This window comes from Stenomitos rutilans, assembly GCF_059505485.1.
Genome location: NZ_JCACKR010000098.1, coordinates 1 through 51583, shown reverse-complemented (window position 1 = coordinate 51583; position 51583 = coordinate 1). Strand labels below are relative to the sequence as shown.

Below are 51583 nucleotides of genomic sequence, written 5' to 3'. Positions count from 1 at the left end.
GTCAAACGTTTGAGAGTCTCCCCGGCAAAGCCGGGGGCTTACCCGATTTAGTTAGCGGCTGCTTACCATTAGGATTTCCCGCAGCTCGACGAAGTGCAGATTCGTCAAATAAGAACCAAGCCTCCTGCATACGAACAGGAATAACGCAAACAACTGGTGGCACAAGTTTTGTTTGAGCGGCTTCCGACACAACACTGTGGATCTCTGCAACCCGCTTCTCAAGAAGTTCTCTTTCGGCATCACGATGTACAAATAAATTTGACTTGCCTACTCCGTTAGTGCCCGCAACACAGGTAAAAGGTCCGAAACGGATATCGACATCAACAAGGTTTTTGAAGCCGGAAACTTTCAACCGAGTGAGCATGATGTTTCTTTCGGGCTTAAAGCGAATACATACAACTTTACTGTCCCAAGTAGGCTTCTAGCACCTGGGCGTTGGTTTGAATTTCGGTGGGCGTACCAACAGCGAGGTTGCGTCCTTCGGCAAGTACCCAAACTCGATCGCACAGAGACATAATCACATCCATGTTGTGCTCAATGATGAGAAAGGTGAGTCCCCCGCGGTTCCAGGCGAGGATGCGATCGCAAATCTGGTTAATCAAGGTGGGGTTCACGCCAGCGGCAGGTTCATCCAGCAAAATCAGCTTGGGTTGGCTCATCAGCGCTCGTCCCATTTCCAACAATTTGCGCTGACCACCCGATAAGGCACCCGCGTATTCATGAGCCATATGCACCAGCCCGATCGACTCCAGGATAGTCATGGCACGATCGCGCTGCTCACGTTCTTCCGCCGCAATTTGCTTCTGCTTAAACCAGGTGAGCCAAAAATTTTCGCCCGTTTGATGTTGGGTTGCCAGCAACATGTTTTCCAGCACAGACAGGCGGGAAAGAACGCGTGCCACTTGAAAGGTGCGGATCATGCCTTGTTGAGCAATCTGGTGCGATTGCAGTTGGTGAATGGGTTCGCCATCAAACAGCACCCGTCCTCGATCGGCGTGGATGAAGTTGGCAAGCAGGTTAAATAGTGTTGTTTTACCAGCACCATTGGGGCCAATGAGTCCTGTAATGCTGCCTTTAGCCACATCGATCGACACCTCATCGACCGCTACCAGTCCGCCAAAACTTTTGATCAACCCACTCGCAGCCAGCAGTGGCAGTTGCAGCTTAGCAGGACGATCGATCTCCTCCACATCCGCCAAAATATCGGCCAGATCTTCGCTGTCAGGATGGGTGACGTGGTCTAGAGGGTCTACGGCATGGGATTCATCGACCAAGAGACAGTTCCTCCTTTTTGCCTAAAATGCCTTGCGGACGTGCCATCATCAGCACAATCAGCAGCAGGCCGATAATCATAATCCGAAAGGCACCCGCTCTGCCCTCGTCGAGCTGCGGCGGAATGATTGGGACGATCGCGTGGAGTGCAGGCGCGATCGCAGGCAGCAAAAACCGTGTGACCGAGTTGTACGCCCAAAAAATCGCGGCTCCTAGCAGGGTGCCAGCGTTATTGCCAGCCCCGCCCAGCACGACGATCGTCCAGGCTTGAAAGGTAATTAAGGGAATGAACGCATCGGGATTAATAAAGCTCAACTGCCAGGCGTAGAATCCCCCCGCAATGCCCGCGATCGCGCCACCCAACATCAGCGATTGCAGCTTATACCAGAAGACGTTTTTACCAAGCGCTTTCGCCACATCTTCATCTTCACGAATGGCCTTTAAGACTCTACCCCAGGGCGATCGTACCAGCGCCTCCAACCGCCAGTAGACCAGCGCCAGCACCGTCACCAGCACCAGCATTAGTCCCGCTTTATAAGAATAGTTGTAAAGAGAAACGGCACCAGCCCAGTAGAGCAGCAGCCCCAAAAGGGCAGACGCAATCCCCAGGGTTAGTTTACCGATTTGCCCTGGTTGGGTGCCCTCACGAGTGTCCTGTTGCCCAAGACGATCGATCCGCTTCCACGTCCAGCGCCACAATTGCCAGCCAGCCAACGCAAAAATGACCGTCCAGATGCCAATCATGCCAATTTTGCTGATCAACGTTGGTCGGGTTAGAGTCTCCAGTGGTAGAGGATAGCTGTAAAGGCCGCGTGCACCCTGCGTCAGCCATTCCTCGTTGAGGGCAACCAGGCGAATGACCTCCGATACGCCGATGGTAACGATCGCCAAATAATCTTCCCGCAACCGCAGTGTGGAGAGTCCAATCAGCAAGCCCAAACTAGCCGACAGTAAAGCTCCAACCAATACTGCCACTATGAGCGGCACGCCCTTCAGACTCAACAGCACCGTCGCATAGGCCCCTACCGTCATAAAGGCAATGTGCCCAAAATTAATCAGCCCGGTGAAGCCCCACTGCAAATTTAAGCCCAGACTAAACAGGGCAAAGGTTCCCGTGAAAATGATGAGTGAAACCAGATAACCGGGTGTAAAAAACAGCAGAATGCCGCTGAAATCGAGCATAAGCACTGTGATTAAAGGACAAGTCGATCGTCATCCTACCAGGCAAGTTGAACCGATAGCGACACATTTTATACGAGCAGCAGGGGGTGGGAGTGGGGAGTAGGGAGTAGGGAAAATTTAAAATACACCTCTCTCCTCTCTCTTCCAACTCAAAACTCATAACTCATAACTTTTTCACCCCTCATCCCTCCCTTTGTTATTTCTTTCCAAAACCTAACACTCCTGGTCTCATGCCCGGATACACTGAGCAGTGACGAACGTTAAGAGGCGTGAACCCTGCTATGGATGCTGCTGCACTCTGGCAACGTTACCAAGACTGGCTTTATTATCACGAAGGTTTAGGACTGTATGTGGATGTCAGCCGGATGCGGTTTGACGATGCCTTTGTGGCGACCATGCAGCCCAAGTTTGAGCAAGCTTTCAAAGACATGGCGGCATTGGAAGGAGGCGCGATCGCCAACCCAGATGAAAACCGGATGGTGGGGCACTACTGGCTGCGTGACCCTGATCTGGCACCCACACCAGCCCTCAAGCAGGAAATCAGCGAGGCGCTCGATCAGCTAGAAGCCTTTGCCAGCAAAATTCATGCGGGTGAGCTTCGACCACCCCAGGCGACGAAATTCACGGATATTCTCTCGATCGGCATTGGCGGATCGGCATTGGGGCCAGAATTTGTTGCCGCCGCGCTCGCACCTGTCGCTCCACCGCTGGCGATTCACTTTTTTGACAACACTGATCCAGATGGCTTTGACCATGTCTTTGCTCAGTTGGGCGATCGGCTCAACAGCACCCTGGTGGTGGTGATCACCAAATCTGGCGGCACACCCGAAACCCGCAACGGCATGATCGAGGCCAAAAAAGCCTTTGCCGACAAGGGCCTGGATTTTGCCCGACAAGCCGTTGCCATCACCATGCCCGATAGCAAGATGGATCAATTGGCGCGATCTGAAGGTTGGCTGGCAACCTTTCCCATGTTTGACTGGGTGGGTGGGCGCACCTCAGAACTATCGGCGGTGGGACTACTCGACGCGGTACTGCAAGGCATCGACATCCGCAGCATGCTGGCAGGTGCCAAAGAGATGGACGCGGCTACTCGCGCTCCTCAGTTGAAGACAAATCCGGCGGCGTTGCTGGCCCTAGCCTGGTATTTTGCAGGCAACGGCAAGGGCGAAAAAGATATGGTGGTGCTGCCCTACAAAGACAGCCTGCTGCTCTTTAGCCGCTACCTTCAGCAGTTAGTCATGGAGTCGTTAGGCAAAGAAACCGATCTGGACGGCAAGACAGTCTATCAAGGCATCGCTGTTTACGGCAATAAAGGCTCAACCGACCAACACGCCTACGTTCAGCAATTGCGCGAAGGCGTACCAAACTTCTTTTTGACCTTTATTGAAGTGCTGAAAGATCGGGACAGCTCCTCGGCTGAAGTCGAACCTGGCGTGACGGCTGGAGATTATCTCTCTGGGCTACTCCAGGGCACGCGGCAGGCACTTTATGAAAATCAACGCGATTCCATCACCGTCACCCTGCCTGAAGTGACCCCAAGGCACATCGGAGCCTTAATCGCGCTCTATGAAAGGGCGGTAGGGTTCTATGGTTTTCTGGTCAACATCAACGCCTACCATCAACCAGGTGTCGAAGCAGGTAAGAAGGCTGCTGCCGCTATTTTAGATCTGCAAACGAAAGTCGTTGACGCATTGAAGCAGGAAGGTACAGCGCTGTCTCTCACAGCTTTAGCTGAAACCGTTGGTGCACCTGATCAAGCTGAGACGATTTACAAGATAGTACGACACTTGTCTGCGAATCAGCGTGGTGTTTTGCTGGAAGGCAATTCAGGTGATCTCTCTAGCGTGAAGGCAAGGTTGGAATAACCTAGTAGTCTGTCAGGAATGAAAGAGGGGAGTGGCAGTGGATGGGTGAATGAGTTGGCGGGAACGATTACCCATTCACAACACTGCTTACAGTCAGGGGATCCCCTATGAGTAGATGGGTGGATGCGTTGTCGGCAACTTATCCACTCATTTACCCCTCTACCCCTCCACTTAAAGCTGACACTCCACTCACTGCAAGGGCAGAACCATTAGGCAATTGCCCCCAAAGGCAACCCCACTATGGACGATCGCTCCGCACTGATCCACAGAACCTTTGAAAGCCGCTATATTTTAACTTTGACCCCGCAACTCTTTAATTTTTTAAAATCGCTCATCACAAGGCTTAGACAACGCTAGCAGCTTCTGTATGCCTCTCACAATCCTTGTTGCTGATGATGACTTGGGAACGCGGCTGTCGATCGGGGATTACCTGAAAGCGATCGGCTACCTGGTTGTCTCGGCTGAAAACGGTCAGGAAGCGCTCAAGCGGGTGGAAGAATATCAGCCGCATCTTGTGATCACCGACATCACCATGCCGCAGATGGACGGCTACGAGTTGGTCAGTCGCATTCGCCAACACCCTAACTTACGGCTGTTGCCTGTTGTGTTTCTTACAGCGCGTAATGATACCCAAGAGCGCATTCGAGGTTACCAGGCAGGCTGCGATGTCTACCTATCTAAACCCTTTGAGCTGCAAGAGTTAGGGGCAGTGGTGCGAAATCTGCTGGAACGGCTGCAAATTCTTGAACGGGAGTGGCGCTTTGCCAGAGGTGATGCCAGTCGTTTCAATGATGCGAACCAGACAGAACCCGTGCGATCGCCATTAACCGCTAGTGAAGACAAGCAGGCAGCAGCACAAAACGCGGCTGTAGCCGTCGCAGTGGCGGCACTTAACCTGACCCAGCGCGAACGCGAAGTGCTAAAAGTGCTCTCAGACGGACACTCAAATGTCCAAATTGGCGAACATCTGCACCTCAGCCCCCGTACCGTCGAAAAATATGTGAGTAGCCTGCTCCGCAAAACAGATACCAACAATCGAGCCGAACTCGTCCGCTTTGCGATGGAGCATCACTTGGTGAAATGAATGCTGTCAGCAGGGACGTGACATGTCACGTCCTTACTGACGAAACGACCTCAAACGCCCAGCGTCAACGACCAGTTATTCAGCGTTCCTGTGTCGCCCTCGGCAGCATCAACTACACGCAGTTTCCAGCTTCCTTGCGCGGATTGATTGAGGAAGCGTCTAAGTAAGGTGGTGGTTTGCAGGGTGTACGTGGTCTGTAAGCGAGTGCTGCGTCCCAGGTTGCGGCTCTGGAGCAACACGGTTTGATTTGCAGGAGAGGTCAGGCTGATTTGCAGATCACCAAGAAAACTGTGGTCGATCGTCACACTCACTTGAAGTGATCGCACAGTGCCAGCATCCGTAATTTGAATCGTGCTGGTTGCCCCCTGAGGGTTATTGTCAGGGATGGGGAGACTCGTCGTACTCTGTTGCTGAATCTGGCGAGAGGGCGCGATCGCGGTCATCGCCTGTCGTTGAACAGCCGCCTGCACAGCTTTGGCTGCATTTACCTTGCCATAGCCAAACCAATCACTCCGTCCGCCTGCCTCGTAGGTGCCTTTGCGAAAGCCAAACTGGGGATCAGGACTGGGATCCACAATTTTGTCTGCCGTTTGCTGGAGGAGTTGCTTGACCTCTGCTGCCGTCAAGTCAGGGTTGGCGGAAAGCACCAGCGCGGCCACTCCTGCCACTAAAGGACACGCGCTGGATGTTCCACCAAAGTCGATCGCAATATTATCCGCAGAGTAGCCTGCTGCACCCACGCGATCGGTTGTCACAATGCCCAACCCTGGCAGCGCACCTGTTACTTGAGGTGGCGTAAACACGTACCCCGTATCCTGAAGCCCAATACCCGGTGGCGCGTTGTTGCTGGGCGCACAGACTGAAACTTCTGCTCCCCAATTGCTATAAGCCGCTTTTTTATTAAGACTGGTAGACGCTGCAACGGTAATGACATCTGGATGGACTGTAAAGCCCCCTAGCCAAGAGGTTGGACCACTCAGCACGTTGTTAGGCCAGCCGCGTTCATCAACTGTGCCATTGGTAGGGCGGTTTGCATTGCCAGCAGCGAAGACTATCACACAACCCTTGCCGTTGCGTCCCGCGGTAGCAGCCTGCGTCAGCGCGGCCCGTTGGCGCAAGGAAAGCGGAAAATACACAGAGGCTGGCCCCCAGCTACAGGAAATGACCGCTGCACCTTTCGTAACGGCCCAACCAAACAAATCCTCGATCGTCTGATCATCCAAAAAGCCTGTAGTGCGAATGGGCATGAGGGCACAACCAGGAGCCACGCCGATCGCGCCTACCCCGTTCTCTTCGGCAGTGGCAACCCCTGCACAAGAGGTGCCATGATTATCATCTGGATCGCCCGGTAACGGCAAAAAATCATTCTCTTTAAAGTCGCGGGGGGCAACAATTTTGCCAATGCCCTGAAAATCTGGATGCGTTAAATCGACCGAATCATCCATGATGGCGATCGTCACCGAGCGAATACCCCGCGTCAGATCCCACGCTTGCTCAGCCGAAACGTGAGAATTGAGTGCTAGATTCGGGCCGCCGTTGTGATTCAGATGCCATTGTTTGGGATAGATCGGGTCACGGGGACGATAGTGAGGTTGGGTACGTACAACAATATTTGGTTCAGCCGTCAGCACCTCCGATCGCTGCATCAAGCGATTCGCAATTTTGAGCGGATTTTCTTGTGCGCTGGCCGTCGTCGCGAACACAAACGTATTGGGTACACCTGTAAGCGGCTTGACCTGCTGTAGCCCCATTGAGGCAGTGATTTCAGCGATCGTCTCTGCCGTCACCGCAGGCGCAAACTGAATCGTAATCTGATCAGTCAAATAAATCCGCGAGCCTGGATCATCCTTCAGTTGATACACATGACTGGCATAATTGACCTCGTTGGCCTCCCGCATTTGCTGCATCACCGCGTCACGCTGCGCTGGATCAACTACAATTTCGGTGAGTTTGGCAGGTGAACGTTCCGTACTGAGAGTTGCAGGCAAAGGATTGACCAATTGCGCGATCGCGGCTTTATCTGTTGCATTCACCGTAAAGCGATCGTCTACCTTTTCAAGCAACAGCTCTTCACCACCACGCTGCAACACCTTACTGATGCTTGACTCAGGCATCCCCGCGCCCTGAAATCCCGGTTGCGTCGCACTGGTTGGCGTTTGGTCAGTCATCGAAACACCTCATTGAGAAGAAGGGAATGGGGAGTGAGGAGCGAGAAGTTTTGAGTTTTGAGTGACGAGTTTTGAGTTGGAAGAGAGAGGTGAGAGGTGTAAGAGTTTTGAATTTTCCCTACTCCCCACTCTCTCTGCTTCCCCTGCCCCCTCTGCCTCCCCTGCCCCCTCTGCCTTCTGTCCACCCGTCGCCCAACACTACTCAAGCGTAGAGTCACTCCGCAATGGTAATATACCTTCAGTTTTGGTAGAGTTGTGTTTCTTCTGTTTTCTGCAATTTTAAAGCTAGAGCTGTCTCATGGAATCCTTTGGAACTCTTCGTCTCCTCCGCACCGCAGGGATTGTTTCCCTGTCACTCCTGACGGCTTCTGTGCTGCTGAAGCCTGCAAATGGTTTTGCTCAAACCTTGCCAGCAAGCCCCAACCGGGCACAACCGATCGACCCCAACGATCCAAACGTTCTGAAACCCACTGACCAGGATGCAGGGCTGCTCAGCCAGCAGGGCGGCAAGCGCTTGATGGACGAAGCCGATAAGGCCGTCTCTGCCCAGAATTACCCAACAGCGATTAAGAAGCTTCAAGAAGCGCGTCAAGTGTTCAACCAGTTGTCTAACTTCTATCAAGACCTGGCAGGCAGTTTCTCTGGTATTGATAACCGCATCGCTGATACCCAACGGCGCAAGGCGCTCGAAGCGGCGGAAATGCGTGACCAGGCGACTTATCAATTGGCACTGGTGCATCGTGCCCAGAATCAGTCTGAACTCGCCGTGCCGCTACTGGTGCAAATTATCCGAAGCCAACAGCCCACTCGAAGCTTAGGACAAAAAGCCTATCAGCAGTTGCTTGAGCTAGGCTTTGTGGATGCGCCGTATCCTCGTCCACGCGCAGATGCACCCAGTGCAGCACCTCGCTAAAAGGGATGTTTGCCCTTTCCTGAAAGTAGCGCTACCGAGCATGAGCGTTGGGATGGGTGGCAGGCGATCGCGCCCGTGAGCCTCGGTCAATAGAGTCATGAGGCTCTGGTTGAAGCTGAACGCTAAACTAGAGTGAGGAACGTAAGCAGTGATCAAGGAGCGCCCATGATTAGCCCCGACCAGGTTGAAGCCATGATCAAGGCAGACTTGCCCGATGCTCAGGTGCAGGTGTTGACCAATGATGGTGAGCATTACGAAGTCATCGTAGTATCGTCGCAATTTGATGGCAAACGCTTGGTGCAGCAACATCAATTAGTAAACAAGGCCGTCCAGCAGTATTTGCTCAGTGGGGCTATTCATGCGATGGCGATCAAAACTTACACCCCTCACGATTGGGCGATCGCCAGTCAAGCCGTTTGAAGGGTGACAGTGATCGATTCGTGTTGATTTCGTCCTTTTGTACACATCTCATCTATCAAAACTATGACTCCCGAAACCCAAGAGCGCCTCGAAACGCTGATCAACCAAAACAAAATCATGGTCTTCATGAAAGGCAACAAGCTCATGCCTCAATGCGGCTTTTCAAATAACGTTGTGCAAATTCTGAATACGCTGGGCGTGCCCTTTGAAACCGTCGATGTTCTTGCCGATTCTGATATCCGCCAGGGCATTAAAGAATACTCTAGTTGGCCCACCATTCCCCAGGTCTATATTGATGGGCAATTTGTCGGTGGTTCCGATATTTTGATCGAGCTTTACCAAAAAGGCGAACTACAAGAAATGGTCGAAGTTGCAATGGCTTCATAGCATTTGATTTGCAACGCTTTCATGCAGAGCAAGAAATTTGAATCAACACAAAAGGTTGGGTCAGCTTTGATCCAGCCTTTTGTGTCTGCGAGTTTGTAAATCTCAACTTAATCTACCGGGTATTGACTCCAGGGCTATTTCATTCTGCTGGTAGAACGCTGGTAACGGATGGCAAACGGATGAAACAGATGTCTTCATGCGCTATTCACAGATCATTTCTCCGCTTAAGCCGCTACAAATCCGTTGCCAATTAATACGCGCTCACTAGAATGAAACAGCCCTGCTACTGACTCTCGTATAGTGATGCCTTGAGAGCCATGACTTCTTCGAATATGGAGCTGTTAGGCTTAAAAAACCTTTGGGAATCATGGATATATCTAAGCTGAGTTGAAGGCTCACCACATATGTCTAAGGGTTCCGTCCAATTTGTTTTTGTCATCTTAATTCTTTTGGTTTGGATACCACTAGCTCTAAAAACTGGGCTACCCAGAATCTCTGTCGTATTCGCGGGTCTACTAGTTGGTGGTTGCGCTTCATTATTAGCCAGCATTTTCAACTGGAATTGGTTTTTTGATGAGAAACCTGCTTGATCGTTTGTTAAGATGCTTGGACGTAAAGGAGCTAGAATTTTTTACTTCATCTTTGGAAGCTTTACTACATCCATTGGTGTTTGGATTGTCATTAGCCCCATGTCATTTTTGATTTATTCGCTTTATTTTTGGATGAAGTTAACTCATCAAATCAAATAGTCATCGTAGGATGAGCTGGTAAAAGCGTAACGTCTGCTGTCACTATTGCGACAGCTTCAGCTAGCCATGATGAAACAGAAACCTCCATTCCGGTTCGATCGCTTTATCCACCTGTATATTGGTGGATTCGTGCTGCTGATGTTTGGGTGGACGTATGGCAAATGGAAATTTCTTTCGACGCTCTATGCTTCTGAGTTCTATCCTGCTATCAAACAAGCTTCTGATCATGGATGCTTAATCGGTTATGCAAAAACGATCAAAGTAATTGATTATAGTCAGAATGCTGCCGTGATTTGGTTTAAGGACAAGAGTGGAAATACCTGGTTCGGCAAACCCTGGCGATCGCTCAAGTACCCTAATTGGCAGTTTGTAAAAATCAGTTCTGAGAAGATAGAAGGCTCTTCAGGTAAATACTGTGATGTTGAAATCATCAATAGTCAAACAGGCGGCTCTGCTGACGGACACTTTTGGTATAACTAAGGGCTTCAAGTTAAGCTTCTTGAGCTTGTAAGGGCGATCGCTCAATTCTTAATTCCCGTCGTAGCGATACCGCGAATAAATTGACGCTGACCCAGCAGAAAGAGCAGCATTACTGGCACAGTGGCAATCACAACCGCTGCCATCAACAATGACCAGTTATTCGTAAACTGCTCCTGAAAAGATGCCAGAGCAAGCTGAACGGTGCGGAGTTCTGGTCGTGTGGTAAACACCAGCGGCTTAAACAGATCGTTCCATTCGCCAATAAAGGTAAACAGAAAGAGGGTAATCAATGCTGGACGCGCCAGCGGTAGCATAATGCGCCAGAGAATCTGGAAGCGGGTTGCGCCATCGATCGCGGCAGCTTCTTCCAGTTCCACCGGGATCGTTTGAAAGTACTGTCGCAGCAGAAAAATGCCAAAGCCGTTGGCGATCGTCGGCAAGATCAACGCACCATAGGTATTGATCAGATGTCCCCACTTCAACACCAGAAAAATGGGAATCACCAACATCTGAAACGGAATCACCAGCGTGGCTAGAATGAGCAACAAAAGTGCCTGCTTGCCGCGAAAGGAGAATCGTGCCAGAGCGTATCCGGCTAGCGCGGAGGTCAGAATCTGCCCACCCGTGACTAGCAGCGCCACCAGCGTCGAATTGGCAAAGGCCAGCAGAAAGTCGCCTTGAAGCCATGCCTGTTGGTAGTTCTGCCACGTCCAATTAGAATCATGCCCTGTTTGTGCATTCATTGGGACAAACGAGGTCACAGCCACAATGCCTAGTGGCAACAGCACTACAACCGCACCTGCTACCAGTAAAGCCAGAGTTGCGATCGCCGATACATCATCTACCCTCTTCACAGGCACCACCGACAGTTGCTGATTATTCTTTTGGGGCATGATCTACCACAGTCAACGTAAGCACGTTTTCTTCAGGAGAGAAGACGATTGACAAAAGGAGCAGGAGGGGAACAAGCAAGACTGTTCTAAGAACAGTGGCATTGGGCAATCTTTTATCGTGCCCTTTGCCTCAGCCTAAGACCTAAAGGCATGTAGCAAGGATTCTACCGTATGCTTTCTACAAGCGGGAACCGAATCTTGGGTCAATTGGTCGATCCCCTACAGGAAAGAGCTAAAGTGATATAGGCACGAATCTAACCGTTTCGTCGCATTGCATCAAATTTCTTACCTTAATCGTCCCAACGCCGAGCAGTATCGGCTGCATTTTTGAGGAGACAATCGACCTATGCCGCAGCTTGAGGCTAGTGCAGCAATTGATTTTTACAGTGAACCTTACAAAGACGCTTACAGCCGCATCAACGCGATCGTGATCGAAGGCGAACAGGAAGCCAACGAAAACTACATCCGGCTTGCTGAATTACTTCCAGATTACAGTGAGCAATTGCTGAGTCTGGCAAAAATGGAGCATCGCCACAAGAAAGGCTTTGAAGCCTGTGGACGCAACCTTAAGGTGACGCCTGATTTGGAGTTTGCCCGCGAGTTCTTCTCCAAACTGCATGAAAACTTTCAGATTGCTGCGGCTCAAAGCAACATCGTGACCTGCCTGTTGATTCAGTCACTCATTATTGAATGCTTTGCGATCGCCGCCTACAACATCTACATTCCCGTCGCGGATGACTTTGCTCGTAAAATTACGGAAGGGGTCGTCAAGGACGAGTATAGCCACCTTAACTTTGGCGAAGAGTGGTTAAAAGCCAATTTCGAAACCGCCAAAGCTGAGCTAGAAACGGCAAACCGTCAGAACTTACCTTTGGTCTGGCAAATGTTGAACCAGGTAGAAAATGACGCTCAGGTTCTTGGCATGGAGAAAGAGTCGCTCATCGAAGATTTTATGATTCAATACGGCGAAGCATTAGAAAATATTGGCTTCAGTACACGTGAGATCATGCGCATGTCTGCCCTGGGTCTTTCCGCCGCGTAACAGTGCCTTAAGCGGTAGCCTGATCGGATTGTCTTCATTGCCCGTGTCCAGCCAAACGTACTTGGAAACTCTCTGTTCATGCACGTTTAGCCGTACCAAGCACTGCTGCCAGCCAAGCTCACGATGGTTCCAACCTCAAGCAATATCAGGAGTTGACGGCGATCGCTGCCAGCTCCTCTTAGTGCAGGCAATTGCTAGAAAGCTAAATATTTCAGCACTAACATCCAATTTGCGCTCAAATTGGTATTTTTGGGCACTATCTATCAGTACTCTTTGAAGTTTGCTCATCAATAAAGCCGTTTTCATCAAAATTCTCTAAGTTTTGCAGAGTCGTTCATGTTTGGTTTAATTGGTCATCTCACGAGTCTAGAACACGCTCAAGCCGTTGCCAAAGAATTGGGGTACCCAGAGTACGCCGATCAAGGGCTTGATTTTTGGTGCAGTGCCCCGCCGCAAATTGTTGATACGATCAAAGTCACGAGCATTACAGGCCAGACGATCGAAGGTCGCTACGTCGAATCTTGCTTTCTCCCTGAAATGTTGGCGGCCCGCCGCATCAAAGCTGCCACGCGCAAAATTATTAACGCGATGGCACACGCGCAAAAACACGGCATTAACATTACAGCGTTGGGCGGATTCTCCTCAATTATCTTTGAAAACTTCAACTTGCAGCAGATTCGGCAAGTCCGGAACGTCATGCTGGAGTTTGAGCGCTTTACAACGGGGAATACGCACACAGCCTATATCATCTGCCGTCAGGTTGAGCAGGCATCACAGGCGCTGGGGATTAACCTCTCTACAGCTACCGTTGCGGTCTGTGGTGCAACAGGCGATATTGGGAGCGCCGTCTGCCGCTGGCTCAACGCTCGTACTGATGTGGCTGAGCTCTTGCTTATTGCCCGTAACCAGGAGCGTCTGCAAGAACTACAGGATGAACTCGGTCGCGGCAAAATTCTCGATCTGCAAGAAGCATTGCCACAGGCAGATGTTATTGTCTGGGTTGCCAGTATGCCCAAAGGGGTGGAGATTGATCCAGCCACCTTAAAACAGCCGTGTTTACTCATCGATGGCGGCTACCCCAAAAACCTAGCAACCAAAGTGCAGCGATCGGGCATTCATGTCCTCAATGGTGGCATTGTCGAGCATTCTCTTGATATTGACTGGCGCATCATGAAGATTGTCAACATGGATATTCCAGCCCGCCAGCTTTTTGCCTGTTTTGCCGAATCCATGCTGCTCGAATTTGAAAAGTGGCATACAAATTTCTCTTGGGGAAGAAACCACATTACGGTAGAAAAAATGGAGCAAATTGGCGAAGTTTCCGTCAAGCATGGCTTTAGACCATTGCTGGTTTAAAGCCATGCTCACCCTTTAAAGCTCTTCTTTAGTCAGTTAAGACGTGTTTCACCCTTGCCCAGTTTAGAACCGTTCAAGGATTAACTGCGATAAAGCGTTTTCATGACTCTAGTATTTGAACGATTGCTCAGGTGCCTTGCTTGACTTAGAAGAGCAAATAGAGAAGCCATCATCAACATGACTGGATTAGCGATAGCTAGTGGCTCCTTAGAGTCGCTAATTTTATCTTGCGAGTAAAACCTACCGCTTTGAATGCAGACCTTGGAGCCACTAGCACCACTACGAAAAGCGGCTCAAGCGCTTGTGTAAAAGCAATTTCCGAGGTTGCCCCAAAAACCAGCACTGCCAAAAGGAACTCTCTTGCTGCGTCTGATAACCAGCTTTAGCGTACAGTTGTCTAGCTTGATGGTTATCTTCCAAAACATGCAAATAAAGATCCTCAAAGCCTAAATCTAGTGCCACACGTTCACAGGCATGCAAAAGCTTCTGCGCCACACCTTGCCGACGGACATCTAACCGCACAGCCAAGTTTGAAAGGTAAGGATAGGGAAGGCTATGAAATTGGAACGGGTTTGTTGAACGAAGAGAAATTTCAACCGTTCCTGCTAAATCTGGCTTATCACGCGACGGCACAAACACAAACGCAACCAGACAAACATAGTTCGATGGTAAGGACGATCGCAGGCGGTAGCGCAGATCTTCATACACACCCAAGCGAAGAATTGGTAGAAACCAACGCATCATGCCAGCGCGAGGGTAAAAGCTATCAGCAAGAACCTCAACAAGTTCCGCCAGATCATTCACTTGTGCAGGGCGGACAGAGATGTGTAACGGGTTAAAAGACACTCCGTAAGAGGGCTGATTAAGCACAAACGTAACTCGACAATCGTAAAACCGAAGGCATTACCTTCGCACTGCAGTCAAGTGAGAAGCACAAGGCATCGAAACGCCTATCATTTGAGACCGTATAGCATGCTCTTCTACGATACACGTGACACTTGATACCTTTGTTCAAGGTATCAAGTGTCACGTGTATCAACGCTGAATTCAATGTGGCTCCAAAACCGCAAACAATTCAGCGTGAATCACTTACCAATGCGGGGCGGTTCCCGAAAGGCGATCGCAAAGAAGAGAACGCCGATCGCCAATGTCAAAATCAAAATGTAAGCAACGCTTTCCATCGAAAATCTCCCAACCATTTACTAAGAGTTAGCGGCCATTCAACCAGAAAAGGGGCGTACAACTGTTGCCAACTATCAGCCATGCTAACGTTCAGCAGATGAGTTGCACGGCCCCTTTAGAAAAGTCACACCAAAGGCTCAGACAGCTTCTTTACGGCGAGTGGACTTATCACCCACCTTCTGGAAGAAGCCCCACTCGACCTGCTCCTCAGAGAGATCCGGATCAACACCTGCAAACACATCCCGGAAGATGGTACGAGTGCCGTGCCAAATATGACCGAAGAAGAAGAGGAGAGCAAAGACCGCATGGCCGAAGGTGAACCAACCACGTGGGCTTGTGCGGAACACCCCATCAGAATTAAGGGTTTCGCGATCAAACTCAAACGGTTCACCCAACTGATTCGCGCGCGCATAACGCTTCACTGTTGCTGGATCCTTGAACGTTTGACCATCCAGTTCGCCACCGTAGAAGCTTACCGTCACGCCATTCTGTTCAAAACTGTACTTCGACTCTGCCTTTCGGAATGGAATGTCTGCCCGGACAATGCCATCCTTATCAGTCAAGACAACCGGGAAGTTCTCAAAGAAGTTGGGTAGGCGGCGAACTGACAGTTCTCGACCTTCGCCATCTTTGAACACTGGATGTCCCAACCAGGTTTGAGCAATACCGTCACCCTTGTTCATCTGGCCTGTACGGAACAACCCCCCTTTTGCAGGGCTGTTACCGACATAGTCGTAAAACGCTAGCTTCTCAGGGATGCCTGAATAGGCATCTGACAAACTGGCACCGCTAGCCAAACTGGTCTGAACACGGCGCTCAATTTCTTGTTTGAAGAACTGACTATCCCACTGATACCGGGTTGGGCCAAACAGTTCGATCGGGGTAGTTGCACTACCAAACCACATCGTACCAGCCACAATAAAGGCCGCAAAAAACACGGCTGCAATACTGCTGGACAAAACCGTTTCAATATTTCCCATCCGCAACGCTTTGTACAATCGCTCCGGTGGGCGGACACTGAGATGGAACAGCCCCGCGATAATACCCACAATTCCCGCTGCAATGTGGTGTGCGACCACCCCACCAGGATTAAAGGGATTGAATCCTGCTGGCCCCCATTCAGGCGCTACAGGCTGAACGCTGCCAGTCAAACCATATGGATCTGAGACCCACATGCCAGGGCCAAACAAACCAGTAAGGTGGAAGGCACCAAAGCCAAAGCACAGTAGACCGGACAGGAACAAATGAATGCCAAACATCTTTGGCAAATCCAGCGCTGGTTCACCAGTACGAGGATCTCTAAAAAGTTCCAAATCCCAGTAGACCCAATGCCAGCAAGCCGCCAAAAACAACAGACCCGAAAGAATGATGTGGGCAGCCGCGACACCCTCAAAAGACCAGAAACCGGGGTTAACACCCGTTTCGCCAGTGATGCTCCAGCCGCTCCAGGAACCAGTAACACCCAGACGCGCCATAAACGGCAAGACAAACATCCCCTGCCGCCAGATCGGATTTAAGACTGGATCACTAGGGTCAAAGATTGCCAATTCATAAAGCGCCATCGATCCCGCCCATCCTGCTACAAGCGCAGTGTGCATTAGATGTGTCGCAATCAGCCGTCCGGGATCATTGATAAGGACAGTATGTACTCGATACCAGGGTAGTCCCATTGACTACGCTCCTCCTTGTGAATAGCTCTAGTTCAACGTATTCCTAAACATTTTATTAAAGCGCCGGACATTGGTAAATGTACCAGGTCTGAGGCTACTTCAACCTCGCACTCCCCAATCTGGTCTTTAGTTTGGCCTTCTAACAAAGCCGAATCGCAAGCTACCAGCTAGGTTTACGAAAATGAAAGCGTATAAAGAAGTGTAACCAGTGTCCGAACCGATTGCAAGCAATCAAGAGCCTCTAAGTAAAGTTGCGAGGAAAGCGAACGAATTCTTGTAAACTTATGTAACGTCATAGTAGTTGACGATCACAAGTCAAATCATGAGAACAGTTGCGTCACTACTTAGCAAGAGCCAACCCGCTAAAACAGGCTTTTCTTCTCAAAAAAGATTGTAGGCACAGCTTTTAAGCAACTTAGAGATAAGTTTCTCCTGCTTGACTTCTCAGCAGGTGCGAGAATCAAATAGATGCAAAATATGGGCGATCGCCGAACGAAACTAGCCGTTCACCACGCAGTTGCTCTCACAAAGGAATCGTTGATGACCACTATTAAGTTTTTAAAAGAAGATCGAGAAATCGTCGTAGCTGATGGCGCAAACTTGAGACTCAAAGCCATCGAAAATCGCATCGACATCTATACTCTGGTGGGGAAAATGACCAACTGCGGAGGTTATGGTCAATGTGGAACTTGCATCGTTGAAGTGGTCGATGGCATGGAAAACCTCTCTCCTCCAACTGAAACAGAAGAAAGAAAACTGAAAAAGAAACCCAGTACTTACCGTTTGGCATGCCAAACCCTAGTAAACGGTGCCGTAACGATCAAAACCAAGCCTTCTAAGTAGGGTTGATGTGGTATTGGCAACTTCAAATAGCCCTGAATGAGTAAAGATTGGTGCAAAATGGCAACCTATAGAAAGCAGCAACAGAACTTAACAAATGTTCACTTTCTATGAGGCGAACTCGCAATGGTATTCTAAGGTGTATTGAAGCAGCGCTAGTTAATTAGGCAAGTCTTATGCAAGTCAACGATCTTGGGTTTATTGCAAGCATCCTTTTTGTGTTGGTTCCATCTGTATTTCTGCTTATCCTTTACATTCAGACGGCAAGCAGCAATGCCAACAAAGATTCTTAAGAGAGTAGTTCAGTATGGTTGATACGTTGAGGCGCTAGAGGCATTTGCCTCTAGCGCTTTTAGAGATCGAAGTCGTGAGTTTCTTTCCAATGTCACCCAGGGCTTTCCATGTTCCAAAGCGACCTATTAGTCAAGGGTAATGACATTCCGTGCGATCGTCCTCATAATACTCGCTGTAGAGAAGACGGTCAGGAGCAAAAACAAGCGCTTCCAGCAGATGCGTTCTAATCAAGAGACTCAGTCGTATTGGGTGGATCCAAGCGGGTAAAAACTGATGTAACGTCTCCATCTGGTAGGTCTTGAAATTTAGTCAGCAACGATCGCAGTTTCATCCGGTGAATATAGGGCCAGCCTCCAGACGCTTCAATATCCTTCAGCAGACTATATAGCCCTTGACGGCTATCAGGCAAAGATTCTTGAAACAGGCTGTCGCGAATCTCCTGATGTAAGCCTTCCAAGGTTCTCAGTAGTGAAAGTAGCGCTAGATTATTGCCCTCTCGGCTGTGAGCCAAGCTCCAAACGGCATCACTAACAGCCTTTAGCTTCGATTCAAATTCCAGTTGCTCTGCATCAAATCGATCGTGATTGCTCTTTAAGCTCATGCAATAGATACCTGTGAAGACCGTCAGACCATTTAGCTAAACAATTAACTTAAGTTTGGCTCCTAGCACACTTAAGCGCATTGGCGAAAAGCCATCCTGCAACATCATGCCTTTTACTTGGCACAACTGTCATGATCAACGCCAATTTTGTTGTGCAAGTCAAAGTAAAGGCTACATTGCCATGTAAAATGCAGGATGAAACCTTTGTTAAATCATTCCGGGGACATGAGAACTTAGTCAAGTGTAGGCATGGTTCAATTTGTCTCTTCGAGAATTGAGCGTTGTCTCAGGCGGTTAACGTCTGAGTTTCAGTTGAGTGCGCCTACTCATTGTCCTTTTTATTTAAGGGCCACTCCTAACTATCTCAATTCGTGAAGACCATTGAAACCCGGCTCTGGATTGCAGTGGCAAAAAAATATTTACGTCGATATTATTGAGGTTTTCATGAGGTACCGCGCTCTAACCGTTGCACTTCTGGCACTTTGCTTCAGCTTACTGACTGTTTTTTCTACAAGCCCAGCCCTTGCGAAGGAAGCCTTGACCTACGACCAAATTCGAGGAACAGGTCTGGCAAACAATTGCCCTCAATTGGAGGAAACGTCTCGTGGGTCGATTCCACTCGATTCTTCTAAGTCTTACTCTTTAACCTCTCTTTGCTTGCAGCCCACTAGCTTTTTGGTGAAAGAAGAATCTGCAAACAAGCGACAAAAGGCAGAGTTTGTCTCTGCCAAACTAATGACCCGCTACACGTCCTCGATCGAGTCGGTAGAGGGCAAGCTAAACGTCAATTCTGACGGCAGTCTCACCTTCGTTGAGCAAGATGGTATTGATTTTCAAGCAGTCACTGTTCAGCTTCCTGGTGGTGAGCGCGTGCCGTTCCTCTTTACGATTAAGAGCCTGGTTGCTACAACCCAACCTGGCTCAAGCAGCATCAGCACGTCAACTGATTTTGAAGGGACCTTTAAAGTGCCTTCCTACCGCACCTCAAACTTTCTTGACCCCAAAGGTCGTGGCTTAACCGCGGGTTACGATAATGCAGTTGCACTTCCAGGGCAAGCAGACGATGAGGAGTTAGCCAAGGAAAACACCAAGCGCTTTCAGCTTGACAAAGGTCAGATTTCGTTGCAGGTAGCCAAAGTGGACAACGTGACAGGCGAAATTGCTGGCACGTTTGAAAGCGAGCAGCCTTCGGAAACTGACATGGGTTCCAAACAGGCCAGTGACGTGAAGATTCGTGGCATTTTCTATGCGCGAGTTGAGCCTGCGGCAGCATAAGTTACTGTAACCAAACCTGCGATACTTCTAGGTAAAGGTGCTGGTCAGTTTTTGGAACCTTCACAAACCTCCACGCTTAGCAATCGCCCAGTGCGATCGTGGTTTTGAAGGCTGAAAGATAGGTCACTGATCGACTGACAGAGTTCCTAAGAGGTTGATTGCTGCGTTGTTCGCCAGCCCGTGATTAAAATCCGGGCTAACGGCATCAAACCCGCTAAGGCGAGTTGCACAACTCTTCCAGTCCTCTACCCTTCGGGAAGGCAACACTTACAGAGGACTTCATTCGATTAGCCCGCACTTCCAGTGCAGAGTAGGCAAGCGATCGTTGAAAGATCTGTCAGTCAACCGGGGCGATTAGACTTTATTTCTCACCATACATGGCATCTAAATTAGTTTGAGGGGGCGTAATGCCCCCTTTTTTGTGCTTTCATTGTTTCACCAAAGGTCTTCTATACCCGTTAATGCAACGACTTTCAGTTGCTATCCTCAGTCGGATTTCTCTTTCCATCACTGTCAAGATTCATTTAGATACTGATTTAGATATTCACTCGTTACTCAGGTATTTAGCAACCATTAGTTTTTGCTTCCGCGCATGTCCGTAGAGTTAATGGGGTCTATAATACGTTTCTGAAGGAGTTATCCAATCGTCTTAAAGCTTACTGGGGAAAATGTACTCTCCAACCATGAGTGGAAACTCGTCTTTTAATGAGGTTAGTCTTGCTTCCAGATCAGTAAAAATGCCGTTGTGCTTGAGCTACAGAAACGAATAGGGTTGATTTGCAACGGTAGGACATTAGCACAGAGCTGAGGTTACATCGAAAGCGCTGAATTTAACTGAATGCTGAATTTGACCCAGTATTAGTACTGCTTGATGCAAAGCATTGTTCCTTCTAGCCGAGTTGCCAGTCACTTAAAACACACTCTGCCCTCAAAGCGTGTTTTGTTCAGCTTGCCCTGCTGAGCGTCGATCGAGGCTGCGTTTGAATCGTCCTGATGTCACTTGCTCTACCGACTGAAATTCGTCATGCTTACGACAGCTAACTGTGAATTGAAAAGCGAGAGCTTGCAACTGCTGCGAGCCTATCAACAATCGCCATGTCTACAGGTTCGTAATCAATTAGTTGAGCTTAATTTTGGGTTAGTCAGAAAAGAAGCACACCACTGGCTGCATCAGTGTACTGAGTGCTACGAAGATTTGCTTCAGGTTGGTTCGATCGGCTTAATCCGCGCGATCGAACGCTTCGACCTCTCCAAAGGGCACGCCTTTAGTTCGTTTGCCATTCCTTACATTCGGGGCGAAATTCAGCACTATCTGCGCGACAAAAGCCCGTCTGTGCGCATTCCTCGCCGCTGGCAAGCACTTGAGCGTCAAGCGGCTTCAGCCGTGCGTGATTTGCAAGTTAAGCTTAAGCGCCAGCCGCTGGATTCAGAAATCGCAGCCGCGATCGACATCGAGTTGGCAGAGTGGCAAGAAATTAAGTTGGCCTGCCGCAATCGGTCTCTGCTCAGCTTAGATGCGCCGATTCGCGAAGAAGAAGACGGAGCCTCATCGCTGGGTGATTTGGTGCCAGATACCCAGTATCGCAGCTTTCAGCTAGCGCAAGAAGACCAGCTTCGATTGCAACAGTCATTGGTGCAATTGGAAAATCGGACTCGTGAAATTTTGGAGTTTGTTTTTCTTCACGACTTAACCCAAAAAGAGACGGCTGATCGCCTTGGAATCAGCGCTGTAACCGTTTCACGTCGAGTTAAAAAAGGTTTAGAGTCGCTTCAGAAGTTGATGGTCGGGTCGGACGACTAAAGCGTCAGGGTTATGAGATCAGTCGCTGGGCTACGGATGGCGGCAGTGTTTTATGGAGCCTGTCGCCGTTTCATAAAAACAGGCTCACATTCTTTAGTTTAAGGATACAGACGTTTGAGCATACACCAGCGCCGATGCTAAGGTGCTTGTGGGAGGGTAAACCAAAAGGCTGCACCGTCTCCAGGGGCGCTAACAGCACCAATTTGTCCTCCGTGGGCCGTGATGATTTGACGGCAGAGATAAAGCCCCAAGCCAATACCCGTTGAACGGCGGGCACGGGGGCCGCGAGCATAGCGTTCAAAGAGAGAATCGCACTCGTCAGGAGTCATGCCGACACCATCGTCCTGAACGTTGCAGCGAATCAAGTCATCCTCAATGGTGGCCGTTATCGTGAGATGCAGTCCTGGTGGATTGTGTTTGAGGGCATTGGTAAGAAGGTTTTCAAAGACGCGCCGTATAAGAGCTGGATCAGCCGTTACAGGCGGTAGGTCGAGGGATACTTGATTGATTAACGTTGCCTGGTTTTCCACTAGCAGAGGGTCAAGGTCGTCTGCGATCGTCTGCACCAGATGATGCAGTGATAGCTTCTCGCAGTGTAGATGAATACCCCATGCTTCGCTAGAGTGGGCTTCTAAGAGGGAATTGATCATACTGAGCTGGCGATCGCTGCTTTGTACCATGCGTTCTAAGACAGAGCGAGAGAGCGTGACCGCATCACCTGCCTTCTGCTCTAGGTTTTTGAGCACCATCATCGTACCCATGATGGGTGTGCGCAGATCATGAGACACTGCATTCAAGAAGTCGTCTTTGGTTTGACTCAGTTCTTGAAGTTCCTGCATGTTTTGTTGTAGTTGAGCCGTGCGTTCCTGTACCTGCTGTTCCAGACTAGCCGCCAGCGTTTGCACTTGCTGGTACAGTTCGGCTTGCTGAACGGCGATCGCGACTTGCACCGCCAGTTGCTCTAATAGCTGAATCTCAAAGGTCGTCCAGTGGCGCGGCTGGTCGCACTGATTGGCAACCAGGACACCGAAGAAGTCATCGCCCAGGATGATGGGAACGCCAATGCTGGCTTTGATGTGGCAGCGCGTGTAGTAATTGGACAACAAGGGTGGCAGTTTAGCACTGGTTGTATCGTCAATGGCCTGCACTTGCCCTTGAGCAAAGAGCGCCCGAATTTCACGTAGATACAGGTCATCCACAATCCAGGTGAGGATTGACCCCCACTCTGGGGCGGCAGACTCTGCAACGATTTTGCCCTGCCATGCCGCATCGATTTGACCGATAAAGACTCGATCGACCTTCAAGAATTGTCGAACTTCCGCGACGGTCGTCGTGAGAATTTGATCCAGGTTAAGCGATCTTCGGATACGCAGAGCAATTAACCCCAGAAGGCGATCGCGCTCGGCATTGGCTTGGAGTTGGGCAATTGATCGCTTACGTTGCGTGATATCTCGCACGATGGCTAAGACTTCATCCTTACCACTAACGACCAGACGGGCTTCGTAATCACGCCATTCATCTCGATTGAGCAGTTGATACTCAAAAATTTGAATCTCACCTGTTTCCAGCGTGCGCTCAATGTAGGTCATTCGCTGCTTAGCGGTTTCAGGCGGCAACACTTCATAAACAGTTTTGCCAATCATATCGCTTGATGAGAGTATCAAATCGTTCTCCTGATCGGCTTTACAGTCTAAGTACACCCCATCGCGGCGAATGCGGAACATCATGTCAGGAATAGCATTGAGAAACGCCAGGTTGCGCTCTTCGGTGATTTGGAGGGCTTCTTCTGTACGTTTGCGATCGGTAATATCGGTAGTAACCGTAAGCACACAGGAAACGCCGTGTAAGCGAACAATTTCTGCTGACATAAGCGCAACGCCGATTTCACCAGACTTGCGGCGAAACTTCATTTCTAAGTCGCGCACTGAGCCAGTTCCCTGGAGGATTTGCAGCATTTTAGTACGGGCCGCTAGATCGACCCAAACGTTCAGATCTGCAATTGTAAGGCCGACGACTTCCTCCTTTTGATAGCCCGTCACCTGTAAAAAGCTATCGTTGACATCAATGACGCGAACGAGAGGGGCAGGCTCTAACGTGGTGAGAACCATTGCTGTAGGGCTACAGCGAAAGACGATGGAAAATTTCTCCTCTGATTCGCGGAGAGCTTGCTCCGATCGCTTCCGCTCGGTGATATCCAGGATGTAGCCTTCGTAATGGGTCAAATCGCCCTGTTCGTCATAGATCAGGCTACAAAAGTCATATACCCAGCGCGCGTCTCCGTCTGCCTTCACAATGCGGTAGTCTTGCTCGATCGCGGTCTGTTTTGCCGCACGGCCTGCGTCAACTTCCGCAGCCACTCTTGCAACATCGTCAGGGTAAATAATATCGCCGTAGAGCAGTCCACCGTCGATAAAATCTTCTGGTTGATAGCCAAACTGCTTGATATTGGCTGAGACATATTCCACTGGAAAGCCAGGTTGCGCTAACCAGCGAAAGACGACAACCGATCCTTCTGCAAAGAGGCGGCGTTCGCGATCGCTGGCTTGCTCTGCCTTTTTGCGGGCTGTGACATCAGTAAGAACAGCCAGGGAGCGAATAATAGTTCCTTCGGCATCTCGTTCGGCGATCGCGGACAGCAGAACGTCCATAAGCTCGCCATTCTGCTTTACAAACTGGTAGGGCACATCGGTACACAAGCCCGTTCTAAAGTAGTCGGGCAGCACAACCGTTTCGGCATAATGACGGGAGGCTGGAGTCATCAGCTCTACAGATTTGCGCCCTAACACGTCGCTGCGTGTGTAGCCCAGTGACGACAACCAATAGTCGCTGACGCTGATCAAACAGCCGTGCTGATCGATCGAGTGGAGCATTACGGGAGTGTTGTTGTAGAGCGATCGGTAGCGATATTCCCGCTCGCGCAACGCTTCTTCTGTGCGCTTACGGTCAGTGATGTCGCGTTCAATGCCCAAGACTTCAGATTCACTGCTAACGACGAGGCGGACTTCATAGGCCCGCAGTTCGCCTTCCTCAGTTTCCCAGGCGTTGGGAAGCTCGTATTCCAGAGTTTGTAGCGCACCAGAATCAAGGGTACGGGCGATCGTCTCCAAACAGCGTTGAGCCAGATCGTCTGGTAAAAACTCTCGCAGATTTGTGCCCACGATCGTTTCACGACTAAACCCATGCGCTGCATCTTCAGGCGTTCCCTTAAAGTCCAGACTATCGCCGTTGCGGTTGACTAGAAAGACGCGATCGGGCAACGCCTGCAAAATCGCCTTATACCAAATTTGAGGGGGCTGGGGGGCTGACTGAGCAAGCGGGGGCAAATAGTTAGCCAGAATGCCCTGAAGCCGCTCAAACGCTGCCTCATCTCGACAGCATTCTCGTATTGCCTGTAGGTCAGCCGTATCAAGCATCATCGCCAATTCCTGCAAGTAACGCTGTCGCTCGTTGCTTCTGGTGTTTCTACCGCGTCGCACTCTCATCTTCCTGGCAAAATTTATCAACAGCCATTTTCATAAGGAAGAATTTAAGCTGCTTACCTCTGAACAATCACATCCCAAGCAACGCTTGGCGTGGAGATGCTTGTTTGCCCCTTCAATGCAACGCTAGAGAAAATAAGCGTGCGTTTAGCCAAAGAGCGGGTATCATCACGGTCAACTTTATGTCTCAGCTCTTTGTCCATTAATGCAACTAAGTGCATAACCCATTCGTCTCCACTGTTAGCAGGAGGAGAAAAGCAAGCGATCGTGCTAACTAAAATCAAGCCTTTTAGGCTAAAAAGTAGAGTTTTTGGCTGAATTTCCTTCCAGGAACCTTCAGTCTTTTTCAAGGTCTGTAAATTTAACGCATCATCAATGTATCTTTGGAGAACTTTCCCATGTCTTATGCCAACGCGTGGAAATCTGGAACAGCCGTTTTGGTTGCTCTTGGTATGACGACGGGAACCGTTGCCCCCCTCTTCATGACGGCTCCTGCCTCAGCGCAAACCACCTTTCCAGATGTACCGTCCAGCTATTGGGCCAGCAGCTTTATTCAAGAGCTTGTAAATCGGCAGATCATCGCTGGCTTTCCAGATGGCTCCTTTCGCCCTGAAGAACCCGTGACTCGTGCGCAGTTTGCCTCGATTATCCGTAAAGCGTTCAATAAAACGCCGATTCGCAACCCTGTTCAGTTCACCGATATTCCGGCTGGCTTCTGGGCTGCCGATGCGATTCAGGCTGCGTATACCACCGGCTTTTTGGCAGGCTATCCTGGCAATACCTTCCGACCTGATGAGAATATTCCTCGCGCTCAAGTCTTGGTGTCGCTGGCAAATGGCTTGAACTACACGGCTAACGGACCTGTAGATAGCGCATTGGGTGTGTACAACGATGCTGCCAGTATTCCTGACTATGCGCGATCGAGCATTGCAGCCGCCACACAAAAGCAAATTGTGGTGAACTATCCCGATGTTAAAACCTTAAACCCTAATCAGACGGCAACCCGTGCTGAAGTGGCGGCGTTTGTTTACCAAGCCCTGGTAAGTGCAGGACAAGCGCCTGCGATTACGTCGCCGTATATTGTTGGCGCGGTGCCTCAAGGTGTCCGCATCCCAGCGGGTACAGCGCTACCTGTGCGCTACGAACGAGCAGACAAGATTCTGCTGGCGAAGAATGAACCGAACCCTGTGCCCGTCACGCTCAAAGTGGCACAAAATATTGTAGATGCTCAAGGAACTGTGTTGATTCCTGCAAACAGCGACGTGGTTGGACAATTGCAAGTGACGCAGGGTGGTGCTCAATTTGTTGCCAGTCAGATTGTGCTGCCAAACGGCACGCAGCTACCTGTGAGCGCCAATTCTGAACTCATTACCAAAACGGAAACAGTGTCGAAGGGCGCTAACGTGGGCAGGATTGTTGCAGGTACGGTGGTGGGAGCTGGAGCGGCGGCTGGCATTGCTGGAGTGACGGGCGATCGCGTTATTAAAGCTGAAGAGGTACTCCCAGGTGCCGCAGTGGGTGCGCTAGCAGGATTCTTCCTTGGCAAAGACAAAGTGGATTTGATTGCCATCAATCCCAACACCGACTTGAACCTGACGCTCACCTCAGATCTGGTCATTCGCTAACGCTATCACGGCGAGTTCTCAAAGCCTGTAAGTTTGTAGACCAAGCAGTACAATGACGGACATGAGACTTGAGACAGAGAGCTGCCTGCTTAGGCATTTCATCTGCCTCAGTCCACTGTCTGCTGTTCAGAATCGCGCTGATTTTCAACATTGCTTCGTTGGGCAACTGCCAATCGCACCAAAACAGTTGTACCAGGACCGTTGTCAGCGATCGTCTTCGTTACTTGTTGTATCAGAGGGTTTGGTTGCGCTGGGCTAATCACCTCAATTTCGCCATGCATTTGTGTGACCAGTACCTGCGCGATCGAAAGCCCTAACCCACTACCAGGAATACTCGTCTGAGCTTGCACGCCTCGATAGCGCCGCTCAAAAAGATGGAGTAGATCTTGGTGTGGAATACCAGGACCAGTATCTGTGATGGCAATTTCTACACAAGGCGATTTGACTGCGGCATAGGCACCTGTGATCGCTCCCCTACGAGCCTGAATGAGAACAGCTCCGCCAGCCGGAGTGTACTTCAGCGCATTGTCTAGCACATTGCTTAATACCTCCCACAGCCCATGCACGTTTGCCTGAACAGGAGGCAACGCCTCAGAAACTTCCATGAGCAGCGTCAGGAAGCGATCGTTCGCAATCGCTCGGGTCGAAGCCAACAATGGTTCTAGCACAGCAGCCAAATCACATGGCTCCACTATCAGAGCCTGACCGGATAGCAAACCTGGGGCAGGTAACAAAAGAGGAACCTGTGCTTTTTGCCCTCCTGTCGCGTTTGTTTGCTCAGCATCATCTTCAATGCGATCGTCGATGGCAGGAGGCAACGCTAAGGGCGTTTTGATAGCGTCTGTTTCAGCAACAGCCGTCTCAAGTTGCTGAGCGAGGTCACGTAGGCGAGCCGTTTCGCGCACAAGGCTGGCAGCCATCTCCCGATTTGCATCCCCCGGTAATAATCGTTTGAAAATCAGTTTTCCAAACGTCTGGAGAGCTGTAAGCGAGTTACGAAACTGATGCAGCAGATTATCAACTAAGTCGTGCTGCTGCTTTTGCAGTAGCTGCCGCTGGTGACGATCTTGCTTTAACCATTGGTAGCGCTGGTCTAACACACACGCGATCGCAAGCGTGTCTGCAATCTGATGAATTTGCGCCTGCTCCCACTCCGTCCAGGGGCGATCGTTCCGTTCGGTCACTAGCAGCCCCAGCACAGCATCTTCATGCATGAGCGGCAAAACGACACGGCGCTCAGCAACGAGCGTTGTCCGCTCAGAATTACCTGCATTAGAACGGCTAGCGCGATCTACATTCGTATCAAGGTAATCTGCCGCAGACTCAACCGCATGCGCTGGCAAACTTGACGAAGCGACTTCTGGAAGCTGCTTCATTTGAGAGGGGTTAGACTGAGCATCCGCCAGCAAGCGAAGCGATGATGCTGGCATCGCGATCGTAGCCATCAGCGATCGCGATGTTCCCCTCGCTTGCCAATCTACAGCCGATTCTGGATAAGCCATGACAGGAATCAATTGAGTATCTGCGCCTTCTACCAGTTCTTCTGTTAAGTACACAACGCTTAATGAAGCACCTAACGCTTGCGTCAGGAGAACAATCTGCGCCCGGCAAAGGGCAATAAATTCTGCACTAGTCAGCATCAACATGAAACGGCGTTAGAATGCAACGTGCCAGCACTCTTCTTTGAATCTGTTTTCAAGCATAGCTCGGTTACTCGCGCTAAGAGACTCATCTAACACGGCTCTCAAAAACCTCACTCAAAACCTTTACTTCCGCCTTCCATCCGTGTTGTCGAACTCCACCCAAGCCTTTTACTTCTGGCGTCGGCTCCTTAAAATGTCACGAGAATCGCTTTGAAGAGCGGCTTTGTCTGCCTCTTTGCTTATGTTAGGTAAGGCGCATCAGGCTGTCGTAGAACCCTGGCACAAAGTCATCTTAATTTGTGTCCAAGGGAAGATTTAATCTTTGTATCAATGGGTTAAAACAAGTTGAAATTTCGGTCTCGAATCGATATACTTGCGTCGTCTTTGTAACTATCACTACACTTGATCGACAACAAAGGGGGTAACGGGATTGGCTAGGAGACGCAAGCGGAAAAGCCGACGGCGGCAGGAAGGCCGGAGAATTTTGGAGAATGTGCCTCAATTTAGCATTGAATGCGGAGAGGACAAACCAGTTACAGCAGCCCGTAAATTCATTCATTCAGAAGGCATTGCACCGCCAGCCCTACTGCTGGTTAAGCGCAATGAGCATACCACAGATCGATACTTCTGGGCAGAGAAGGGGCTGTTTGGAGCGCAATATGTTGAAGAAAACCACTTTCTATTTCCTAGCTTAAAACTGTCGGATGACGAAGCTGATGAGCTTCCAGTCGTTGCTCAGGCTCGATAAATGCTAGGTCATAATTCTGATAGCTGGTAATGGGCGTTTGGATGGGCCGCATCACTCAAGACCTCAATCCCGGCAACCTCAAAATAACCCTCATCTGAACGCATTCGGGTGGGGGTTGTTTTTTAGCAACGGCACTTGAGAGAAGCCTATGGCACTAAAGCGCACGCAAAAGAATGACCCAGAACCGTCAGCAGTATTCTTACAAGAACAAACGAGGCGTGTTCTTTGATCGGTCAGTCACACCTACAGGGGCTTAAGGGAAAGATTGCGTTGAAGTTCCGCTAACTCATCTCGATGCGCCGTTACCGTAACAACACTCAACAAGCCTGCGTCAGACGTACTTGACCCTTCCACCTGAAGCAAGATTTTCTCAGGACGAGCCGCCTTGCGCCAGTAAAATACGCCTGCGATCGGTGCCAGCACAGTCAACCCCAACCACTCTATCGAAGCAGAGGGAACCAGAATGATCAGCATTAGGGCCAGACAGAGTAAACCAATCACCGCTAGCAACGTCAAAAAGATCGCCATCACCATACTAGGGCGGACAAACCCTTCAAACGTCGCCTTGAGTTCTGCTGCATCTGCGGCTGTCAGTCGATAAGCTCGCTGGGTAAAGTAGTCTTGAAGCTGATCTAACAGCGAAACCTCAGATTGGTCGGATGCTAACCTGACCACTTCAATCCGATCTTTGACTGATGCTCGAATAAAGAACACCAAACCGATCGCCAGCAAAACCGTCAGTACAAAGGTTGACGGTAAAACAGAAGCACTCATGATGGGATCTCTTGACCTTAATTGGAACGTTGGCCTTAGAACAGTTGCTTAGCAAATAAGGCACCTATTCAGTCTATGTCGTTTCATTCCCCCTCAACTGCTGATTGTCTGTGCAACAAAAGCCACGCAAAAGAGGGGAGCGCTAGCAGCTACTCCCCTCAACCGATCAAACAAGAACCCAATCAACGATAAAAATCTGAGGTGCCCAAAGCTGAAGCGCCCAAAACTGAAGCGATGAATGCGCGATCGGTCCGCTAGAAGCAGCCGCATAGTCACAGCACATTAGACGCTAATTGTGACTTGCAGCTAACCCATTTGAGTGAGCCACCGTACTATGATTTCTGACATAGTCGTACCATAACCGCGTGAGGTCTTGTGCCTGCTGTGCCATTTCCGAGCGGATTTGGTACATACGACGCGGACGGCCCCGACCCTCAACCTTTTTCCAATACCCTTCTACAATCTGCTCATCTTCCAGAAACTTTAGCGCGCTGTAAAGCACAGTGTCAGAAAGGCGATACGTTGGGTAGTCGGTTTCCAGCAACTGAATCAGTTCTGTACCATAAGAGTCGCCTCGCGATAGAACCGCGAGAACATAGCACACTGCCAACTCTTTGTTGAGATAGAACGGTGGGGGGGCTTGAAAAAACTGATAAATATCGTCAAACTTCATCTTTCCCATCCAGACATACGAGTTAGTTCACTTTGGCTGCAAAGAGTTGCAGGATGAACAGAGGACAATATCAACAGACTAGCAACGATACCCTAAGGACGGACATCATCCAAAAGCATTAAATTCTTAATCAAAGTAAAAATCATGCTGCTTGGCTGTGTATTCCTTGTAGCAATGAATCGACGAAACAAATGCTTCACTACAACTTGGCATTTTGGCTAGAGATCGCATCCGTTAAGCTCTAGAATCAGGAATCTTCGTCTTAAAGAGACCTAGAAAGGCTTTCACCCCTAGAATGCCCAAAACGAAGCTCTATCTTGTAGCAAAGAAGCGATGGAACACACTGAGCGTTTTAGCACATATTCAGCCCAAAGGCTGCAAGCATAGAGAACACAAACTATCAAGGCGACATTCTGTGATCGATTACAGGAACTGTGACTGTTATACACCCTGATCGTAGATCAAAACTGGAATATCGTCCGCCGAAAAAGTAATAAGTCGCGTTTTCTCAAGATACGGTAGGAACAAATAAGGCTCAATTGGCAAGGTGCCAGCTAGAAAAGTGGCCGATCCCCAGTTCAATATTTTACTTTGTACGTAGATATGCCTTTGAAGGGTGCGGCTTTCCAGTGGCCTCCAGGTGGTAAGACGCTTAGCAGCAGTCGTTGTGTTAGCGTTTAAGGTAGTGGTTGCTGCTATTTGACTAAGCCTGAACGTAAGGCAACCACTGCGGCCTGCACGCGATCGTCCACGGCGAGTTTGTTCATAATGCCGCGAATGTGCGTTTTGACCGTGTTAGGGCTGAGGTACAGAGCTGCCGCAATTTCTGGATTACTGCGGCCTTCGACCATCAGTTGAAGCACCTCTTGCTCTCGATTAGACAGATGACCAATGTTTCCAGTCGGTGCGGGTGGTTTGAGGTGCTCGATGACGCGACGAGCAATTTGTGGGTCTAAATAAGTTGCGCCTTCTTGCGCCGCGGCGATCGCGGCCAGTAGCCGCTCAATATTCGTACCCTTGATGCAATAAGCATCCGCACCACTCGATAGCGCTGCAATCACCTCGGTCTCCGTTGTGTGTGAGGTCAGCATCACCACATGCGCAGACGGTAACGCCGCTTTGATCTGCTGCGTTGCGGCAATCCCATCTAAACGCGGCAGGCCAATGTCCATCACAATGACATCTGGTTTCAATTTCAACGCGGCCTCTACGCCCAGATAACCGTCGCTGGCCTGACCAACTACAGTGAGTTGAGGATAGTCCTCCAAGCACTGCTCTAGCCCTAGCTGCATCATGGGGTCATCTTCGACAATGAGAATGCGCAAAGGCGGAAGGTCTGATGCGGGGCTTTTTGACTGAGTTTCTTCAAGCATAAAAACAACTCTAATGTTAGTGAGCTAGGCGTTCGTGTGTACTGGCTAAAGGTAGGACATCAATGGAGGCGCAACCAAACGCCTGAGTGAGTAGGGTAACCAACCAGTAACCGTCAGTGGTAGCCGAATGATTGCTAAACAGGTTTAATTCTAAGAAAGTTTAAACGCTTATGGGACGCAGTGCCTTGCTCATGCAATGCCCAAGCGCTTTTTGCTACTTGCATTCTAGGGTTAGGCGAGCGTTTGGCGCTACAAAGCAACCACAAAGATAGGGGAAACAGCTTTGCGATCGCGTCTAAGTCCCAATTGGGTCTAGCGTGTAGCCTGATGCCGCCTTACCGTGCGAGACTAATAACACCATGCTTTTTGGCATCTGCATATGTTCGGCAAGTCAAGTTCCACACCAGCCACGCTAAAGGAAATTGCTCAAACCTTTCGTATGACCGGATGGGTTAGCCTTTGGATACAGCTAGTGCTCACTGTCGTTTCGAGCATTATTCTCATTTTTGCGGGTGCCTTGAGCCGTTCTGGTGGCGCAAATCAGAATAGCCCTACAACTGGCATTGGCGTACTTGTCACGATTTTTGGGATCGTGGTGCTGATTTTTAACATGTACTGGGCGCTGTTCCGCTATATTCCGATCGGGCGTAAGCTAGATGGTGTTGCGGCGAATCGTCCTCGCAAATCAGAAACTGTACAAGTTTTACGTACCGGGCTAATTGCGAGCCTGATTGGCATCTTGCTCTCACTGCTAGGTGCTGAGGCAACCGTAGGCTTGCTGGCAGCAAAGGCGTTTAACCAGGGAATTGGCGGCTTTGTGAACACCGATCCGTCAAAGTTCATCCAGCCATTGGACATTCTGGTCGTTCAGGCAAGCATTAACGTGATCTTGGCGCAGTTTTTTGGCATTGCAGCCTCACTTTGGTTGTTGAACCGCATGAGTAAGCAGTAGAGAAGCAGTGAGGAGAGAGGCGTGAAGAGAGTTTTGAGTAGCGCTGTGCGCCGACAAGCTAGAGAGGTTTGAGGTGATTAAGCGGTCAGCTATCAGCTTCTTTCTAGCAACCAACCCCTTAAAATCAGCAACTATCTATCCTTCTAGCCAATCGAAGATTTGCTCAAGCTGCTCTAGAGAAACGAAGCCATACTGCCAAAGAATCATTGGCAGTGGGCCGGGATCTTGCTCACTGTGGCGTAGCGCCATTGCGATCGCTGTGGTGGAGAGCGCAAGTTCTTTCTGTAAAAAGTTAATGAGCTGAAGATTGCTGCGATCGGATTGCACGGCTGGACTTTTCACCCCTGAATGTTGAGTCGATAGAGCAGATACTAAAACGTTAGCAACAAGGTTGACCTCTATAGTACAAGAAGACTATCCCAAAGAAGACTAATTGTTCCAAGAACACTACAGCGTGGCGCTATGCTACTGTTTGCGAACCAGAATGGCATCACCTACGTGGGTCACCCAAGAGAGTGATCTTGTATGGTTGCAATCGTGATTGTACGTATTTGCCACTCACTTAAACCATAAACTTCAGCAAATGAACGGAGACTTTTGCTGACTAAAATGGTGTACTGTGCGATCGCCCACAGCCTTGGCGTGAAAAGCAGCAAAAAAGAACTGGCAACCCTACATCTAGAGCATGAACTGATTGTAAAGATTTATCGAATGCAGTTTAAAAGTAGCGTTGCAAGTTATTACGACAGAGCAACAAAGCCCTTGTTGCTGCCAACGGACAAAGGGATAGCACGACCAGCTTTTCGGCAATACTCATCAGCAGTGGCGTGAACACCGATCCTATCGATCGCGCGGACTTCTCTACAATGGCGATATTAACGTAAGCTGAAACGCTATATCGAGGGGACTATGCAGCCAACAAACCCCAATCAATTTACCGAAAAGGCCTGGGAGGCGATCGCGCGCACGCAAGAAGTTGTAAAACAGGCTCAGCAGCAGCAAATTGAATCAGAGCACTTGATGAAAGCGCTGCTAGAGCAGGATGGACTCACCAGCAGTATCTTCAACAAGCTGGGCGTGAATGTCAGGCAGGTTAGCGATCGGACGGATGACTTTATCCGCAAGCAGCCTAAAGTGTCTGGTAGTGGCACGTCAATTTATTTGGGACGCAGCCTGGATACCTTGCTCGATCGCGCCGATAATTACCGCAAGCAGCTAGGCGATGAGTATATTTCAGTCGAGCATCTTTTACTGGGCTACGCTCATGACGATCGCTTTGGTAAAGGGCTGTTCACGGAATTTAGATTAGATGAAACCAAGCTTAGAAATGCCATCGACCAGATTCGAGGAAGTCAAAAGGTGACAGACCAAAACCCGGAAGGCAAGTACGAGTCGTTAGAAAAGTATGGGCGTGATTTGACGCAGTTTGCCCGTGACGGCAAGCTTGACCCTGTGATTGGGCGCGATGACGAGATTCGCCGCACGATCCAGATTTTATCGCGTCGCACTAAAAATAACCCTGTGCTGATTGGTGAACCTGGCGTGGGTAAGACGGCGATCGCGGAAGGGTTGGCACAGCGTATTGTCAGCGGTGATGTGCCGGAATCTCTGCGCGATCGCAAACTGATTGCCCTGGATATGGGTGCACTTATTGCCGGAGCCAAATATCGGGGTGAGTTTGAAGAACGCTTAAAGGCTGTCCTCAAAGAAGTGACCGAATCGCGAGGACAACTCATTCTCTTTATTGACGAAATTCACACCGTTGTGGGTGCGGGTGCTACACAAGGCGCAATGGATGCAGGCAACTTGCTCAAGCCCATGCTAGCTCGTGGTGAACTGCGCTGTATTGGTGCCACAACGTTGGATGAGTATCGTAAGTACATCGAAAAAGATGCTGCACTGGAACGACGCTTCCAGCAAGTGTATGTCGATCAGCCCAGCGTGGCAGATTCGATCTCAATTCTGCGTGGCTTGCGAGAGCGTTATGAACTCCATCATGGGGTCAATATTTCAGATAATGCGTTAATTGCCGCTGCGACACTCTCCGCACGCTACATTGCCGATCGCTTCTTGCCCGACAAGGCGATCGATTTAATCGACGAAGCAGCTGCCAAGCTCAAAATGGAGAAAACCTCCAAGCCCGAAGAACTGGATGAAGTCGATCGTAAGATTCTTCAGCTTGAGATGGAGCGGCTGTCGTTGCAGAAAGAAACGGATGCAGCCTCGCGCGATCGTCTGGAACGGCTCGATCGTGAGCTGGCTGATTTGAAAGAACGGCAGAGCGCTCTCAACGCTCAATGGCAGGCTGAGAAAGGCGTGATGGATCAGATCCAGACATTGAAAGAGGAAATGGATCAAATTAGCATTCAAATTCAGCAGGCAGAGCGCGACTACGACCTCAACCGTGCAGCCGAACTCAAGTACGGTAAGCTCGCGGATCTCAATCGTCAGCTTCAAGAAGCAGAAGCCAAGCTCTCTTCAACCCAGTCCAGCGGCAAGTCGTTGCTGCAAAAGGAAGTGACCGAAGCTGACATCGCCGAAATCATTTCTAAGTGGACGGGTATTCCTATCAGCAAGCTGGTGGAATCGGAGATGCAAAAGCTCCTACATCTGGAAGACGATTTACACAAGCGGGTTATTGGTCAGCAAGAAGCGGTGACGGCTGTGGCGGACGCTATTCAGCGATCGCGTGCAGGCTTGGCTGATCCTAACCGTCCGACTGCCAGCTTTATCTTCCTGGGGCCAACGGGTGTAGGTAAAACGGAACTGGCAAAAGCCCTTGCCGCTTACCTGTTTGACACCGAAGAAGCAATGGTACGCATTGACATGTCTGAGTACATGGAGAAGCACACGGTTTCACGCTTAATCGGCGCACCTCCAGGTTACGTAGGCTACGACGAGGGCGGACAGTTAACCGAAGCCATTCGCCGCCGCCCCTATGCCGTTATTCTGTTTGATGAAATCGAGAAGGCACACCCAGATGTGTTTAACGTCATGCTGCAAATTCTCGACGACGGACGTGTGACCGATGCTCAGGGACATACGGTGGACTTCAAAAACTCCGTCATCATCATGACCAGCAATATCGGTTCGCAGTTCATTCTCGATATTTCTGGAGACGACAATCGCTACGACGAGATGCGATCGCGCGTGATGGACGCTATGCGCACCAGCTTCCGACCCGAATTTCTCAACCGCATTGATGAGATCATCATCTTCCACGCGTTGCAGAAATCAGAGCTACGCCAGATTGTCAAGCTCCAAACCCTACGGTTAGGAGAGCGACTGGCCGATCGCAAAATGTCGCTCAAACTCTCCGATAGCGCGCTAGACTTCCTCGCCGAGGTGGGTTACGACCCTGTCTTTGGTGCCCGTCCGTTGAAGCGTGCCATTCAGCGTGAACTCGAAACACAAATTGCGAAAGCGATTCTGCGGGGCGAATTCACCAACGGTGACACTATTTTTGTAGACGTGGAGAACGAACGGCTGGCCTTCAAGCGCCTTTCACCAGAGGTGCTGACGGCGAAATAGAGAAAGGGGGGCGGAGAATTGGGAGTAGGGAGAGTTTTGAGTTTTGAGTTGCTTCTGACTCCTGGCTCCTGACGCCCCCTTTCCATCTCAATTCACAGCTTACGCCCCGCTCACACAGACGTGGTGGATGTATCAAGGCGTTCAACTGGCAGCACGATCGCAAAGCAGGTCTGTAATGAGGTACTGGTCACCTGAATCGACCCATTTAAACGCTCGACCAATTTCTTTACAAGGGTTAATCCCAGCCCTGTGCCGCCCTGCCGCCACCGATCGACGCTGGGAATCCGGTAAAACTGGTCAAAAATCCGAGGCAGTTCGGCAATTGGAATTTCAACCCCAGAGTTGCAAACCTCAATTTGCAGCATAGGAGCAGTCGTTGGCAGACATTCGAGAAGATGCACAGTGACGTTAATATGCTCTCCGCTCGGCGTATATTTGACTGCATTGTTGAGTAATTCTGACATCACACGATTCAGGCTGGAGGCATCTGTCATGATCGGCGGCAATGTTGGCTCAAGGCTAACGTGCAATTGCTGCTGTTGGTTGAACACACGTTCCTGAAAGTTGGTAGCCAAATTAGGCAGCCAGGTTTGCAAATAGATAGTGGAGATGTCGATCGCGTAGGCATCTGCATTGAGGCGTTGTAAATCTAGTAAGTCATTGATGAGGCTGGTTTGCCGCTCACACTGGTCGTTCAAAATCTGCAAGTAGCGAATCGTTGAATTTGTGTCTAAATCATTGGTCAAGGCAGCGTGCTCAGCTCGGCTCAAGGTGACTTCCAACATCCGAACGGCCATTTTAATGTTGGTTAATGGTGTACGCAGCTCATGGGAAACCGTATTCAGAAAGTCATCCTTCAGTTGGTTGAGTCTTTGGAGTTCGACCATCTGGTCTTCAAGCTGGTGTGATCGCTCGATCGCCCGATTACGCTCTTCTGCTTGCCGTCGTTCGGTGACATCACGGAAGACTAGCACAACACCCGTAACATTGCCTGAGTCATTGTGAAAGGGTGCCGCACTATCCGAGATCGGCACGTCTCGACCATTCTTAGAACAGAGCAACGTATTGTCTGGAAGGTAGACTAATTGACCTGTTTGCAGCGCCTCATGGATGGGATTTGGAAGCGGCACTCGCGTTTCTTCATGGATAGGGCAAAAGATTTCGGCACTCTCCTTACCGATCGCCTCTTCTTGTCTCCAACCTGTTAACGCTTCGGCAGCGCCATTAAGAAAGCGCACGCGGCTCGATGCATCAGTCACAATCACGCCATCACCGATCGCTTTGAGGATACTGGAAAGCCATTGTTCGCGCTCTTGCAAATCCCTTTCCAGGCGAAACCGTTGCAGCGCTGTTTCAATCGCCACGTAAAGTTCCTGCTCTTCAATGGGTTTCAGCACGTAGCCAAACGGCTCTGTTGCCTTAGCGCGTTCCATCGTGCTGCGATCGGAATGCCCCGTCGAGTACACCACTGGAATGCGGAGGTGAGTCCAGATAGCCGCAGCCGCCTGTACGCCATCCATGTCACCTTTCAGCCGAATGTCCATCAAGACCAGATCGGGTCGCACAGTGGTCGCTGTGGCAACAGCCGCTTCACCCGAAACGACGATCGCAGGCACAGCATAGCCCAAATTTTCTAGACAGTCTTTAATATCAGCAGCGATGACGCTCTCGTCTTCCACGACAAGAATGTGTACTTTTCTCGTCGCTACAGGCTCGGATGCCGTTCCTTGCATTACGCCTCACTCCCTGCGAACGTAATCTCAAAGGCCGTACCGCGATCGCGGTGCATGATCAGAGTGCCCTCTAACTGTTGAACCAGATCATGCACAAGCTTTAAACCCAGTGAATCTGGTTTGCTGTACTCAGTCGTCTCTGGCATACCAATGCCGTTATCGCTGATGGTAAGCGCTAACTGGCGATCGCCCTTAACAGAGAGGTTGATCACAATTTCGCCAGTTTTCTCTGCTGGAAATGCATACTTCAGCGAGTTAGAAACCAACTCATTGATGATGAGACCGCAGGGAATAGCGGTATCAATATCAAGTGATACAGGCTCAACGTTGGTTTTGAGGGAAATGGCGTTCGCGCTAGTGTTGTAAGAGCCAAATAAACTGATTGCTAGATTAGGAATATACTGGCTTAAATCGATTTTGGCTAAATCATCAGAACGATAGAGTTTCTCGTGGATGAGGGCGATCGACTTAATGCGGTTTTGGCTTTCTAGCAGGATGTCTGCGGCTTGCTGATCTTTAACGCGCCGATGCTGTAGCCGCAGCAAACTATACACAATTTGCAAATTATTTTTGACTCGATGATGAATTTCTTTAAGCAAGACATTTTTTTCGTTGAGTGAGGCTTGTAACTGTTCTTCTGCTTGACGCAATGCTTCCAATTGTTTGGCGGCTGTGATATCAACTGCAACACCCAAAATTTGCTGCGGCGAGCCATTTTGATGCCGTGCAAACAGAGTTTCCTGGCATTGGAAATAATGCCACTCACCATTACAATTTTTTACGCGAAATTCGGTGCTGAGAATATCACCATCGTTCACGGTATCCCACCGCTTAATATTGATTTGCCTCTGCAAAAAATCGTCTGGGTGCATGACGGTTTGCAAGAAATCTGGCTGCATCGACTGGATTTCATCCAGGGTATACCCAAGGTGTTCACCAATTTCATGATTGACGTAGATCTTGTCTTGCTTGACCAAATCAGTAACGTAAATGACGGCTGGGCTGGTATCGGCAATTTTTTGAGCAAACCGCTGACTTTGTTGCAGGGCAACTTCTGCCTGTTTTAGCTCGGTTACATCACGACCAACGGATTGAAATTCGACGAATTGACCTGCTTCATCAAACAGCATCCGGTTGTTCCACTGCGTCCAACGCACTTGTCCTTCCACGACAACTCGATTTTCGCTTACGGCGATCGGATGCTCTCGATTCATCATCTGGAGGGTGTGATCAATCTTCTTATAATCCTCTGTAAAGATGAGGGGCTTATAAGAAGCCCCAATCGCCTCTTCTCGCGATCGCCCAAAGTAGCGGCAGTAGGCTTCGTTTACAAAGGTCAGCGTACCGTCTAGTTGAAAGCGTGCAATCAGTTCAGTCTGGTCTTCGACGATCGCGCGGTAGCGGGCTTCGCTCTCACGCAGGGCCGCTTCAATCTGTTTCCGCTCAGCGATTTCATGCTGTAACTCTTGGTTCGCGGTTTCTAACTGAGCGTGGCTGGGCAAGGAAAGCGCTTTAGGCAACAGGGGCACCAATTCCAAAGCGGTCAGCAAAGAAACCGCAGCCGTAGCTGCTTTGACCGCACCTGATAGCCAATAGGCAGGATGCCAGAGCGTCCAAATTTCGAGAAGATGCGTGGTGCCACAGGCGATGATAAACGTGCCAAACAGCAGAAAGATCCAGCCAAACGGCAGGTCTTGGCGCTTACGCACAAAGTAGAAGAGCGCGGGCGGAATGGAGTAATAGGCGATCGCAATCACCGCATCCGCAAAGATGTGTAGCCCGACTAACTCTGGTTTCCAAAGGTAGCAGTGGCCGTGCGGAATGAATGATCCGGCACTAAAGAACGTTTGGATAGCATCCAACATATTGCTGCTCTTGTTAGGTCAATCATCAAACTAAGCTGTCCCAAAACTAAGCCATCCCAAACTGAGCCGTCTTAACGATTCTTTGGCCGCAGAAATCGCTTAAAGAACTCAAAACTGACGTAAAAGTGTACAAACTTCAGTCATTTGGCGCTAGTGAAGCTGCCATTTCTTATTATTGCTCGGTGAAGCAAAATATAACCGACTGCCCCTTTACTTTCCCTCGTTGAACTTCTCTCTTTGGGCTTCTCTATAGTCAGCAAGCAGACGGTTTACAATCTTGACGAGTGGCTAGACCTCTAGACCCAAACCTCCAGACATTGCGGCGATCGATTGTTCCAAAAACGGTAATTCTAGTGGTGCAACAAGCAGAGCTTCAGGAAACCTCATCGATGCTGCCAATCTGGCGGGTGATGAAAAGTTTGAGCACGTATATCTGGACAGCGCTCGGCGCACTGATGAGCTTGTTACTGCTAACGGTAGCAAGTGCCGTCACGCCTCAACTGTTCCGCTGGGGTATCGACGAGGGCATCGCAAAACGAGATTTACAGGTTGTGCTATACAGCGCTGGCTGGCTGGTGGTGGCTGCGATCGGACGTGGCTTGTTCAACTTTGGGCAAAGCTACTGGGCAGAAGCCGCCTCACAGGGCGTGGCCTATGATCTACGCAACAAGATTTTTAGTCAGATTCAAAACCTCAGCTTTAGCTATCACGATCAGTCGCAAACCTCTCAACTGCTGACCCGTGTTACAAGCGATATTGAACAAATTCGCGCCTTTTTGAGTACCAGCTTGATCCAGGTGATTAATTCGGTCGTGACGCTGGTGGCGATCGCGGTTATTCTCCTGGTCATGAACTGGAAGCTGGCGCTGATCACGCTGACCGTGGTGCCAATGGCTGGCTGGCTGCTAGCAAATTTTCTCACTCGCAACGGAGCGCTCTTTAAGCAAGTGCAAGAGCAATTGGGCGACCTCAACGCCGTTTTGCAAGAGAATCTGCTCGGCATTCGCGTGGTCAAAGCTTTTGTGCGTGAAACTGCCGAAAACACCCGCTATACCGCGATGAATGATGCCCTGGTGCGGGGAAACATGAAAACCATTCGCGCTATTCGCAACACGTTTCCCTTCATCTTTTTGTTAAGCAATTTGGTGACGCTGGCCGTGTTTGGTTACGGAGGTGCCGAGGTTATCGGGGGACAGTTTTCGATTGGCGAACTGGTGGCATTCAACTCCTACCTGCTGTTGATTTTGCAGCCGATTCTGCTGATTGGCTTTGCCGCACCCGCGATCGCCCAAGCAGCCGCTTCCGCCGAGCGGGTGTACGAAGTCGTGGATGCCGAAGTTGAAATTCGCGATCGTCCCAACGCCGTCCCTTTTGAAACCTGCGGCGGCAGAATCACGTTTGAAAATGTGTCCTTTCGCTACCCTGGTGCCACCACCGAAGCGTTAAAAGAAGTCTCCTTTGAAACCCGTCCGAATGAACTCATTGCCGTGCTGGGCATGACGGCTTCGGGCAAAAGCACGATCATGAACCTCATTCCTCGCTTTTATGATGCCACGGCTGGGGCCATTCGCATTGATGGTCGGGATGTACGGGACTTCACGTTGAAGAGTTTGCGATCGCACATTGGCATTGTGTTTCAAGAAACCACACTCTTCTCTGGCACCCTACGGGAAAACATTGCTTATGCCAAACCGGACGCTTCAATGAATCAAATCATTGAAGTGGCAAAAGCCGCTCAAATGCACGACTTCATCATGAGCTTACCCGATGGGTACGACACCATTGTGGGTGAACGGGGTGTGGGCTTATCCGGTGGGCAAAAACAACGGCTGGCGATCGCGCGTACTCTCCTTACCGACTACAACATCCTGATTCTGGACGATAGTACCTCGGCTGTAGATGCCCAAACCGCCGCTCAAATTCAAGCCGCGTTGGATGACCTGATGCGTCAACGCACCTGCACCTCGTTTGTGGTTGCCCAGCGCATTAGCACCGTGAAAAACGCCGATCGTATTTTTCTAATGGATAAAGGTCGGCTAGTGGCGCAAGGCACCCATCAGGAATTGATGGCAAGCAGTCCGCTGTATGGAGCCATTCTGGAATCACAGGTGAAGCGAGCACCAGAAGCAGCACTCCTTGGTTGACATAGGTATCAGTGCTGCATAGAAGAGAGGGAGATAGCAAAGGAAGAGAGCGTCAGCTTTTGAGCTTTGTAGAGACTCGACATGTCACAAACGCGAAGCATCTCTATGGAAGATCGTTTGAGTTTTGAGCCTGAAGGGAAAGCTTTGAACTCGAAGTGTCGAGCTTTGCACTTGGAACGCCAAGCTTTGCACTCGGAAAGTGGCGTTTGAAGGTTGAAATATCGAGCCTGGAACTCGAAGTGTCGAGCTTTGAACTCGGAATGCCGAGCTTTGCACTTGAAGTGTCGAGCTTTGCACTTGGAACGCCGAGCTTTGCACTCGGAAGGTGGCGTTTGAAGGTTGAAGTATCGAGCCTGGAACTTAAAGTGTCGAGCTCTGAACTCGAAACATCCAGTTTGCAGCTCGACTAGTAGGGCTTGGAACTCAAAAAGTAAAAGGTTGAGCCTGAAGGGTTGAGCTTACAAGTCAAAGGATCGAGCTTAGAGTTTTACCGTTTACCAATTGCTTGGTTATAACCAACAACTATTTTCGTACTGCTTCATCAAATCGTTAAACTAATTGAGTGCGCTGTCGTTGCCTCGAATTTCTTGCTGCCATGCTCAACTTTAGTCAACTGCTTACTGAGCGAGCCGATACCATTCTCAATGTGTGGATCGAGGCTGTAGCCCGCGATCGTCATTTGAAGAGTGATGACACCCTTTCTCCAACAGCCATCAGAGATCACTTGCCAATGGTGCTATCAGCGCTGGCAACGGTGCTGTCACGCAGTCAAGACGATGACCTTCAGTTGCTAGTAGATGCCAGTTTGCAGCACGGCGCGCTTCGTGCCCAGCAAGGATTTGACCCGGTAGAGATTGCGCGAGAATATCGGCTCTTGCGACGGGCAACTTTTGAGACGCTAGAGAGTGACTTAATCAGTGAAGCGCCCGTTGAGGTGTACCGCGCCATGCGCCTCATTGACATGGTGATTGACGAAGCGATCGCGCAGTGCTTCAAAAGTTACGTCGGCGAGCGCATGCAGGAACTAGAGAAGTTGCAGCATCAGTTAACCATGACGGGGCAAGAAATGGATCGGCTGGTGCGTGCCAATCAAGATGGCCTGTCATTGCTGACTGATGAACTCAACGTGCGTCTCAACACGATCGTCGGTTTTTCAGAACTGTTTCTCCGCCAGCAGCAACAAGAAACGACCACGCCACAAGATTCAGCGCCGAAAATCAATCATATTGAGCGGGTGCTGCGAAACGGACGCTATCTGCTGCACCTCATTAACGATTTAAACGAGCTTTCTCGTTATGAAGCTGGCAAGCTCAAACTGCATTTGATCAAAACGGATGTCCGCGCGATCGTGCAAGAGATCGTTACGGTGATGACCCCCACGATCGCCGACAAAGGCTTACAGGTCAACGTTGATTGCACTACGGCTCCTGACAGCATCCTGACCGATCCCTTGCGCCTGCATCAAATTATCACCAACCTGTTGCACAACGCCATCCGCTACACAAACGCTGGTTCCATTCGGCTACACGCTCAAGCCTTACCTGAGCAGCGCTGGTCAATCACCGTCACCGATACAGGCATTGGCATTGCACCAGAAGAGCAAGCTCAGATTTTTGAACCTCGGTTTCAACTGGAAACCAGCGATCAATCCCGCGATTTCGATAACAAAGGATTGGGCTTAGCGATCGCCTCACGACTCGTTAAACTACTCCAGGGAGCCATTGAAGTAACCTCTACGATCAGCGTTGGTTCTACGTTTACCGTGACCTTTCCCGTTACCGTCACCTTGCCAGCGACCCAGGAGCCAGAGGGCACGATCGAGTAGCTCCACGCTTCAACCCAAGATGTTGGTATGCTGAGATTTGCACCGCTTCTTCATCAATACCATGCCCGCACTTAGTACGTCTGCCCCTCTTGCCTTTCCCCTCGCTGCGGTTGTGGGACAAGAAGCCATCAAACTGGCGTTGCTTTTAGCAGCCGTCGATCCAGGCTTGGGGGGCGTGGTCATTGCAGGGCGGCGCGGTACCGCAAAATCGGTGATGGCACGCGCGCTGCATGCACTTTTACCCCCGATCGAAATTATCGAAGGCTCTCTCAACAGCGATCCGCTGCACCCCGAAGATTGGGATGACGAGACTATAGAAAGGATAAGGGAGGAGAGCGGAGGGATGAAGCCGCCACAAAATGACCTGGAATCTTCATCCCCCATCCCTTATCCCTCATCCCTCCCCACCACCATCATTCCCGCCCCTTTTGTCCAAATTCCCCTGGGCATTACCGAAGATCGCCTTCTGGGGTCGGTGGATGTGAGCCAGTCGATTAAGCGGGGTGAGACGGTGTTTCAGCCGGGATTGCTAGCAGAAGCTCATCGCGGCGTGCTTTATATTGATGAAATTAATCTGCTGGACGACCAGGCAGCCAATCTCTTGCTGACCGTGCTGACGGATGAACGCAACCAGATCGAGCGCGAGGGCATTAGCTTTCAGCATCCCTGCAAACCACTGCTAGTCGCGACTTACAACCCAGAAGAAGGTACCTTACGGGAGCATTTGCTAGACCGCATTGCGATCGCCCTGTCTGCTGATATGGTGCTCGGTTTGGACGATCGGGTGCTGGCCGTTGAGCAAGCCACCCGTTACGCCGACTCGCCACAGGACTTTCTAACTCAGTACACAGACGACATCGACGCGCTCAAAACGCAGATTGTACTGGCGCGAGAATGGCTCAAAGACGTGCAAATCACTTCAGAGCAGGTGAGGTATCTGGTCAACGAAGCGCTTCGGGGCGGTGTACAGGGGCATCGATCAGAATTATTTGCCGTGCGCGTTGCGAAAGCCCATGCCGCTCTAGATGGTCGTACCGATGTCACAGCAGACGATTTGCGCCGTGCGGTTGAACTGGTCGTTGTGCCGCGATCGACCATTGTACAAACACCTCCCGAAGAAGCTCCCCCACCGCCCCCACCCCCTCAAACTCAGCAAGAGGACGAGGAGAACGAACAAGAACAGGACGATCGTGATGAAGATGACGATCAAGAGGAACAAGAGCAAGAACCCCCTGCCATTCCCGAAGAATTTATCTTCGACCCAGAAGGCGTCATTCTCGATCCATCCGTGCTCTACTTCGCTCAGATGGCCTCCCGTCAGGGCAAATCTGGTAGCCGCACCATTATTTTCTCGGACGATCGTGGTCGTTATGTGAAGCCCATGCTGCCCAAAGGCAAAGCACGCCGTATCGCCGTTGATGCCACACTGCGGGCGGCGGCTCCGTATCAGAAAGGACGACGGGCGAGGGGAGGAGCGGCAGAAGGCAGAAGGCAGGAGGCAGAAGGCAGAAGGCAGGCTTCCCCACACCCTACACCCCACACCCCACACCCTGTCCCCCGTAAACGCGTCTTCGTCGAACAAGCAGACATTCGTGCCAAACGACTCGCACGCAAAGCGGGTGCTCTTGTGGTCTTCGTTGTGGATGCATCTGGTTCGATGGCGCTGAATCGGATGCAGTCGGCAAAAGGAGCGGTGCTGCGATTATTAACGGAGGCATATCAGAATCGGGATCAGGTGGCGCTGATTCCGTTTCGAGGCGAACAGGCAGAGATTTTGTTGCCGCCAACCCGATCGATCGAAGCAGCCAAACGACGGCTCGATCGCATGCCCTGTGGAGGTGGTTCTCCCTTAGCACACGGGTTGACTCAAGCTGTGCGCGTGGGCATGAATGCGAGGCAATCTGGCGATATTGGTCAGGTGGTGCTCGTTGCCATTACCGATGGACGCGGCAATATTCCATTGTCACGATCGCTTGGAGAAACCATGCCACCGGATGAAAAACCGGACATTAAAGCTGAACTGCTGGACATTGCCACCAAAATTCGCGCGCTTGGCATACAGCTACTGGTGATTGATACTGAAAATAAGTTTATTTCTACGGGCTTTGCAAAAGAGCTAGCACAGCAGGCAGGCGGCAAGTATTACCATTTGCCGAAAGCAAACGACCAGGCGATCGCGGCAATGGCCCGTGGTGCGATGCGCGACATGGCACGTCCCTAACGCTCACAAAACACATCACCTAACGCAGGATGAATCGAACACCATTTGCTTCATCCAGTTCCGTCTCAGCCCAAGGACAACGGCAAAACTCTTCCGCAGGGGGCAGTTTTAAGTTTACGGAATTGTTACATTTCTGTTACATTGTTCAGGCATGCTTTAGAGCTAGCCGCTATGCAGCCTTGTTGAATCGCAGGTGAAGTTGAAGTACAGTTGCTTTCATTTCGTCCTCTGTTCAACGCTGAAGCTGTAGGGCTTTCTCTTCAGGTCATGGCGCTTGAGTTATAGGGACTCATCGCTTGCGACGAGCGACGAACCTGGGGTGTCAGCCCTGACGATCAATGTAGCCCTGTAACGACCACCGAAAAACTGCCCTCATGTCTACCGCCTTGTCTGCCAGCAACCACTCACTCTCTTTAACCACAACACCAATTACAACGGACCTCAGCCCAGCTCAACCACGCCTGTTAGGGTTTATCATCGCCAGCTTGATTATGGCAATGTGGGCAGGAAGTTTAACCGCGTTACTCAGGACAGCCCCCAATCAACTGCATCCGCTCTGGACGGTGCCCGCCATCCTGTGGCAAATGTTCCTGTATACAGGCTTGTTTGTCACTGCTCATGACGCTATGCATGGGGTTGTCGTGCCACAGCATCCCAAACTCAATCGCTTTGTCGGTTGGCTGGCATTGGTGCTCTATGGCTTTTTCTCTTACAAGCAGCTATTTAAGGCGCACTGGCAACACCATCACCATCCTGCCAGTCCTTTAGATCCTGATTATCACAACGGAACGCTCAAAAACCCTGTTGCCTGGTATATTCAGTTTTTGCAGCGTTACTGGAGCTGGCCGCGTTTACTGGCGCTGGTTGCAGCATTTCACACCACGCATCTCCTCTTGCATGTACCAGAAGCAAATTTACTGCTGTTTTGGGTAGTGCCGTCGTTGCTCAGTTCAGTTCACCTTTTCTACTTCGGGACATATTTGCCTCATCGTGAGCCAGCAGGCGGATATCAAAATGCTTTTCGTGCTCAGAGCGCGCATCGTCCGCTGTTACTGTCGCTCCTGGCTTGCTATCACTTTGGCTATCATTGTGAGCATCACGAATATCCACATGTGCCCTGGTGGCAACTGCCCACGATCGCCAAACGCTCTAGACCAAACCTGATACCATCGTAGCGTGATGGTAGCGATAGACCCTGAGCTACAAATCTCTGTGGGTGAAAGGCTTCGCATTCGTGCCTGCATAAGTGGCTACGATTTGCCCATCGCCAACCAGTTGGTATTTGTAAGTGACTAAGCCTTCTAACCCAACAGGGCCACGCGGCGGCATTTTTTGGGTGCTGATGCCAACTTCGGCACCCAAGCCATAGCGAAACCCATCGGCAAAGCGTGTGGAGCAGTTGTGAAAGACACCAGCAGCATCCACCTGTGCCATGAAGGTTGCAGCGGTCACCGTATTTTCCGTCGCGATCGCCTCGGTGTGCCGAGAACCGTAGGTGTTGATGTGAGCGATCGCCTCATCCACGTCATCGACAACTTTGATCGCCAGGATTAGATCACTGTATTCGGTAGACCAATCGGCTTCGGTAGCAACCGCAATGTTAAGAATTTCCCGCGTGCGCTCATCGCCTCGCAGTTCAACATTACGCAGCTGAAGCGCAACAACGCCTTCTAGCAGGAACTCAGCGGCGATCGCTTGATGCACTAGCAGCGTTTCGATCGCGTTACAAGCAGCAGGATATTGCGTTTTGGCATCCACGGCGATCGCCACAGCCTTCTGCACATCCGCATCGTGGTCGATATATAGGTGGCAAATGCCTTCTGCGTGTCCCAATACCGGAATCCGCGTATTGTCCTGCACAAAGCGCACAAACGTGTTGGAGCCTCTGGGGATGATGAGATCAACGTACTGGTCTAGCTCCAACAGGGCTAGCGTCTCTTCCCGCGTGGTCAGCAGTTGGACAACCACTGGGGCAACGTTCGTTTGGGCAAGTCCCTGACGGATCGCTGCTACCAGCGCTTCGCACGATCGCAGTGCTTCCTGCCCCCCTTTGAGAATGACACCATTCCCAGACTTGATCGCCAGACTCGCAATCTGCACTACCGCATCGGGGCGGGCTTCAAAAATCACTCCCAGCACACCCAACGGGCAAGTCACCCGCGTCAAAACAAGCCCTTGATCCAACTCTCGGTGAAGCTGAACTTCACCCACTGGATCAGGCAATTTCGCCACATCCCGAATGCCTGCGATCGCGCTTTGCAACTTGACTTTATCTAGCTTTAAACGAGCATAGAGCGCGGCTGGAATTGCCTTTTTGGCTGCCTGACAATCAAGTTGGTTGGCAGCAAGAATGTCATCCGTAGCCGCTTCTAACGACTGAGCAATCGCCTCTAGCGCCTGATTTCTCAGTGCAGTCGGTAGCGCTGCCAAATGACGGGCACTCTCCCGCGTTTGCCGAGCGATCGTCAGAAGGGAGGACGATGGTGCTGTAATCAATGGAATCATGGGCAGTCGTCCGGTAAAAGATGGTTGACTAATTTGGGTGCATGACTCTGGATGCCCATCCCCATTAAACAAACCGATCTACCAAATTTTAAACGCAAGGTTGAAAAAAGAATGCGGATGGCGAGACTCGAACTCGCAAGGACAATGCCACACGCACCTCAAGCGTGCGCGTATACCAATTCCGCCACATCCGCACAAGCTGGCTTAGAAAAACCAGATTCTTTCGCTTGAACAATGTCCCTAATCTGAACCATCAGCACGCTCTAGGCTATAAGCAACTAGGTGTTATGAGCAACTAGATAGCCCGGTTCAAACAGTGCAGCCCTGAGGTTTGGTCTGCTTTAAGACTTCACTAGCATAGCAAAAAGCGGTCAGAGGTTTGCGCCAGTGATAGAAATTCGCTAAAAGGAGGGTGGGAACTAATCGATCGCCGTTGCCTTCTATCTGAAAGTAGGTATCGAGCCGCAAAAAACTAGGTACCCTACAGGTGAGTATTTCGCATTCTAGCAAGTCTGGAGTAGTTGCTGTGACGTTACGGAAAACGATCGCTCTGGGTACATTGGGGCTTAGTGTCAGCCTTGGCTTTGCCCTGCTTGGCTTCAGCAGAGGCGCAGTAACGATCGCTCAACTTGCGCCAGCACCAACACCAGCGCCAACAGAAGATCCGTTGCCGGTGAAGCCAGATGTGCCTTACGTACCTACGCCAGAAGTAGTAGTGACGGAAATGCTGAAACTGGCAGGCGTGACTCCTGAAGATACCGTGTATGACCTCGGCTCTGGCGATGGACGACTGGTTATTAGTGCCGTCAAAGACTACGGTGCCCGTCGGGGGGTTGGAGTAGAGATTAATCCAGGGTTAGCGCGCCTGAGCAACGAGAATGCTCAAAAAGCAGGGGTGAGCGATCGCGTTCAGTTTTTGCAACAAGACCTTTTTCAAACGGATTTCCGTGATGCAAGTGTTGTAACGCTCTATCTACTGCCTGACATTAACTTAAAACTCCGACCCAAGCTGCTGAGTAGCCTGAAACCCGGCACGCGCATTGTTTCTCACTCCTTTACGATGGGCGATTGGAAGCCAGACAAAACGGTCACCGTGCCCGGTAATGCGACCGCTTCGGTACCACGGAACCTCTATTACTGGGTAGTACCCTCAAACATTTCAGGTGATTGGAAGGGGCGGGTAGAGTATGCACCTGGTCGTAGTCAGTCCTATACGCTGCGGTTCACTCAACAGTATCAGCAGGTGAAGGGAGAAGCGATCGCGGAGGGCAAAAAGTACACGATCCCAAACATTACGCTCACGGGCGATCGTCTCACCTTTAGCCGCACCGAAACCGTACAAGGACAGCAAGGCGTGATTCAGTTCAACGGACGCATTGAAGGTGACACGCTCAAAGGAACAGCCGGGGTTAAATGGGGTATCTTAGCGAGAAATTTTCCGATCGTGGCTCAACGTAGCGGCAATCAGCAAGCTGCGAAGTAAGCATCGTGGGTTGTGTATAGTGAATAAATCAGTAGAGGAGCAACGGTCACTCTATCGCTTCATTTCCCGGTTCCCTCATTTCCCACACCATACATGGATGGGTTTATTAACCTCAACAAGCCCGCAGGGTTTACGTCTCACGATTGCGTTGCTAAGGTGCGGCGACTGTTGCAGATGAAGCGCGTGGGGCACGCAGGCACCCTCGATCCGGCGGCGATCGGGGTTTTGCCGATCGCGCTGGGCAAAGCCACTCGCCTGCTCCAATTTCTCCGTCAAGCTAAAGCTTATCGAGCTACAGTACGGTTAGGCGTCAGCACCAGCACCGATGACTTGGAAGGTGAAACGCTATTGGCTCAACCTGTTACAGGACTTGCTTTAGCAACGGTTCAAGAGGCGCTTCAGCACTTTCAAGGCACGATCCAACAAATTCCACCCAACTACAGTGCGGTTCAGGTACAGGGAAAGCGTCTGTACGATTTAGCACGGGCAGGCGAAGCGATCGTTGCAAAATCTCGTACCGTTCACGTCTTTAGCCTTGAGGTGCTGGACTGGCGACCAGGAGACTTCCCCGAACTGGATCTGGCGATCGCCTGTGGGCCGGGTACCTACATTCGGTCGATCGCACGTGACCTGGGCAATGTCTTGAAAACAGGTGGCACGTTAGCAGCCCTCACACGCACGGCAAGCAGCGGCTTTGAACTGGCAGATAGTGTGACGTTGGAAACCCTGGAAGCCCAGCAAGTGCAAGGTCTTTTCCAACCGATCGAGCCAGTAAAAGCCTTGCTGCACTTGAGTCAGATTGTGCTTTCAGGGGCGATCGCTCGTCGCTGGTGCCAGGGGCAACGCATTGTCATCCAGCCTGATGCAAACGGTCAGTGGAAAGAAGAGGACGTAGAAAAACCGGAGGACGATGCAGGAAGACTGCAAATGTATGCGGTGCCACCTCTCCAGCAGCCGCTACGGGTACATCACGAAGACGGTCAGCTTCTCGGCATTGGCATACCCACCGATACTGAAGTTGGTATTGTTCTGCTCTCTCAGATGGTCTTTGAGAGTGACTTTAGCTGATTACTTCAGGCTGTCTAACCAGGCTTCTAGCTCAGCCGAGGTAGAAAAGTTCAGTAGGGCGATCGCCAGTGCTTCTAGCTGCGTCAGGTTTAGTTGCGAGAGACGATCGCGCAAACCACTGGGTAATTGACCCACTCTTTGCTCTAACAGCAGGAGAACGAGTGAGCGATGTCCTTCCTCTCGTCCTTGTTGGATACCTCGCTCAAAGCCAATTTCTTCTACGCTCGTGATGTAGGGCACTTTGCGTTCCTCCTCGTAAGCTTTCAACTCAAACCAAAACGCCTGCTTCAACCCTTTTGGCAAAATCATAACCCACGGCGTACCGCTTACCAATTTCAGTATCCGGGGCAATTTGCTGAAATTCTTTGTCCAAAAACTCAGACGGTTTTTGCCAGTCGATCGCGCGATGTAATCCCTCTTTTGTTACTACGGTGGAGGAGAAGAAATTCAAGTCCCATCAAGCT

The 51583-nt window shown here is 50.5% G+C and carries 45 protein-coding genes and 1 tRNA gene; 24 read left to right on the top strand and 22 right to left on the bottom strand.

The genetic code is table 11. From position 1 onward, the window contains the following. Position 1 precedes the first annotated feature (1 nt). The 3 genes from AC5JLP_RS19520 to AC5JLP_RS19510 are packed head-to-tail and all read right to left on the bottom strand — an operon-like array spanning position 2 to position 2454. A complete protein-coding gene (locus tag AC5JLP_RS19520; RefSeq protein ID WP_496069609.1) occupies positions 2-364 on the bottom strand; it encodes a hypothetical protein in 363 nt (120 codons plus the stop codon). Between the two features lie 37 nt (positions 365-401). After that, on the bottom strand, positions 402-1274 hold the full coding sequence (locus AC5JLP_RS19515; protein ID WP_496069608.1) for an ABC transporter ATP-binding protein: 873 nt from the start codon (positions 1272-1274) through the stop codon (positions 402-404). Then, positions 1264-2454, bottom strand: a complete 1191-nt coding sequence (locus tag AC5JLP_RS19510) for a branched-chain amino acid ABC transporter permease (protein ID WP_496069607.1) — start codon at positions 2452-2454, stop codon at positions 1264-1266. The genes AC5JLP_RS19515 and AC5JLP_RS19510 overlap by 11 nt, the downstream gene beginning before the upstream one ends. Positions 2455-2735: 281 nt before the next feature. Between AC5JLP_RS19510 and AC5JLP_RS19505 the strand changes: the two genes are divergently transcribed. The 3 genes from AC5JLP_RS19505 to AC5JLP_RS19495 all read left to right on the top strand — a co-directional run bounded on the left by AC5JLP_RS19505 (position 2736) and on the right by AC5JLP_RS19495 (position 5406). Beyond that, positions 2736-4322: a glucose-6-phosphate isomerase gene (locus AC5JLP_RS19505; protein WP_496069606.1), complete on the top strand. Its 1587-nt coding sequence runs from the start codon at positions 2736-2738 to the stop codon at positions 4320-4322. Positions 4323-4429: 107 nt separating this feature from the next. Continuing rightward, positions 4430-4600 (top strand): hypothetical protein, encoded by a 171-nt coding sequence (locus AC5JLP_RS19500; protein ID WP_496069605.1) that lies wholly within the window; start codon positions 4430-4432, stop codon positions 4598-4600. An 89-nt stretch (positions 4601-4689) separates the two neighbouring features. Continuing rightward, positions 4690-5406 (top strand): response regulator, encoded by a 717-nt coding sequence (locus AC5JLP_RS19495; protein WP_496069604.1) that lies wholly within the window; start codon positions 4690-4692, stop codon positions 5404-5406. A 50-nt stretch (positions 5407-5456) separates the two neighbouring features. Here the strand turns inward: AC5JLP_RS19495 and AC5JLP_RS19490 are convergent, their stop codons facing one another. Continuing rightward, the gene (locus AC5JLP_RS19490; RefSeq protein ID WP_496069603.1) at positions 5457-7574 is read right to left on the bottom strand and encodes a S8 family serine peptidase; all 2118 of its coding nucleotides are present in this window, start codon (positions 7572-7574) and stop codon (positions 5457-5459) included. Positions 7575-7872: 298 nt separating this feature from the next. Between AC5JLP_RS19490 and AC5JLP_RS19485 the strand changes: the two genes are divergently transcribed. From AC5JLP_RS19485 to AC5JLP_RS19470, 4 genes are all read left to right on the top strand, one after another. Further along, the gene (locus AC5JLP_RS19485; protein ID WP_496069602.1) at positions 7873-8487 is read left to right on the top strand and encodes a hypothetical protein; all 615 of its coding nucleotides are present in this window, start codon (positions 7873-7875) and stop codon (positions 8485-8487) included. Positions 8488-8652: 165 nt separating this feature from the next. After that, positions 8653-8907 carry a BolA family protein gene (locus tag AC5JLP_RS19480; protein ID WP_496069601.1) on the top strand — a complete coding sequence of 85 codons (255 nt, stop codon included), beginning with the start codon at positions 8653-8655 and terminating at the stop codon, positions 8905-8907. Between the two features lie 63 nt (positions 8908-8970). Further along, complete coding sequence (gene grxD / locus AC5JLP_RS19475; protein ID WP_496069600.1) at positions 8971-9294, top strand: Grx4 family monothiol glutaredoxin; 324 nt, start codon at positions 8971-8973, stop codon at positions 9292-9294. An 815-nt stretch (positions 9295-10109) separates the two neighbouring features. Beyond that, entirely contained in the window at positions 10110-10523 is a 414-nt protein-coding gene (locus AC5JLP_RS19470) for a hypothetical protein (protein ID WP_496069599.1), read from the top strand. A gap of 41 nt (positions 10524-10564) precedes the next feature. Here AC5JLP_RS19470 and AC5JLP_RS19465 read toward each other — a convergent pair whose 3' ends face one another. After that, positions 10565-11416, bottom strand: a complete 852-nt coding sequence (locus tag AC5JLP_RS19465; RefSeq protein WP_496069598.1) for a carbohydrate ABC transporter permease — start codon at positions 11414-11416, stop codon at positions 10565-10567. A gap of 346 nt (positions 11417-11762) precedes the next feature. On the opposite strand from AC5JLP_RS19465, the gene AC5JLP_RS19460 reads away from it, so the two are divergent. Both AC5JLP_RS19460 and AC5JLP_RS19455 read left to right on the top strand, forming a co-directional pair. After that, a complete protein-coding gene (locus AC5JLP_RS19460) occupies positions 11763-12458 on the top strand; it encodes an aldehyde oxygenase (deformylating) (protein ID WP_496069597.1) in 696 nt (231 codons plus the stop codon). A gap of 336 nt (positions 12459-12794) precedes the next feature. After that, the gene (locus tag AC5JLP_RS19455; RefSeq protein ID WP_496069596.1) at positions 12795-13814 is read left to right on the top strand and encodes a long-chain acyl-[acyl-carrier-protein] reductase; all 1020 of its coding nucleotides are present in this window, start codon (positions 12795-12797) and stop codon (positions 13812-13814) included. Positions 13815-14093: 279 nt separating this feature from the next. Here AC5JLP_RS19455 and AC5JLP_RS19450 read toward each other — a convergent pair whose 3' ends face one another. The 3 genes from AC5JLP_RS19450 to psbB form a co-directional block, all read right to left on the bottom strand. Continuing rightward, on the bottom strand, positions 14094-14660 hold the full coding sequence (locus tag AC5JLP_RS19450; RefSeq protein ID WP_496069595.1) for a GNAT family N-acetyltransferase: 567 nt from the start codon (positions 14658-14660) through the stop codon (positions 14094-14096). Between the two features lie 239 nt (positions 14661-14899). Beyond that, entirely contained in the window at positions 14900-14995 is a 96-nt protein-coding gene (locus AC5JLP_RS19445) for a photosystem II reaction center protein T (protein ID WP_106258635.1), read from the bottom strand. A gap of 138 nt (positions 14996-15133) precedes the next feature. Further along, on the bottom strand, positions 15134-16666 hold the full coding sequence (gene psbB, locus AC5JLP_RS19440; RefSeq protein ID WP_496069594.1) for a photosystem II chlorophyll-binding protein CP47: 1533 nt from the start codon (positions 16664-16666) through the stop codon (positions 15134-15136). Between the two features lie 540 nt (positions 16667-17206). Here psbB and AC5JLP_RS19435 point away from each other — a divergent pair. Together AC5JLP_RS19435 and psbM are read left to right on the top strand one after the other, a co-directional pair. Continuing rightward, positions 17207-17509, top strand: a complete 303-nt coding sequence (locus AC5JLP_RS19435; RefSeq protein WP_496069593.1) for a 2Fe-2S iron-sulfur cluster-binding protein — start codon at positions 17207-17209, stop codon at positions 17507-17509. A gap of 173 nt (positions 17510-17682) precedes the next feature. Then, positions 17683-17799, top strand: a complete 117-nt coding sequence (gene psbM, locus AC5JLP_RS19430; protein ID WP_496069592.1) for a photosystem II reaction center protein PsbM — start codon at positions 17683-17685, stop codon at positions 17797-17799. Between the two features lie 224 nt (positions 17800-18023). Here psbM and AC5JLP_RS19425 read toward each other — a convergent pair whose 3' ends face one another. Beyond that, positions 18024-18401: a hypothetical protein gene (locus tag AC5JLP_RS19425; RefSeq protein WP_496069591.1), complete on the bottom strand. Its 378-nt coding sequence runs from the start codon at positions 18399-18401 to the stop codon at positions 18024-18026. Between the two features lie 444 nt (positions 18402-18845). Between AC5JLP_RS19425 and AC5JLP_RS19420 the strand changes: the two genes are divergently transcribed. Beyond that, positions 18846-19676, top strand: a complete 831-nt coding sequence (locus AC5JLP_RS19420; RefSeq protein ID WP_496069590.1) for a photosystem II manganese-stabilizing polypeptide — start codon at positions 18846-18848, stop codon at positions 19674-19676. Between the two features lie 1024 nt (positions 19677-20700). Beyond that, on the top strand, positions 20701-21477 hold the full coding sequence (locus AC5JLP_RS19415; RefSeq protein WP_496069589.1) for an RNA polymerase sigma factor SigF: 777 nt from the start codon (positions 20701-20703) through the stop codon (positions 21475-21477). Positions 21478-21614: 137 nt separating this feature from the next. Here the strand turns inward: AC5JLP_RS19415 and AC5JLP_RS19410 are convergent, their stop codons facing one another. Both AC5JLP_RS19410 and AC5JLP_RS19405 read right to left on the bottom strand, forming a co-directional pair. Further along, complete coding sequence (locus AC5JLP_RS19410; RefSeq protein ID WP_496069588.1) at positions 21615-24953, bottom strand: PAS domain S-box protein; 3339 nt, start codon at positions 24951-24953, stop codon at positions 21615-21617. A gap of 59 nt (positions 24954-25012) precedes the next feature. Next, positions 25013-25306, bottom strand: a complete 294-nt coding sequence (locus AC5JLP_RS19405; protein ID WP_496069587.1) for a hypothetical protein — start codon at positions 25304-25306, stop codon at positions 25013-25015. A 48-nt stretch (positions 25307-25354) separates the two neighbouring features. Between AC5JLP_RS19405 and AC5JLP_RS19400 the strand changes: the two genes are divergently transcribed. Beyond that, entirely contained in the window at positions 25355-26581 is a 1227-nt protein-coding gene (locus tag AC5JLP_RS19400) for an S-layer homology domain-containing protein (RefSeq protein WP_496069586.1), read from the top strand. 107 nt (positions 26582-26688) lie between these two features. On the opposite strand, the gene AC5JLP_RS19395 is transcribed toward AC5JLP_RS19400, so the two are convergent. After that, positions 26689-28227 (bottom strand): GAF domain-containing sensor histidine kinase, encoded by a 1539-nt coding sequence (locus tag AC5JLP_RS19395; RefSeq protein WP_496069585.1) that lies wholly within the window; start codon positions 28225-28227, stop codon positions 26689-26691. A 427-nt stretch (positions 28228-28654) separates the two neighbouring features. Here AC5JLP_RS19395 and AC5JLP_RS19390 point away from each other — a divergent pair, with 427 nt between their 5' ends. After that, entirely contained in the window at positions 28655-28972 is a 318-nt protein-coding gene (locus tag AC5JLP_RS19390; RefSeq protein WP_496069584.1) for a DUF3155 domain-containing protein, read from the top strand. Between the two features lie 243 nt (positions 28973-29215). Here AC5JLP_RS19390 and AC5JLP_RS19385 read toward each other — a convergent pair whose 3' ends face one another. From AC5JLP_RS19385 to AC5JLP_RS19375, 3 genes are all read right to left on the bottom strand, one after another. Then, entirely contained in the window at positions 29216-29746 is a 531-nt protein-coding gene (locus tag AC5JLP_RS19385) for a cofactor assembly of complex C subunit B (RefSeq protein WP_496069583.1), read from the bottom strand. A gap of 289 nt (positions 29747-30035) precedes the next feature. Continuing rightward, entirely contained in the window at positions 30036-30419 is a 384-nt protein-coding gene (locus AC5JLP_RS19380; protein WP_496069582.1) for a PadR family transcriptional regulator, read from the bottom strand. Positions 30420-31114: 695 nt separating this feature from the next. Beyond that, positions 31115-31792, bottom strand: coding sequence for a response regulator (locus AC5JLP_RS19375; protein WP_496069581.1), 678 nt, complete (start codon positions 31790-31792; stop codon positions 31115-31117). A 379-nt stretch (positions 31793-32171) separates the two neighbouring features. On the opposite strand from AC5JLP_RS19375, the gene AC5JLP_RS19370 reads away from it, so the two are divergent. Beyond that, positions 32172-32744: a DUF3611 family protein gene (locus AC5JLP_RS19370; protein WP_496069580.1), complete on the top strand. Its 573-nt coding sequence runs from the start codon at positions 32172-32174 to the stop codon at positions 32742-32744. A gap of 135 nt (positions 32745-32879) precedes the next feature. Here AC5JLP_RS19370 and AC5JLP_RS19365 read toward each other — a convergent pair whose 3' ends face one another. After that, positions 32880-33086, bottom strand: a complete 207-nt coding sequence (locus AC5JLP_RS19365; RefSeq protein ID WP_496069579.1) for a DUF2949 domain-containing protein — start codon at positions 33084-33086, stop codon at positions 32880-32882. Positions 33087-33653: 567 nt separating this feature from the next. Between AC5JLP_RS19365 and clpB the strand changes: the two genes are divergently transcribed. Continuing rightward, on the top strand, positions 33654-36275 hold the full coding sequence (gene clpB / locus AC5JLP_RS19360) for an ATP-dependent chaperone ClpB (RefSeq protein WP_496069578.1): 2622 nt from the start codon (positions 33654-33656) through the stop codon (positions 36273-36275). Positions 36276-36385: 110 nt separating this feature from the next. Here the strand turns inward: clpB and AC5JLP_RS19355 are convergent, their stop codons facing one another. Then, the gene (locus AC5JLP_RS19355) at positions 36386-38008 is read right to left on the bottom strand and encodes a hybrid sensor histidine kinase/response regulator (protein ID WP_496069577.1); all 1623 of its coding nucleotides are present in this window, start codon (positions 38006-38008) and stop codon (positions 36386-36388) included. Then, positions 38008-39873 carry a sensor histidine kinase gene (locus tag AC5JLP_RS19350; protein WP_496069576.1) on the bottom strand — a complete coding sequence of 622 codons (1866 nt, stop codon included), beginning with the start codon at positions 39871-39873 and terminating at the stop codon, positions 38008-38010. Before AC5JLP_RS19350 ends, AC5JLP_RS19355 begins: the two co-directional genes overlap by 1 nt. 284 nt (positions 39874-40157) lie before the next feature. Here AC5JLP_RS19350 and AC5JLP_RS19345 point away from each other — a divergent pair, with 284 nt between their 5' ends. The 5 genes from AC5JLP_RS19345 to crtW all read left to right on the top strand — a co-directional run bounded on the left by AC5JLP_RS19345 (position 40158) and on the right by crtW (position 47238). After that, the gene (locus tag AC5JLP_RS19345; protein ID WP_496069575.1) at positions 40158-42017 is read left to right on the top strand and encodes an ABC transporter ATP-binding protein; all 1860 of its coding nucleotides are present in this window, start codon (positions 40158-40160) and stop codon (positions 42015-42017) included. Positions 42018-42172: 155 nt separating this feature from the next. Next, positions 42173-42427 carry a hypothetical protein gene (locus AC5JLP_RS19340; RefSeq protein ID WP_496069574.1) on the top strand — a complete coding sequence of 85 codons (255 nt, stop codon included), beginning with the start codon at positions 42173-42175 and terminating at the stop codon, positions 42425-42427. Between the two features lie 185 nt (positions 42428-42612). Continuing rightward, a complete protein-coding gene (locus AC5JLP_RS19335; RefSeq protein ID WP_496069573.1) occupies positions 42613-43842 on the top strand; it encodes a sensor histidine kinase in 1230 nt (409 codons plus the stop codon). Between the two features lie 61 nt (positions 43843-43903). After that, positions 43904-46063: a magnesium chelatase ATPase subunit D gene (bchD, locus tag AC5JLP_RS19330; RefSeq protein ID WP_496069572.1), complete on the top strand. Its 2160-nt coding sequence runs from the start codon at positions 43904-43906 to the stop codon at positions 46061-46063. 374 nt (positions 46064-46437) lie between these two features. Further along, a complete protein-coding gene (gene crtW, locus AC5JLP_RS19325) occupies positions 46438-47238 on the top strand; it encodes a beta-carotene ketolase CrtW (RefSeq protein ID WP_496069571.1) in 801 nt (266 codons plus the stop codon). A gap of 25 nt (positions 47239-47263) precedes the next feature. Here the strand turns inward: crtW and AC5JLP_RS19320 are convergent, their stop codons facing one another. Together AC5JLP_RS19320 and AC5JLP_RS19315 are read right to left on the bottom strand one after the other, a co-directional pair. Continuing rightward, a complete protein-coding gene (locus AC5JLP_RS19320; protein ID WP_496069570.1) occupies positions 47264-48568 on the bottom strand; it encodes a glutamate-5-semialdehyde dehydrogenase in 1305 nt (434 codons plus the stop codon). A 112-nt stretch (positions 48569-48680) separates the two neighbouring features. Next, positions 48681-48762: transfer RNA gene (locus AC5JLP_RS19315), tRNA-Leu, on the bottom strand. Positions 48763-49094: 332 nt separating this feature from the next. Between AC5JLP_RS19315 and AC5JLP_RS19310 the strand changes: the two genes are divergently transcribed. Continuing rightward, positions 49095-50051 (top strand): SAM-dependent methyltransferase, encoded by a 957-nt coding sequence (locus tag AC5JLP_RS19310; protein ID WP_496069569.1) that lies wholly within the window; start codon positions 49095-49097, stop codon positions 50049-50051. A gap of 93 nt (positions 50052-50144) precedes the next feature. Then, positions 50145-51119, top strand: coding sequence for a tRNA pseudouridine(55) synthase TruB (truB, locus tag AC5JLP_RS19305; protein WP_496069568.1), 975 nt, complete (start codon positions 50145-50147; stop codon positions 51117-51119). Here the strand turns inward: truB and AC5JLP_RS19300 are convergent, their stop codons facing one another. Together AC5JLP_RS19300 and AC5JLP_RS19295 are read right to left on the bottom strand one after the other, a co-directional pair. Continuing rightward, complete coding sequence (locus AC5JLP_RS19300) at positions 51120-51428, bottom strand: DUF4351 domain-containing protein (RefSeq protein ID WP_496069567.1); 309 nt, start codon at positions 51426-51428, stop codon at positions 51120-51122. Further along, positions 51388-51570, bottom strand: coding sequence for a hypothetical protein (locus AC5JLP_RS19295; RefSeq protein WP_496069566.1), 183 nt, complete (start codon positions 51568-51570; stop codon positions 51388-51390). Before AC5JLP_RS19295 ends, AC5JLP_RS19300 begins: the two co-directional genes overlap by 41 nt. Between the last annotated feature and the right edge of the window lie 13 nt (positions 51571-51583).

Coding starts and splice junctions, on each gene's coding strand:
- AC5JLP_RS19490 (WP_496069603.1), bottom strand. CDS start 7,574: ATGACTGACCAAACGCCAACCAGTGCGACGCAACCGGGATTTCAGGGC.
- AC5JLP_RS19300 (WP_496069567.1), bottom strand. CDS start 51,428: ATGATTTTGCCAAAAGGGTTGAAGCAGGCGTTTTGGTTTGAGTTGAAA.
- AC5JLP_RS19385 (WP_496069583.1), bottom strand. CDS start 29,746: ATGAGTGCTTCTGTTTTACCGTCAACCTTTGTACTGACGGTTTTGCTG.
- AC5JLP_RS19370 (WP_496069580.1), top strand. CDS start 32,172: ATGTTCGGCAAGTCAAGTTCCACACCAGCCACGCTAAAGGAAATTGCT.
- AC5JLP_RS19500 (WP_496069605.1), top strand. CDS start 4,430: ATGAGTAGATGGGTGGATGCGTTGTCGGCAACTTATCCACTCATTTAC.
- AC5JLP_RS19505 (WP_496069606.1), top strand. CDS start 2,736: ATGGATGCTGCTGCACTCTGGCAACGTTACCAAGACTGGCTTTATTAT.
- AC5JLP_RS19455 (WP_496069596.1), top strand. CDS start 12,795: ATGTTTGGTTTAATTGGTCATCTCACGAGTCTAGAACACGCTCAAGCC.
- psbM (WP_496069592.1), top strand. CDS start 17,683: ATGCAAGTCAACGATCTTGGGTTTATTGCAAGCATCCTTTTTGTGTTG.
- AC5JLP_RS19485 (WP_496069602.1), top strand. CDS start 7,873: ATGGAATCCTTTGGAACTCTTCGTCTCCTCCGCACCGCAGGGATTGTT.
- AC5JLP_RS19415 (WP_496069589.1), top strand. CDS start 20,701: ATGCTTACGACAGCTAACTGTGAATTGAAAAGCGAGAGCTTGCAACTG.
- AC5JLP_RS19350 (WP_496069576.1), bottom strand. CDS start 39,873: ATGTTGGATGCTATCCAAACGTTCTTTAGTGCCGGATCATTCATTCCG.
- AC5JLP_RS19320 (WP_496069570.1), bottom strand. CDS start 48,568: ATGATTCCATTGATTACAGCACCATCGTCCTCCCTTCTGACGATCGCT.
- AC5JLP_RS19510 (WP_496069607.1), bottom strand. CDS start 2,454: ATGCTCGATTTCAGCGGCATTCTGCTGTTTTTTACACCCGGTTATCTG.
- AC5JLP_RS19395 (WP_496069585.1), bottom strand. CDS start 28,227: ATGTTGATGCTGACTAGTGCAGAATTTATTGCCCTTTGCCGGGCGCAG.
- AC5JLP_RS19400 (WP_496069586.1), top strand. CDS start 25,355: ATGTCTTATGCCAACGCGTGGAAATCTGGAACAGCCGTTTTGGTTGCT.
- AC5JLP_RS19445 (WP_106258635.1), bottom strand. CDS start 14,995: ATGGAAAGCGTTGCTTACATTTTGATTTTGACATTGGCGATCGGCGTT.
- AC5JLP_RS19520 (WP_496069609.1), bottom strand. CDS start 364: ATGCTCACTCGGTTGAAAGTTTCCGGCTTCAAAAACCTTGTTGATGTC.
- AC5JLP_RS19375 (WP_496069581.1), bottom strand. CDS start 31,792: ATGCTTGAAGAAACTCAGTCAAAAAGCCCCGCATCAGACCTTCCGCCT.
- AC5JLP_RS19470 (WP_496069599.1), top strand. CDS start 10,110: ATGATGAAACAGAAACCTCCATTCCGGTTCGATCGCTTTATCCACCTG.
- AC5JLP_RS19355 (WP_496069577.1), bottom strand. CDS start 38,008: ATGCAAGGAACGGCATCCGAGCCTGTAGCGACGAGAAAAGTACACATT.
- AC5JLP_RS19425 (WP_496069591.1), bottom strand. CDS start 18,401: ATGAGCTTAAAGAGCAATCACGATCGATTTGATGCAGAGCAACTGGAA.
- AC5JLP_RS19435 (WP_496069593.1), top strand. CDS start 17,207: ATGACCACTATTAAGTTTTTAAAAGAAGATCGAGAAATCGTCGTAGCT.
- psbB (WP_496069594.1), bottom strand. CDS start 16,666: ATGGGACTACCCTGGTATCGAGTACATACTGTCCTTATCAATGATCCC.
- grxD (WP_496069600.1), top strand. CDS start 8,971: ATGACTCCCGAAACCCAAGAGCGCCTCGAAACGCTGATCAACCAAAAC.
- crtW (WP_496069571.1), top strand. CDS start 46,438: ATGTCTACCGCCTTGTCTGCCAGCAACCACTCACTCTCTTTAACCACA.
- AC5JLP_RS19460 (WP_496069597.1), top strand. CDS start 11,763: ATGCCGCAGCTTGAGGCTAGTGCAGCAATTGATTTTTACAGTGAACCT.
- AC5JLP_RS19420 (WP_496069590.1), top strand. CDS start 18,846: ATGAGGTACCGCGCTCTAACCGTTGCACTTCTGGCACTTTGCTTCAGC.
- AC5JLP_RS19465 (WP_496069598.1), bottom strand. CDS start 11,416: ATGCCCCAAAAGAATAATCAGCAACTGTCGGTGGTGCCTGTGAAGAGG.
- AC5JLP_RS19335 (WP_496069573.1), top strand. CDS start 42,613: ATGCTCAACTTTAGTCAACTGCTTACTGAGCGAGCCGATACCATTCTC.
- AC5JLP_RS19480 (WP_496069601.1), top strand. CDS start 8,653: ATGATTAGCCCCGACCAGGTTGAAGCCATGATCAAGGCAGACTTGCCC.
- AC5JLP_RS19380 (WP_496069582.1), bottom strand. CDS start 30,419: ATGAAGTTTGACGATATTTATCAGTTTTTTCAAGCCCCCCCACCGTTC.
- truB (WP_496069568.1), top strand. CDS start 50,145: ATGGATGGGTTTATTAACCTCAACAAGCCCGCAGGGTTTACGTCTCAC.
- AC5JLP_RS19495 (WP_496069604.1), top strand. CDS start 4,690: ATGCCTCTCACAATCCTTGTTGCTGATGATGACTTGGGAACGCGGCTG.
- bchD (WP_496069572.1), top strand. CDS start 43,904: ATGCCCGCACTTAGTACGTCTGCCCCTCTTGCCTTTCCCCTCGCTGCG.
- clpB (WP_496069578.1), top strand. CDS start 33,654: ATGCAGCCAACAAACCCCAATCAATTTACCGAAAAGGCCTGGGAGGCG.